Origin of the sequence: Collinsella sp. wc0583 (assembly GCF_046116915.1) — a bacterium.
Taxonomy (GTDB): domain Bacteria; phylum Actinomycetota; class Coriobacteriia; order Coriobacteriales; family Coriobacteriaceae; genus Collinsella.
In genome coordinates this window covers 287,726-345,396 of record NZ_JBJXBN010000001.1, presented here as the reverse complement: position 1 = coordinate 345,396, position 57,671 = coordinate 287,726, and the positions used below count along the sequence as shown (strand labels likewise).

Genomic DNA, 57,671 nt, shown 5'->3' with positions numbered 1-57,671 from the left:
CAGCTTATCTAGCTCATCAAGAATGTCTTTGATGTTAGACAAATCAATGTAATGCAGATTTGAGACACTATATGTTGCCTCCTTCAGCTGAGGAAATGTTGACTTGATCGCATTAACCCAATTGCGGTAATAATCCGTCTTGATGTAGCGTTCAACAAAATCGTTTCCCAAACAATTATTAATAAAACTCTGACCGAATTCGAATGTCATACAATCAGGGAATCTGAATTCGCATTCGGGGTCGTTCAGTAATATGGGGAAAGGATCGACGGCAAGTCGAAAAATTGAACAGACCTTTACAGTAGTCTTGAAATAATCGGTGAAATCCTCTCGAATATGCCTCGCGCCTTCGGAAACCACCTCGTAGGGCTTGGTATAAAAGGATTCGTGGCCTTGTTTGTGAATATACTTGTTCGCCCTCTTATTGAGCTTGCTGATCAGCTCATTAATTTCGGGCATTTGCTCAAGAAGGTCTCGATATTCAATATCTTTTGAACGCAGCATTTTGGACAGTTCGCTAAATGAGGGGAACCTGTCGAGCGAAACCCATTTCTCATATTTAGCCTTGCGTTCAGATTCTTCTAGATTCGAAAACAACGTTCCAATAAGGATGACCTCTCCAGCTTGTCTGACTGAATAAAAAGCAGCATCGAAGTAACCTTGATGAATTAAATCTAGCGAGTTAGCCAAGAGCTGACAGGATTCGAGTAAAAACTGGTTGAAAGATGGCGTAGAGACTAAACCACTAACGGAATCCGCCAATTGATCTACGTAGTCATAAAGAATACCGTAAGCGAGCTCATCCTCCCTTGCCACGTACCGCAGTGGATGATGTCTCCAGCTGAACATCTGGCTATTTATGCATTCGTCCTTAAAGTTCATCTGAGTCAGCTTCCGAGTCTTATTCCAGCACTGGGTTTTATTCTAATTGGAAATGTTCTCAAAGTCGCGGCAATGAAAGCTGGTGGGTCTTGCATTATTTTAGAGCTTAAGAGTTTTTGCTCAATGGGCTAATGGCTTGAGGTTTGGTGGGGCATCGACCGTCTTAAGCACCCAATTTTTAGTTCAGCGCCATATAGGGCCTGCTAATTTTATTTGGCGCTGAATTGCACCTCGCTTGTTCTGCTGACATAGAGTCTTGTATGAAGCGGCAAGAGCGTTTTCCTTTTCAAAAAGATCTCTCCTTTGATCGGGCTCGCATAGCTTTTCAGAAGCCTGTTCAAGCGTCCATTGATATTCCTTTGCATTCTGGAGCATCTTATTAAATAGAATCTGATACTGATACATTGAAAACAAAAGGGATTGATAAGCTTCTATAAATTCGGCGATTGCGTCTCCACTCTTTCCTTTGAAGCAAAATTTCGCCTCCATAGCGAGCGATCTCATTTCATCAAGTTTTAAATGCAATTTGAGTTGTAGGTCGGCATCTAACACCTTATTAATTGAGGCTGAAATTGATTGCAAGTACGTGGTGTTAGTCAGCCAAAAAAATAGCAGGTCGATAGCCATTTGCGGTTCGTCGTCATATTCCAAGTTCTTCGCGTTTTTTGCGTAAACGCTCATGAGTTTATCGACGGTTATCCAAATATTTAAACGTCGATTTAATAGAGACTGTTTATTACTGAGACGAGCTTGGTAACAAGAAATGAGCAATGCGATGATTGCCACAATCGCTGAGATGTACTCAGGTAGATTCGTTAGATCCATTGTCTCCTCCGCAATAAAAAAAACGATACCACGATTATCGTTCTGCTTTTCAGGATTCTCTGATTCAGTATCCATATCATGGTGTGCGAGATGCTGGAGAGGTACTGCCCGAGGGCGGCAAGGGTGCTCGAGGAGGCGGAGCCCGACGCGCTCGCGTACCTGGACTTCCCGTCGTCGCACTGGAAGCGCCTGCTCACCGACAACGTGCAGGAGCGCGTCAACAGGGAAATCAAGCGCCGCTCGCGCATGGCGCAGATCTTCCCGTCGGAGAGTTCGCTGTTCAGGCTGGTGGGCACCGTCATGTGCGACCAGACCGAGACATGGTCCGGCTCGCGCCACTTCTCGGAGAGAGGGATGGCCGAGATGCACGACGCGGCGCTTCGGAAAGGTGCCTCGGGCTGTCATGGTTGGGCCGAGCTGGTAAAGACCGCCAGGAAGATGGTCGAATCCAGCCTTGAGCTTGCCGACAGAATGGAGTCGGCCTAGGATATCGATAGAATCTGGATCCAGGACACAGGGGCCAAAGAGTCCATTACACCAACTTTCTCGACACTACCGCTCATCCTCCCTTGACACGTACTGCAGTGGATGATGTCTCCGGTTAAACAGTTGTCCACTTACACCTTCATCCTTTAAGTTCATCTGGAACAGCTTTAGAGTCTAATTTAAGTATTGGTTCTATTCTAATTGCCACGGTTACTAACAATCGGTAATGAAAGCCGGCGCATCTTGCCATTGACAAACGCGGAGATATCTTTGGGTTACGCGTGGTTGTCGACTCAAGAAAGTTCAATCGAGCTCTCTGCAACCTCAATACCGGGCGCGTATTTCTCTATCAACGTGTTCAGAATCACGCGATTGCCAGGTGTCATTTTTGGAGAAGAAATGATCTTCATTGATGAAAAAGCTTCATCGGAGATAGCAAGATCGTAATAGGGCGGGATTCCGGGATCGCATTTATCGAGCATGACATCACTTGCTCTGAGAATCTGATCTAGCCGAACGTTTATTACGGAATCGATACCTATGGGAACAGCTGTCAAGATATAGCGCCATTCTTTCTGATACGACCATGCAGTTGTTTTGTGAACTCCAAGTGCATTTAAATCAGCCTCGAGTCCGCCGTTTCCAAATGCGTTAATTACCTTTGGAAACAAAAGAGACTCATCATTTGTGTATTCAACCTCGTGAAGAATCTCACGATCACGAGCCGTTTCAAAAAAATGGTAATTCTTATCCCAAAAGTCCTCGAGGGGCAGATGAAGCCCATCAAATGAACCACCAGGGGCTTTCAAAACCGCTTCACTTGATAACATATTGAGACTGTCATTTGAAACAGAGTACTGCTTAAACGGATAACTTTTCATCTGGATTCTTACTCCACATTCAGCTCCAGCATACTCGCGCCACATGGGGATGCTCTCCTCATCAGAAGAGGTCCAACAGCTGACGAGCTTCATTTTTCCAAGATTTTGAGAGTCTGCCGAACGCTGTTCTTGTGGGTCATCAACCTTATCTAACCGGCTGAACCTGATCGTTCGATTATGCAGAATCAAGGCCAGCGTATCTAGGCTTGCATAATGATAGAGAACGGCAGGTGCTTCCATGTTTGGCTCCTAGCTATAACAATGAGTCCATATCACTGTTCATCAAAATCTATAGATATGTTTATGAAAAATCAACCAGTGCCAAACTGTCCCAAGCGCCCTTTCCTTCCCCAACTTTATCCAAAAAGTTCGCTGTTGTTGACTGGTGTTACCGTAAAATTAACCCCACTTACATATACACGGAGTGTCGGCCTGGCGCCGCCTCCGGGTCTTGACGCCCACCTTATCGAGAGGCACCGCTATGAAACGAGTCTTTTACCGCTCGCTCTGCGCAGTTCTTTGCGTATCCATGCTTAGCGCAGCAATACCTGTAAGGGTTATAGCGGAAGAAGAACGGCGGCAAGAAAACACCTTGGAGCAGTCTGAGACTGGCGCAGCGGACAATTCGGGCGGCAGCATGACAGGCGACATCGATACAAGCGAGATCGGCAATGAGTCCATCAAAAATGATTCCTATCTCGCTAATCCAATTTCACATCAGGCGGAACCTCAGGTTTCCCTAGCTTCCGACATGTCTCCTGATTCGGAACAAGCCACAGAGACCGCAGTAAGTGGATATCAGCACAGCGATAGCGCCACCAGCGGCAGTGTCACCCTCACCGTCGAATGGAACGATCCAGTACTTGGACAGCCAACGACTTTCCACGTGAGCGCATTTGGTGGCAGTGGCAGCTATCTCTTCCGCATGGATGCTCCCTCGTACTCCAACCCCAATGAGTACGTTTACGAGTCGGTCGCCGACCCAAGCCGCGGAGAGTGGACAAAGTACACCGACGCGTGCGTTAGCCACGACTTTACGTTCACAATGACGGCTACTGGATCATATAACTTCCGCTTTTACCTCATGGATAAGGCATCGGGCATTTAATACTTGCGCACCAACACATATATCCAGGTTGCAGATGATGCGTATCCCAGTGTTGCGAGTATTGTTAATAAGGCAGTATCCCAGGCCAAGCAAAACACAAATGGCTTTGAATATGAAATGGCCCTTTATCTTCATGACTGGCTTCTAAATCAGCTTGAGTACGACAACTCGCTGAAGTGGTCATCTGCCGAGAGCGCACTCACGCGCGGCGTGGGCACCTGTCAGGCGTATGAAAGCGCCTATTCCAAGCTGCTCACCGCTGTCGGCATCATTAATTCAGAGACCCGCGATACCTATGACGGCCACACCTGGAATGCGGTTAAGCTCGACGGAAAATGGTACCAGGTCGACTGCACCTGGGACGACACATCCGACAATTTCTATGGCGACCTTGACCAGCGCCACCTGTACTTCTGTATCACCGATGAACTCATGGCAATCGCGCACAAGGGACACGCCAAAATCTACACTGCCGACGGGTACGCCACCCGCTCGACGAGCCTCAAAGACAACTACTTCGTCCACAATGGCAAGGCCGACGAATGGGCCGCCAAGTACGCCGATCGCATCCAGCAGCACCTCGACGCAAAGGAGAACAAGTTCTCTATCGACGCCGACAACCAGTCTTTCCCCCCCAGCATCAGTGGCATCCAGAACGGCATCGTCGCCTTTGCGATGAACCTGCGCGAGTGGAAGACGACCAACGCCAAGGCCGATCTTGCTGCCAATTCTATCGTTGCCATGCAATCCGGGTACAAGTGGATATCAAGGTTCGACTTCTACGCCACCTGGAAGGAGCCCGCATCCTACACGATCCGCTACCACGGGTCGGACGCGGCGCCCGCCGTCGCCAGGACGACGAGGGTCGTCGTGGGCACGCCGACCGCCACGCTGACGTCGTCGGCGCTGGGCTTCTCCTGCGGGCCGATGGCGTTCGCGGGCTGGAAGGCCCACCGCGACTGCGACGACGCGTGGTTCGTCATCGACGCCGCGGGCAACGGCAGGTGGGCGAAGCTGGACGGCGGGGCGCTGCCGGAGGGGCGGAGCTTCTACCGCTACGTCGACGGGGGGAAGGTGTCGGGCACGGCCCCCTCGGGCAGAGTGGACTTCTACGCCACCTGGATAGAAAACAAAGAATACGCCTAGACCATTCCGGTGCCATTTGATCTTATCAGCTATGTCGTTGATAAGATCAGTAAGCAAAAAGCTGGTCTTAGGTCATTTGCTTTAGGTTCTAGCGTTTTATCTAAACTCAGTAGTAAATAACTAATTAAGCAAGGCCCTCTTCAAAGAATCTGGTCGTAATTGTAAGGCTTAGAGTAAACCATGCGACATTTGCCGCTTTTTGCAGCGGGGCTATACGCCACGCATAAGAAAAGCCGCCGTTAACAAGCGGCGGCTTTTTTACTCTCGTCAATTCAATAGCGGCGACTAGAGCGTCTTGAGGTACTCCCCCAGCTCTTCCTCCCAGTCGGGCATGTGGAACCCGACCGACTCGAGCCTGGAAAGGTCGAGCGCGGAGTGGACCGGGCGCGGGGCGATGGGGCCCGCGGCGCTCGCGTAGTAGTCGGCGGTGCTGACCGGCACGACCTTCTCGCCGTTGCCGTTGACGGCCTCGAAGACGGCGCGGGCGATATCGGCCCAGCTCCTCACGGCGCCGGAGCCGGTGCAGCCGTAGGTGCCGTAGGGGGCCTTGTTCTCCAGCACGTGGAAGATGGCCGCGGCCATGTCGCGCGTGAAGGTCAGGCGGCCCAGTTGGTCGTCAACGACGGTGATCTGGGTGAGCTTATCCCCCGGGTCGGCGACGCGGTCGGAAAGCCCCTTCATGGTCTTGACGAAGTTGCGGCCCTCGCCGATGACCCAGGAGCTGCGCATGATGTAGTGGCGCGGGCAGCCGGCCACGGCGATGTCGCCGGCGGCCTTGGTCTGGCCGTAGACGGACAGCGGGCTGAGGGGCTCGTCCTCGGTATGGACCTCGGCGGTGCCGTCGAAGACGTAGTCGGAGGACACGTGGACCAGGGTGATCCCGTGCTCGGCGCAGGTGCGGGCGAGCTGCGCCGGCCCCGTCGCGTTGGCCTTCCAGGCGGTCACGCGGCCCTCGGGGGTCTCCGCTTTATCCACGGCCGTGTAGGCGCCGCAGTTGATCACGGTGCCGTAGAGCGACCAGTCGTACTTGGAGTAGGCGTCCGGGTCTGACATGTCGAAGGTGTCGATGTCGCAGAAGTCGAAGTCCTTGGCGACGCCGCGCTCCTCCGCCAGCGCGCGGACCGCATGGCCCAGCTGGCCGTTGCAGCCGGTGACGAGGGTGCGCCTGGGAGCCATGGGGACGACGTCCTTCAGCATCGGATGGTTGAGGTCGGCCTCGGAGACGGTAGCCTGCTCGAGCGGGATCGGCCACTCGATGGCGAGCTCGGGGTCGGCGAGGTTCACGAACGTGTAGGTCTTCTTCAGCTCGAGGGACCAGTGGGCGTCCACCAGGTAGGTGTAGGCGGTGCCGTCCTCGAGTGCCTGGAAGGAGTTGCCCACGCCGCGCGGGACGTAGATGGCCTTGGACGGGTCGAGCGTGCAGGTGTAGACCTTGCCGAAGGTCTCGCTGCCCTCGCGCAGGTCCACCCAGGCGCCGAAGACCGAGCCGCGGGCCACGGAGATGAACTTGTCCCAGGGCTCCGCGTGGATGCCGCGGGTGACGCCGCGGCTGTCGTTATAGGAGATGTTGTTCTGGACGACCCTGAGATCGGGGATGCCCAGGGCGGTCATCTTGGCGCGCTGCCAGTTCTCCTTGAACCAGCCGCGCGAGTCGCCGTGGACGGCCAGGTCGACGACCTTCAGGCCCCCGATGCCGGTCTCGGCGACGGAGAGGTCCTTCTCGAATGCGATATCTGCCATGTGGAAAAAGCTCCTATCGAAGAGGTTGGATAACCGGGGGCGCTTCGCCGGGGTGTGGCCTACTGGCCCTGTGCGCGGTAACGGGCCTCGGTGGCCTCCTTGGCCGGGCGCCACCAGGACTCGTTCTCGACGTACCAGTCGATGGTCTGCTTCAGGCCCCCGGCGAAGTCGGTGTGGGCCGGCCTCCAGCCCAGCTCGCGCTGGAGCTTCGTCGAGTCGATGGCGTAGCGGCGGTCGTGGCCGGGGCGGTCGGCGACCCAGTCGAAGTCCTCGGGGTCGCGGCCCATCGCCTCCAGGATCATGCGCAGCACGGTGATGTTGTTCTTCTCGCCATTTGCGCCGATGAGGTAGGTCTCCCCCATGCGGCCCTTCGTGAGGATGTCCCAGACGGCCGAGGAGTGGTCCTCGGTGTGGATCCAGTCGCGGACGTTCTCGCCCTTCCCGTAGAGCTTGGGGCGGACGCCGTCGATGATGTTCGTGATCTGCCTGGGGATGAACTTCTCCACGTGCTGGAAAGGGCCGTAATTGTTGGAGCAGTTGGAGATCGTGGCGCGAAGCCCGTAGGTGCGGGTCCACGCGCGTACGAGCATGTCGGAGGACGCCTTGGTGCTCGAGTACGGGCTGCTCGGGTGATACGGCGTCTCCTCGGTGAACTTCGCCGGGTCGTCGAGCGCCAGGTCGCCGTAGACCTCGTCGGTGGAGACGTGGTGGTAGCGGATGCCGTACTTGCGGACGGCCTCCAGCAGGCGGAAGGTGCCCTCCACGTTGGTGCGCAGGAACGGCTCGGGGTCGGCGATGGAGTTGTCGTTGTGGCTCTCTGCGGCGTAGTGCACGATGGCGTCGTGGCCCGGGACGATCCTGTCCAGCAGCTCGGCGTCGCAGATGTCGCCCACGACGAGCTCCACGCGGTCGGAGGGCAGGCCCGCGATGTTCTCGGGGTTGCCGGCGTAGGTCAGCTTGTCCAGGACGGTCACGTGCACCCCGGGGTGGTTGTTGACCACGTAGTGCACGAAGTTGCTGCCGATGAAGCCGCAGCCGCCCGTGACGATGATGTTCCTGGGCTCGAAGAGCTCTTCAGACATATCTGTATCTCCCATTGAATCGTTTAGTACTCGCGCGGGCTGTTGACGATCTCGCCGGCGGCGACCTTCTTCAGGTGCTGGCCGTAGACCGACTTGCCGTAGGCCGCGGCCGCCTCCTCCAGCCGCGCCGTGTCGATCCAGCCGTTCTCCCAGGCGATCTCCTCGGGCACCGAGACCGGTAGGTCCTGGGAGTGCTCGACGGCGCGGACGAACTCCGCCGCCTCGTGGAGCGACTCCATGGTGCCGGTGTCCAGCCACGCGTAGCCGCGGCCGAGGGTCACCACGGAGAGCGTCCCCTCCTCCAGATACATCTGGTTGAGCGTGGTGATCTCCAGCTCGCCGCGGGCCGAGGGCCTCACCTCGTGCGCCTTGGCGGCCACGTCGCCCGGGTAGAAGTACAGGCCGGTGACGGCGTAGCTCGACTTGGGCTCGGCGGGCTTCTCCTCGATGGAGACGGCCCTCCCCTCGCCGTCGAACTCCACGACGCCGAAGCGCTCGGGGTCGTCCACGTGGTAGCCGAAGACCGTGGCGCGGCCCGACTCGGCGTTCTGGACGGCGCGCGTCAGGTGGCGGCTGAGGCCGTTGCCGTAGAAGATGTTGTCGCCGAGCACGAGCGCGCACGGCTCGCCGGCAATGAACTCCTCGCCGATGGTGAAGGCCTGCGCCAGGCCGTCCGGCGAGGTCTGCTCGGCGTAGGAGAGGTTCACGCCGAAGCGCGAGCCGTCGCCCAGCAGGCGCTGGAAGTTGGGCAGGTCGGTCGGCGTGGAGATGACCAGGATGTCCTTGATGCCCGCCAGCATGAGTGTGGACAGCGGGTAGTAGATCATGGGCTTGTCGTAGACCGGCAGCAGCTGCTTGGAGGTCACGAGAGTGAGCGGGTACAGTCGCGTGCCGGACCCGCCCGCGAGGATGATGCCTTTCATTTAATCTGTCCTCTACAATCGAAATGCGCTTTAGATCGAGTGATAAATAAGACTTGGGTATCCTATTTTGCTAAACCCCCTCATTCTTAACGAAATAGGCAAGGTAATGACTGCGGAATATGGCTACCTGAATTGCCCCTTCCATTTTTCGATGCTCGACCAAGGGAGATTGATTCCGGTTATTTCAGGTTGGTTAATCCAATCAGCCATTTTGAGTAAAAAGTCATCTTCTCGTTCGAAAACAGGAAGTCCGGTATCTTCACCGATGATCGCGTGCCAAATGTTGGTAATGGACTCACTTTGCTTCAACGCTATGAAAAGCGCCAGTATCGAAAATCAATTTATAATCCCACAATGATGTGAATTCGTTCGGGCAAATAACGACCGCAAAGTGATACAAGCGAATAAGATCCGGCAAGAGTTAGCGCCCAAACAGCAAATGTCGAAACACCAAGTGGAATGACGAATAATCCAAGCAGTTTCCAAACGGCCTTGAGAACAAGTATATGGCAGAGGTAGATTCCAAAAGAGGCGTTCCCAAGGTCAACAAGCAAAGTAGAAGATAATCGCGACTTGAATGATCCCGGAACCGCCATAAGAAGCGCGATCACAGCTAAAGAGGTCGCGGCAGAACCGAGCTTAAGCTGAGTTGTGGCCATATTGAAATCGCCAGTCAAATACCACCAGAAGCCTGCGACCTCCTGAATTATTAAAAATATAAAGAGCACTGCAACAAGCTGAGTGGTTCGTCCTTCAATGAGCGCAGCCCAACGCCTCCAGTCGAGACCGAAAACATAAAAGATGAGCCACATGGGGCAGAAAACCTGTATTAGAGGCAATGCGATACCGGCAACGGCAGCGAGCTCCCTTAGAAGCAAGCAAGCCGGTGTCACACAATAGACAAAGAACCTATACCGTGAAAGGAGCCTGAACAGTACCGGAGTAAGCAGCACAAGCTGTGAATAGACCAATAGATAGTACATCTGAGCCGATACGGAGCCCACGGCGAACGCCAGAAACCCAGACGCCCATGAAGGGCGGGAAACGCCGCAAGATAGATAACGCTCCAGAACGCATAAGGTCCGGCAACCTTGCTAATGCGGCGTCGAAGACCCCCCCGCATTAAATTTGCGCTCGTCGGTAAGAACACCGGATAAAAACAAGAACAACGCAACAGAAAAGTTGAGGAATGGGCGAATGGCGACCGACGCGGCACATTGAGGAAGACAGTGGATAAGCACCACTGCGGAAATCGCAAGCCCACGAAGAGCTTGAAGGTAGCGATCCTTGGCCATCTAGGCTCTCCTTCCAACGAGTCTCTTTAGTCGTCGTTTAATACCACCAAGCTTGCCGCGGACACGCTGCCAGAGAGTGGGACGGAAATCCCACTTGTCCATGAGATCTGGGATGGAAAGCCCGGCAGACACGTCGTTCAAGAACTCGTCGCGCTTTGGATAAGGCGTGACAGAATGGACGAGGCTAGGGTTGCCCGCGATTACCCCATCAAGCGTCGCCGGACCGTTTGCAGTAAGCCCAGAAATAGCCTCGAATGCCCGCACGCCCTTCTCGGTATTGCATAGGACGGCAGATACGCCCTTGGAGTTGTCGACCTCGGGATGGGTATTCTGGAACCCCCAGAAATCACCGAGCGTGATATCGGCGCCGCTGGAGCGCTTTGCTGGACATGCCAGACAGGACGAACGAAGGCTCGCATTGGCCAGAAACGCTTTCATGTACCAGTCTTTGCCGAATATCTGGGACTCGGTGTCCCCGGTGTTGTCTTTCTCCGCTATGTGCTTGTACATAGCGGAGTAAGACAACCATCCGGTTGTCTTACTCCGCATATTGACGTCGCAGACGTCCGACCCGAAGGCCTCACCACGGTAGTCGACCCAGCGCGACCAGAGCTCTGGAGACGGAACACCGTGGCAGATGACGTCGACGCCGAGGAAGAGGTCAGAGTCGGCGAGTTTCCCCAGGTATGAGCGCATGCCAGCCACCTGGCATGCAGTACCGGCAAAGAGCGCCGGCCTGCCTTCACGCAGGGCAGTGCGGACGCCCTCGAAGACGCCGCGGCCAACCGCGCTCTGAACGTATTTCGAGCGCATAACGGCGCCGAGCGCCGGCCTGTCCTCCACGAGCACGTGACGAAGCTCGCGGCAACCGTCCGTCCACGCGGCGCCCGCCACAACACCGCCGCGCGAGAGAGCGTCACCGGCGAGTAGACCGAACACGCCGCCCGACGACGATCTATCGAGCAAGCCGACGTCATGAGCCTTCGCCCAGAGGGCGAACTCGCACCCGTCCTCCCCAGGGGCGTTGAGCGCCGGGCATACGGCGTCGCACGCCCCGCAGCCTACGCACCCGGAGGCGTCGACGGTGGGGTGTAGGAAGCCACAATCATCGGGTTCCATGGAGATGCTTGACTTGGGGCAGCGGGCAGCGCACGCGCCGCAGCCGCAGCAACGGTCGCCAAGCGAGACGACCCTCGGGGATTTCTCGGAATCATTCATGATGGACCCTATCTAAGGAACGGGAGACGAGAGACGACCGCGATACGTTCGTCCTTCGTTAGGACGGCGAGCCAAAGGGCTATGGCGAAAAGCGCGCTGTAAACGGCGCCCCACTCGAGGAACGCGGGCCATCCGTTGACGGGCAGGACCGCCGTGCCAGCGAGGCAGGCGACGGTGACGGCAGCCCAGGCGAGCAGCACCGGCAGGTTCCGCTTCCAGAAAAAGAGCATGTCGAGACCGACCCGCTTCTGGTAGTACCAGTTCATCCACAGTCCGTTGCCGAGCACGATGCTGACGACATAGGCGATCGCGGGGGCCCACGGCCCCAGCGCCGGGGCGGCCGCGGCGGTGAAGGCAACGTTCCCGACCGCCATCGCAAGGTAGACGAGACTCCTGGCGTGGTGCATGTTCTTGGCCCTCTGGATCTCGATGCCGACGTTCTGACAGAGGGGCACCATGACGGGTAGCGTCATGGCGAGCACGAGCCAGTAGGCCTCGGCGAAGCCCGGGCCCGCCCACCTCGTCACGAAAAACTTCCCGAGAATAGCGAAACCTCCGTACACCCAGCAAAACAGTACCATCTGGTAGCGGCCCACGCGCGTCATAAGGCGAGTGAGCTCGGCGTTGTCGTCCGAGGTGGCGACGATGCGGTTGACCTTCGGAATGAAGACGTTCGACATCGTGGTGGAGAGCGAGTAGAAGACCTGGCGGATGTTCACGGCCACCGCGAACAGAGATACCGCAGTCGCGCCCGAGATGGCCCCCAGCATGATGTTGGGCACGCTCTGATTGACCATCTCGCAGACCTGGTTACCGAAGATCCAGGCACTGAAGGCGGCGATGCCGCGCATGACGCCCCAGTCGGCACCCCTGAGCTCGAAGCGCATGCCCAGCACGACGATGGCGTAGCGCGCGTTGAGGGCAAGCAGGACGAGGTTCACCGCGAGCTGTGCTAGGGCAACGCCCACGGGCCCCATACCGGCGGCCAGCAGGGCCCAGGCGCACAGCGGCGTCGCAAGCGTGGTGACGAGCTGCCTGGTCTGCTGGTAGACGAAGCGCTCGTGCGCCGTGATGTAGGAATTGAACACGACGGTGAACAACGTCGAGGCGACGTTGAGCGTCATGATGGCGAGCAGCTCCCGGGCGAGCGAGACCTGCGCCTCGGTGAACCCGGCCGAGAACACCGCGCCGGCGTTTGCGGAGAAGCCCATGCCGAGGGCGACCGCCGCGGCTGTGACGGCGACGTAAAGCGTGAGGTACATGCCGTTCAGGTGCCGGATGTCGCGCTCGCCGCCGTGCGCCACCGTCTGCGTGTAGAAGCGCACGTAGGCCTCGGAGAAGCCGAAGGACAGGAGCGTCAGCGAGAAGACAAAGGAGTTCGAGCTCTGGAAGACGCCGTAGTCCGCCTGCCCCACGTAGGACAGTAGCATCGGCGTGTAGACGAGGTTGACGAGGTTCTTTGCGAGGATGTTGGCGTAGCCGAGGAGGGCGCCCGCCTTACGCTGGCTAGCCACGGGCGGCCTCCGAGGGAATGCTCAATCCACATCTATCGAGGAATTCAACAACGATCTTCCTCTGAGCTGGCAACCTGTCATACGCCTTTGAATAGTCACTCTCGAGCAGTTCCGAATTACATACGGAAAGAATTGACCGCTCAACGAAAGAAACACCCAGCTCGCTGGCTAGCGTGTCGAATCGGCTGCTCATGTCTGGACCAGTGGACTCACGAGGGCAATAAATCAGCGGCTTCCCGAACAAGATCGAGAAAATTGATCCGTGATATGAATCTGTCGCTACAAGCTTTGCGTGACGGACGGCATAGAGGAACTCTGAAGGCCCGAGGGCGTAGTAGCGCGCATCCCCTAGTAAATCGACCCTCTTGCAGCTAAGTGAATCACAGATTTCGGCAACCCTCTCTTCGTAAGCTGCACTCCCGAGGAAGTACGTCAATACATAATCATTTGGAAGCCCGCAGTGCGGCTCTTTTTCATACCTTTCCCACCAGGAGCCGTCAAACATCAGTGTTGGGTCAATCAACACCTCGGCCTTTAAGCCGTACAGACTGTTTATAAGCTCGGCGCTCTTCTGCTCACGAACGGACAGCCTATCAAACCCGTCGAAATAGCCGTGGAACAGCTCACGCTTCTCCTCGGGAATCGTCGGAGCTGCCAAGCTTGGCGAAAAAGCAATGCGCTTTTCTCTTGGCGAAAACGTGAGAAACATAGTGGAGTTAGCGTCAGGGGAATACGGAGACCAAACTTGGTCGCTCCCAGCAACGAAAAAGTCATAGGATTTAATGTCACGTGGAGGGTTGGAATCAGATATAACCTCCCGGCTAAAGGAAATGTTACGGGAATTGAAATCCTCAAACGAACGATGCCTCTGGATGTGGGCAACGGCAAGCCCCTTTGGAATGAGCGAAGCCAAAGACTTGAGCTTGTATTTGGCAGATCTCGAGTCCTTCTGTCTGAACGTAAGGACATCTGCACCCGAGAGTTTGAGAGTTTCTTGGACAGCAAGGTTCTGGAGCCTCTGCCCATAGTTGTCCCCATGCGTAAATGTGGAAATGCCTATTTTCATGTTCAAACCTGTTCTTCGTCTCTATCAATAATCAAATAGTCTGCAGCCGAGGAATTCCACGACCAAGCCAGCGCTCCACAGAGCAGCAGTAGGCACAAGCAGCAGTTCACCCTTGTAAAGCACTGCGTATACAGAAAGGTAATAAGAATTGTTAGCAAAAGGAGCAAACGAACAATCCGGCCATTAGATCCTTTTTCCTGCTCCATAAACTCACTAACCACGGAGTGGAAAAACGCTACATACGCTGCCGTCTCCCAAACCCCCATGAGAATCAAGAAAGACCCCATATCCGCTTGACCAAAGTGGTTAAACGACATGAACCCGGACGCGTAGAAGCTTGAGGCTCCAAGACCCTCTCCGAGACTCCATGTAGCCGGTCTCAAGAGAGCGAAGCCGATGATAGCAATCCTCTCGTTACTGCCGTCGGCAGCAGTACCGACGGAAGCTGAACTGCCAACCATATCGAACAGACCAAACACTTGCGTATCCACGAGGATCTGGAACGCAGGCACCAAGGCGTATGCAATTGTCAGGATAAAATACAAGGCGACAAGCCAAAAGAAGGGACCCGAAACATCCGCTTCTCCCTTCATGACTGAAATAAGCCAGAACATCACTAAAACGAGAGGAAGGATTATGAAGAGCGCCTTATTATCGTTGAGTGTCGCAAGATAGAAGGACAGGACGATAAGGCAGACGTTGTAAGCGATGGCAAGGGATGGCCAGAGAGGACCCCGAAGCCTCCTAATCCAGACGAAGTTGTAGAGCACGACGAATGAAGTGTAAAGGGCCACCGCATGGACGGACGCATAAGAGAACAGGCCGGAGATATTGTCCTCGAAGTAACTGATGTCGTTCGTTGTCGCAGCGATCATCCCATGGGTAGAGTACTGGATAAACATGATCGCCATATTGAGAAGCAATATGGCGTTGAAGACCGGAAAACCTGCATCAAAGAGTCCAAGAAGAAAATCCCTCTTGTTAGTGACCAAAAGAAAGAAGTAAAGCGTATAGACAAACGGGTAGAGGAGCAGCAAAATATTCGCCCTAAACGTTTCCATATTGCCACCCAAGAGGGCACCAGACAGCCACCCTGCAACGGTAATCAGCCCAAGTAGTAGCGCTCTACCGCTATATTTCCATCCGGAGAAGAGCGCCCTCACGCAAATCATGCCGGTAATTACCCAGTTGAGGTATCGCCCCAGACCATAGTACTCAAGGAAGAAAACCTGCGCCAAGATACCTATAACGATCGTCGCATCCGCCAGGTCACCCATGCAAACGGTTAGAACACCTTGCTTATTAGGGAGATACCAACGACCTCTTCGACCAGCCCGCTCCTCCGCTTTATTTATAACGAGCCTCGCATGCCTATGATCTTGCATTGAGTACCTCCAGCAGCACACGTTCAATCAGCCTCGTGTGCATGTGAACTCCCGTGTTGAGACCTACCGAGGAGCATGGAAGCAGGTCTACGATCTCATCTGAATCGACAAGATCGAGCGGACCAGGCTTTCCGCTCCTGAAACGATTGACCTCCCTGATAAGCCGGCTCTTATCCCTAAACAGCCCGATTAGCTCCTCCTCGTTATTCAGCACCAAACCGGACCCATGCTCAACGACAAAGTCGGCGACATTGCCTGCACATGCACTCGAAATCGTATAAGCGTTTGCGGAGTAAGATTCCATACAGGTGTAGCTATAGGTCTCTGGACAAGATGGCCACATGACAACGATGGCAATCTCGCACTCCCTGAGAGAGTCGGTCATGGCATTTGGGTGCTTCTCATCAAATTCGACAAACCGCTTGTTCATCCCTGGATACATATCGTTCGAGCTGTTGAAGACGAAGAACTCGTACTCTTGTTCATCGACCGCAGATACGAGGCGAAGCCAGGTCTCCCAGCCCTTTGTCTTCCTCGGCATCCCCAGAAAGGCAACCCTGATGCGCTCCCCTGCGTTCAGAGGACGTCTGTTGCCCAGATACTCTCCAAGCAGCTTTTGGTGCGGTATTACATCAACAAGGCCCTCGTATTGGGGCCTGAATGAGAGAAACCGATTCTTCGTATAGGTCGAAGGTGCAACAAAACGGAGATTTTTGATGGAGTCAAACAGCCCTTGGATCTTCGACTCCACACGAAGGCTGTTACTGAAGTGGGGGCATTTCTCGCAGGGAGCGTCGCCGAGCCTTGAGCTGTCACAAAAGCCGCTCCTATTTTGGAGGTTATAGCTTGTACAACACAGGTAATAGTCGTGGAGAAAGGCCCTGACCGGTGTTTTGCCTGTAACTTTTAGCAGTTCGGAGACTTTCTCAAGGCTCACGTACAGAAGGTGGTGGATATGAAGCTCAAGAAGGCTGAAGCCGCTTTTTTGCCAGCTGCAAAGGGCCTCGCACACCTGGGCAATACTGAAAACACCAGCCTCCACCCCGTCGACCGTAACCCCGAATTCGCAAAATAGCATCTGGTCGTCCCTGAACAGGGTCTTCTTAACCGAGTGGAGATAGACGTAACTTATGCCGTGCGACGCCATGGCCTGCTGACTCGCCATAATAGCCTTTGGGGTGCCGGTCTTGTCCTTGAGATAGTCGCAAAAGGCAAGCGCTAGGACGTACCCACTATTGTGCGGTTTGGGGATGCTTTTACTCATATCATCGCTTCCCAAACAAGAGGAGAGATCTATTGAAAAGGCTCTCTTGTAGACTGCCGAAATTCAGCCTCGAAGAGAAAGAAACCCTGCACCTAGCCATGAAAGAAGCGTCCATTTTCGATACCAACTCTCCAAGAGCACGCTCTGGAGGAAGAATGCAGTCGGAATAAGTTGAAAGAAGTCCAGTAACTTGCTTTGCAAGAGTAATCTCTCGCGGATGACAAAAACTATTGATTTTCTCAATCACTTTAGATGGTAAATCAGTACTCACACCGACCACATTACGACCATGCTGGCGATATCCCATATGAGGAGAAGCATCGAAAACAATCCGATAACCCAGCAGCACGCATAGATTAGCTATCAGCTTATCATGCATGATGACGGGATGGGGCAGCTCATGCAAGCAAACAACTTCCCAAATACGCCTATCAAATACTTGCGTACATCCCATAGGTGACCCAATGCAAAGCTGGTTGAGAGGGTCGTTATCTCGATAAGATATGCACCTTTGTTGCCCATAGGTTAACCGGCCCATCTCATTACCAGCTGAATCTACAAGTCTTGAATTGCAATGATAAAGAGCCAAATTCTCCTGCTTCTTAAGCTGTTTAATCGCAGTTATCAGTTTATCGCTATCCCAAATATCATCTTGGTCGGAAAACGCATAGTAATCAGCTTCGGGAGCATTCCGCAACAACGTCAAAAACCCTAAAGCAGGTCCTAGGTTTTCTCCTGTTAACAAAGTCAGACTGCCCTCATCTGCATAGCGCTGCAGAAGATCACGAGTACCATCAGATGACCCGTCATCACGGACAAAAAGACGTACGTCAACTTCAGCCTGCGAGAGAATGCTGTCAATTTGTTCTGAAATAAATGGGATGCCGTTGTATGACGCCATTAATACGACGCACTTTGGCACCTTGGAATTACTCAACATATGGATTACCTTATCATTAATGCCTAAAGCAAACGCTCTCGATGTGTTAACCCCTGAGCAAACCCAGTGCAAGCAGTATATCCTTGACCAAGTACTTGGCGCAGTCTTTTGGCCTCGCCCTGAGAACGAGTCGGTTAACCCGTACCCCGTTACGAAAGCCGTCCATAAAGGTATTTCTTTCTATAGGCTTCGTCGAAGGACGTTGAAGCTGTTCATTGTTGGCCACAGCTAGACCAGGATCAACCGGCAAAAGCTCAAGGTCCGTCATTTCTAACAGTTCTCGACCCTTGTCTGTCTGCACAAGTGCGAGGGATATCCCGTTCGCGACCTCATCAGAAAGCTCGCTACCCCATGAATCGCCAAGCGTAATATCGGAGACACGATCACCCTTGGCGTAGCGGCAGGAGTAGCAGCCTTCCGTATACGGTAAACCCGAGAGGAAAGCAATCGAGTAGCGATCGCGGACACCCGTCCTACCCACAGTTTCAGCTCCGCGATAGCGGAGCTGATACTGGACTTTCTTTCGAAAGTCCAGTATCAGCTCATTAGACAGGTTGTTACCTGTCTCTTCCAAGAATCGGCTCAGGACCTTGGGGGACGGTGAACCATGACAGATAAGGTCGATGGTGTAAAGGGAATCGGCTAAACGGCTTCCAACGAAGTTACGCATCGCAGCAACCTGACAAGGAAGACCGATAAAGAGAACCCTTTGACCACCTTGCAGGGCCTCCCTAACCTCGCGGTACGCACCAAGCGGATTGCTTTTGACGTATTTGGAGCCTTGGGCCCTCCTCAAGTAATCCGCATCAGAAGTGAGGTGGAACCGGAACTCACCGCCCTCCTGTGCACATGAACACACTAATCCATTTGACGCCACAAACGCCTCCGAGATGGCCGTAGCCAGACCCCCGGACGAAGATGACATTCTGAGCGATGTATCTTTCGCCCACCCCTGTAGCCACTCGAGAGGACGCAACGAAGATGGGGATACCATCTGGGGACACGTTTTCTCGCACAGTCCACATCCCACGCACCTTGTAGGATCAATACGGGCGTTATACGCCTCAATCGTATCCTCAATGGCAATCGCTCCATGTCGGCATGAATCGACGCAGGCCATACAGCCAGCGCACATATCCTTCTTGCATACCGTCCTAGTGCCAACGTTTGACAATGCCCTACTCCTCAATCATGCTCTTGAGCTGCGCTAGGGACTTCTCCCTCTCCGCACCCATCACGTCGTTGACCCGACCAAAGTCAATCTGCTTGGATGCTAACTCGACATCATCTAGATTCTGAAGCACTCTGTCCGTGAGGTCCGTGAGTCGCAGAATACTCACGTTCCTGCTCGAGGTTCCGTTCTTGGGCAGCACTTCTACCAGCGGCGTATTGAGATTTATGGCAAAAGCCGTACCGTGGAACGAGTCCGTGACTAGGCATGCTGCGTTGTCGACATACGAGAGAAACTCAGCAAGCGTCGGCAGCCACTTGAACTTGCCCTCGCGTGAGGCCTGGTGCAGGCTTGCGGAGATCCGTATCAGGGGCAAGCCAAGCTTTTTGGCAACCTTCACGGCGTACTGCCCCACCGTCGGGTCGCTGTGAATCTGGTAGACGAGGATGTATTCGCCCTTCGGGGCAGGTGCCGCCATCCTTCTCCACGCCTCGCCATCAAGCAGCAGCGTGGGATCGACAACCTGTCCGGCCTCTATGCCCCACGAGGCAAGCTGCTCGCGCGCGGCATCCTCGCGTACGAACACGGCCTCATATGCTCGAAGGTCCTCGAGAAACCTGGGGCGCACGCTATCCGGCATATTCTTCTTACCAAAGCTTGCCGCATATGAGATGCGCCTTGCGCCCTCGGGAGCAAACTCAAGCGCGTATGACAGGTCGTATGCGCCCGAGCTGATGGGACCCCACACCTGATCGCTTCCAGTCATATAGACATCGGCCTTGGGCGGATTAGCCTTCAGCTCCTCCAGGGATGCATAGTGAGGGCTCATCTTAAGCAGCTGGGAACGCTCACGCGCAAACCGCTTGCCCGCCACCCTTGTCTCAGGCTCCATCAGAAGTCTGTAGACAGACTTCTTCAACGGGTTCCCGTTCCAGGACGGCTTTGTCGAAAGAAGCGTCCTCACCTGCTGGGATACGTCCTCACAAGCAGGTACATAGTCCATAATCTCGAACTCATGCCCCAAGCTCTCTACCGCTCGTTGTGTCGCATATGCCTGGAGCAGGGAGCCATAATTAGAGATTGCGTGCCTGGTTATGCAGGATACTTTCACGTGTTTCCTCCGATTGATATCGAGCAACCGCTATTTCTGAATTTTTGCATTCGATTTTTCCACCCGGCTGCACTACAGCGCCTCCTCAGTCTCGTACACGTGCGCGTCGGCTCGGCTTGCGTCGGAAAGGCCGTCGTTGATCGCGGCGTGCATGTCGCAGGTGGAAAGAGCGTCCAGCTCCTCCTTCGTCACCTTGCCCGACTCGTAGTCGCGCACGATGGGGAGCTCGTGCATGTCGAACTTCTTGCCGGGCTTGAGCTTGTGCGCCAGCACCCACGACGCGGGTTTCCAGATGTACTTGTGCATGGCAGGAGACACGGAGCCGATCATCCAGCAGTTGCGGTCGCAGTGGCGCACGCAGCCGCGCACTTTCTCGGCCTGGGCGCTCTCCCACAGCTCATCCCAAGACTCGTCGTTAAGGTTGCCCATAACGAGCTTCTCCTTGGTGCCGTTGCAGGGCATGACGTCGCCGTAGGGGTCGATGAAGAACGTGTCGAACGCCATATCGCACGGGAGCAGGCGCTTCTGCCCATAGATGTAGTTGATGAGGCCCATGTTGAAGTACGCGCGGAACCACTTCTTGGGCTCGTTGGACTTGAGGAGCTCGTTTACCAGGTCCTCGAAGTTCTGGGCCACCATGGGACGGTCCTTGATGATGTTCTTCGCCTCGACAAAGTAGAAGCTGTTGTGCAGGCTGGCGGTGGCGAACTCCATGCCGAGCTCGTCGGAAAGCTTGTACAGCGGCACCAAGTCCGCAGCGTTGCGATCCTGCACCGTCATGCCAAAGCCCACGTCCGGGTGCTTCATTTCCACGAGCTTCTTGAGCGTCTCGTAGCCGCGGTTGAAGCCGTTCTGGAGACCGCGGATCTCATCGTTGGTCTGCTGCAGACCCTCGATGGAGATGCGGATTCCCACCTGGGGGAATTCCTCGGCAAGGGCGATGATGCGGTCGGTGAAGAAGCCGTTGGTGGAGATGACGATGCGGTCGGACTTCTTGTACAGCTCGCGCACGATATCCGCAAGGTCGGTCCTGATGAAGGGCTCGCCACCGGTGATGTTGGTGAAGTACATGCGCGGGAGCTTCTTGATCACGTCGAGGGAGAGCTCCTCCTCCGGACGGCTGGGAGCCTTGTAGCGGTTGCACATGGTGCAGCGCGCGTTGCAGCGGTACGTTACGATTACGGTTCCGTTGAGTTTCTTCTCGGCCATGGGTTAGGCCACCACCTTCCGGTCAATTAGTTCTTGATACAGGGAGACGAGATTCCGGATGTATTCCTCTTGATTACAGTTCTCTGCCACGAATGAACGGCAATGCGCGCTCATCGCGGCGTAAGCCGCAGGATCGGCGGCCACCGCCGCACCCCTACGGATTGCATCTGCGAGTCCTGCCTCATCGTGGGCTTCAGCCAGGAAGCCCGTTTCACCCTCACGTACCAGCTCGGGTATTCCGCCCATGTTCGTACCGATAACGGGCTTGCCCGCGGCGAGTGCCTCGAGAACCGCATATGGCGCGTTCTCGAGCCACTCTGACGGCGCAGCCGCCAGAGTGGCTCGATTCACAAGTCCGCGCAGGGCGTCACCGGTTTTATATCCAACCAGCTCAATCCTCGAGCTTATTTCGTTTAGCATTGCGGAAACTTTGACCTTCACAGCATCACATTCAGGGCCATCGCCTGCAATAACAAGACGCCAATCAGGGATCACCGGTGCCGCCTTCTCAAAAGCATGCACGAGCGTTAACACGCCTTTCTCGCGAGAAAGGCGTCCCAGATACAGCATGTAGGGATCTTCATTATTTTGGTTGGCAACTTCCCGTGACATCGAATCGGGATTCAGGAAATTCCGCATGAGGACAAGCTGACGCTCGGGAAGCCCCGCTTCAATAAACTTGTTCCGCATGAACTCACTCGGGCAGATGATGCGATCGAGACGTGAATAGGTTTTGTGCCGTTTAAGCCACTCCGCCTCAGCCACCGCTAACGCGCTTTTTGCGATCGAACCCTTTACGCACTTCTTCTTAAGGCAATTGCCAAAATGACCCCCGAGACACGAATCGCAAACGTTGCCCTCGGAATCAAGCATAAGATAGCTCGGGCAAGCGAGAATCAAGTCGTGCGAGGTATACACAACCGGCGTTGGATGCTGCTTTAGCCAAGGAGCGTCCAAGATGGAAAACGTAATCTGCCTATGAGTGAGATTGAGATGGATTACATCGGGCTGGAATTCACGGCACAGCGCATCGAACTTCTCGCGCGCCTCTTTGGAATACACAAGTGCCTGCACGGCCTTCGCCTTATCGACAATAGAGCTCGGTCCGTTATAGTCGCGATTCGTTACAAAGTAACGCGACCACTCAGTCGGCTCATTACGCTCATCCTCCATGCTGAAGAAGGCAACTTCATGCCCAAGAGCGCGAAGACCATCGGCAAGAGCAAAGTAGTACGTCTCGCTTCCACCCTTGCGCCAATGAAACTTATTTACAAGAAGGATCTTCATTACGCAACACCCTCATACAAAGCAAGCGTCCTTTGGACGACGCTGTTCCAGTCATAGCCATTAATCGCGCGGTCACGTGCCATGGCGCCCAGCCTCTCCGCTTGGGCAGAATCCGCTATCAGGCCTTCAAGCACGTCGCGCAGCGCCCCCGCGTCTCCGTGTGGGAACGTGAGCCCGCAACCCTGCAGAACATCCGCGCACTCGGGAATATCCGAGGTAACGCATGCCGCACCGTGAGACATGGCCTCCAGCAAGCTCATGGGCAGGCCCTCAACGTCGGAGGGGAGCGCGTAGCAATACGCGTTGGAGTACAGCTCGGAGAGCAGGTTGCCCTCAACGTGGCCGGTAAAGAGCGCGCGGGGGTCGGACGCGGCAGCCTCTTTGAGCGCCACGGCGTAGTCGTCCGTATCGGAGGAGTCGCCCGCGATAACCAGGCGCTTATCCGTCTTTACCTGCTTGTACGCCTCCACCAACAGTTCCGGTCGCTTCTCGGGCACAATGCGACCGAGGTAGAGGACATAGGAGCCCTGGGTGAGCCCCAAGCGCTCGGAGATCTCCTTCGCGGGAAGATCCGCCTCGGGAGTGATGCCGTTGGGAATGAGCGTAGCCTCGCGGCCGTAAGCCTCCTTGAAGTACTCCTGATTGCCCCGGGAAAGCACGATGAGCGCATCCGCGCACTTGGCCGCCGTCGCCTCGCCGAACTTGATGTACTTGGAAGCCAAGCCGCCCCATTTTGCACGCTGCCAGTCCAGGCCGTGGATCGTTGCCACGGTCCTGATGTCCGCGGAACGCGCAAAACGAAGGGGGACACACGGCCCCTCTGCGTGATAGTGAATTACGTCTGCCCCGTCTTTGATGGCGGCCCTTGTTGCGGCAAAGCTGCTCGTGAGCGCAGAGAGCCCCTTGATGTCCAGAGCCTTTACGGGAACGATGCGGTAGCCATCCTTCTCGTAGGGCTCGGAAGGAGCTCCTTCGCCCATACGGTCGTAGCAGGTTACTTGGTGACCAAGGTCTGCCATACGGCGAGCAAGCTCGCCTACCACCACTTCTACGCCGCCCTCGCGCGAACCCGTTCTCTTTTGGCCTATCATGGCGATGCGCATGCTACACGGCACCTTCCCCAGAGAACATCGTCTTCAGCGTGCCGAATATCAACCGCAGGTCCTGGCGCAGGCTGCGATTCTCTATATAGCGAAGATCCAGCTCAACCATTTCGTTGAAGCCCAGGTAGCTGCGGCCCATTACCTGCCAAGGACCGCTGCAGCCGGGTTTTACCGCCAGCCGCTTCATGTCGTGCTCGCTGTACAGGGCAACCTCGCGCGGCAGGCCGGGGCGCGGGCCAATGAGGTTCATTTGGCCCAAGAACACGTTGATGAGCTGGGGCAGCTCGTCGATGCTGTGCTTGCGAATGAAGTTACCCACACCGGGAATAATGCGCGGGTCGTGCTTCATTTTAAACATGGGGCCAGTGGCCTCGTTTTGGGCCTGCAAGTCCTTGAGCATTTGGTCTGCGTTGGGAACCATGCTGCGGAACTTGTAGATCTTAAACAGGTAGAACGTGCCGTCTTTGCGCACGCGGCCCACGCGCCACTGTGAATATAGGGGGCTGGCGCCCGGGCTCTTTATGCAAATGACCACGCTCAGAATTACCCCGGGAATAAAGAGCAACACCAGGGCTCCGCCGGCGGCGACAATGTCCACCGTACGCTTAACAACGCGGTAGAGCCTGTGCCCAAGCTCGGGCTTCACGCCGGAGTTGGCACCGCGCAGCATCTTGTACGCTTCTTCGTTTGTAAGGTAATCCCCCGCAGCACCGGCTGCGGCAGTGACGGAATTCGCCGTGGCGGCCGTGCGCGTCTCCCGCGCGCCCTGTGCCATGGTCATCATCGTAGGCTCCAAGAGCCCCTCCCCCGATACTTTTTGCCTTCGGTCGTCCGCTTGCGAGCTTGCAGCTAGGCGATCGCTCTTCTGTGATTGCGCATAACGCGCTGCTCTTTTGAAAGCACCGCAAGGCCAACGCGGGTGGTTACGCGTCGGCCGCACAAGTCGAGCTCCAAAAAGGCAGTGCTCTTGCGTCTGTTAATGGTTTTGATAAGGGCCTCGTGCCCCAGCAGCGGGCCTGCCGTTACTACGACCTGGTCTCCATCCTTTAGAGCCTCGCTCATGGGCACCACGCGGTCTCCCCTATTGGTAAAACTGCCAATGAGCTGGGTCTCTTCTTTTGCCAGCGGCACAAACCGACCGTCCTGGGAAAGCACCCGGGCAAAGTCGTCCATGCGCAGCAAATACTGTTGCACGGTGCGCGGATCCGCCGTATCGCAAATGAGATAACCGGGAAAGAGCGGCTTGGTCGTGCTGACCCATTCGCGGTGTAGCTTGATCTCGGTTTGATATTGGGGATAAAAGAGCTCCTGCATGACGCCAGCCGGCACCATGCGCTCGATGCGCTCGCGCATAACGTCTTCGCGACCGTTAGTGACTTGGATCACATACCACACGAGCACCACCCCCTTGCTGTCTTACGTATGGCTCACGGGGTTTGGGTATGGCTACGCCAGGGCGCTTGTGCGCGAAGGCGCTCCATATTCAAACCCTGAGCCCAGTTAGACAAGCACGTGGCTCTGCCCCACCGTGAACGGTATGTATAAAAGCAGCGCTGAGATTGCAGGCGTGTATAATAAATTAACCTACAACCTCAGCTGGCTGCGTGCGAACCAGTCAAGCAAGTAAAAAACTGAACCGCACGCAAACAGCTGAGGACTGCTGCGTTTAGCATATTATTGGAGCTCGTGGCTTTTCTGGCACCGCCGTTACGGCCGGATGCTGATCGACCCTGCGCTTTGTGGTTTAGTGGAACCTGCGGCACAGTTGAACTCATGTGACTTGAAGTATCCTAGCACAAGGGTTTATAGGAACCAACTTAGGTAGTACTGGACAACATATCTATTTACAAAAGTAGCTGATTATTGCGCAACTTTTTTGGGTGCAGCTTGTTGGGGAGCTTGAAAATAAAAAAGCCACTCAATCGAGTGACTTTAAATTCACGATGGTGGAGACGAGGGGGATCGAACCCCTGACCTCTTGACTGCCAGTCAAGCGCTCTCCCAGCTGAGCTACGCCCCCGTGACGGAGTGATACTATAGGGGAAAGTCGCAGGTGTTGCAAGAGGGAATTTTGAGTTTGTTGCTCTGCTTAGGGGTTTTCCTCACGCACGGTATAAATAACCGATTGCTACTCCCTGGTGGACGGTTATTGTTGCTGTCCTTCTTACGACGTTGCTGATGCCGGTGTCGGCTAGTAAACCCAAGAAGGCGTGGTCTAGTTCCCACTCTAGGCCATGCTCGCTGACTACGGTGTTGGGGGCTATAGCGATAATGGAGAAGGTTTTGCCCTCGGAGCCCTCGATGGTCCACGATTCACCTGCGTGAAGAATACGGGCGACAACCTTGTCTTCCTCGACCCAGACGGGAGCATCCTCGTAACCGGCAAGCAAACCCAACACGCTCAGTGCCATGTCGGGGCGGCCGCCGGAGGCACAGGTCGCAATCACCTCGGCACCCGGCCAGCGACGACGAACGGAATCGAGCGACAGCGCCAGGTCGGTATAGTCCTTGTAGGGGTCATGGCGCTCTACTTCAAAGTCCTCGGCAGCATCCACCAGCGCGCGGCCGGCATCGCTCACGGTATCGGCGTCGCCTACGTAGACGTCGCAGCCCAGCCCGGCGCTCAGCAGCGCATCGAGCCCGCGGTCCACGGCCACAACGCGTTCGCACTCTCCCGCCAGCTGGCGCAGCAGATCCGCACTCGCCACCACGGGCGAGCCGCAGACCACTAATACCTTGTCCGACACAGCCCTCGCCTACCCCTCAAACTCCAACACGCGGGCCAGATCCAGCTCCTCGTAGCTATCGATAAAGATCTCGCAGTTGGCACGAACCTCGTCGCGCTCCATGCGCCCATGCGGGTCATAGATACCCACGCGCTTAAAGCCAGCGGCGCCTGAGCTCTTAAGGCCAAAAACAGCGTCCTCAAATACCCAGGCGCGCTCAAACGCATGCCCATAGCGCTCCTCCAGACGGCTCAGCGCCAGCTCGTACACATCGGGGAACTGCTTGGACCGTCCGGCCTCACCCGTCGTCGTAACAAACTCCATGTAGCGATCGAGTCCGGCGCCGGCAAGCGCAGACCCGACCAGCTCGGCCGGCGTAGAAGTAGCCACACACATGGCGATGCCGGCCGCCTTCGCCTGCTCCAAAAATGCCAGCAGCCCATCGCGCGGCGGCACCTTGGAATAACCGTCGATAAGGATTTCACTCAGCTCGCGATACAGCTCCTCGCCATCCGTGCCAATACCCCACGTGTCGTGGTAGGCCTGGCACTCGTCCTCGAGCGAAAGATGCTCAAATTGGGCAAAATCGTCCACGGTCACATCTATCCCATGGCGGTGCAATAACTCGGCCTGCGAATAAGCCCAAACGGGGGTGCTATTAACCAGTGTGCCGTCGCAGTCGAAAATAAATGCAACATGGGGGGCGGCGATGCGGGGCATGGGCAAGCCTTTCGATGTCAAATGGTAAACAACCTGCTAAAAACGTTTTACCAAACGTCAGCCTAACAGTTTTGAAACCCTAATTGCTAAAGCTGTCAAGAGTTTTACCATCGCAATTCTGCCAGTGGTATAAACATGGCGCTTACCGATTAAACGCCACCGCAAATCCACTTTCGTTCATAAAACTAACGTACAGGTGTTATCGTAGTTTTTGCCGAAAGTTCCACCGAGCACGCGAGGTGGAACGAATCATAGAACTATCGCCGTCCCTTCGATTCGTGCAGCCTTGGACCTTTCGCATGTAGTCACCAAGGCAACACGCTGCCGCGTCATGATGGGATCAAACGTGAGCGATACAAAGCTAAAGCCAGCAACCAAAAAGCCTGCTACCCGTAAACCCGCCCCGCACGCGCCGGAGCTCACCAAAGACGATGTCTATCTGTTTGGCATCGGTACGTGGGAGCGCAGCTGGGAAAAGATGGGCGCGCACCCCGACACGCAGAACCGTACGCGCGGCTGGCGTTTTTGCGTTTGGGCGCCCGACGTAAAGAGCGTCCATGTCATTGGCGAATTTAACGACTGGGACGAGCAAGCCAACCCGCTGGTGCCCATGCATACGAGCGCTATTTGGGAAGGCTTTATTCCTGGCGCCAAGCAAGGTCAGCTCTATAAATACCTCATCGAGACCAACGAGGGCGAAAAGCTCTACAAGGCCGATCCATACGCCTTTAAGGCCGAGTGCCCTCCGGGAACGGCGAGCGTGCTGTGGACCCTCGATGGCTACAATTGGAACGACGCCGCATGGCTCAAGCGTCGTGCCGGCCATAACCACATGTCGCAGCCCCTTAACATCTACGAGGTTCATATTGGCTCGTGGAAGCGCCACGGCGACGCGCCGCAGGGCGAGCCGGACGAGTACGGCAACTACCCCGGTCCCATGGATCCCTTCCCCGCGCAGCGCGGTGAGTTTTACACCTACGACGATCTGTCGGTGGAGCTCGTGGACTACGTACGCGACATGGGCTATACGCATATCGAGGTCATGCCGCTTATGGAGCACCCCTTCGATGGCTCCTGGGGCTACCAGACGACCGGCTACTACGCCGCCACGTCGCGCTACGGCAACCCACAGCAGCTCATGCACTTTATCGACGCTTGCCACGAGGCAGGCATCGGCGTGATCATGGACTGGGTGCCCGGCGGTTTTTGCGCCGACTCCCACGGCCTTGCCACCTTTAACGGCCACATGCTGTTTGAGCACGAGATTCACCCCAACTGGGGCACGCATAAGTTTGACTTCGCCCGCGGCGAGGTCCGCTCCTTCCTGGTCTCCAACGTGCTGTACTGGCTCGAGAACTTCCACGTGGACGGCATTCGCATGGACGGCGTGTCCAGCATGCTGTACCTCAACTTTGGCATCGACGATCCCGGCCAAAAGAAGTTCAACAAGTACGGTACCGAGGAGGACCTGGACGCCAGCGCGTTTATCCGCCAGGTCAACTGCGCTGTGGAGGCGCACTACCCCGAAGTGATGATGATGGCCGAGGAGTCCACCGCGTGGCCGCTCGTGACCTATCCGCCGCAGGATGGCGGCCTGGGCTTCCACTACAAGTGGGACATGGGCTGGATGAACGACACCCTGCACTACATGCAGACCGATTTTCCGTGGCGCCCCGGCAACCACGGGCTGCTCACGTTCTCCATCATGTACGCCTTTACCGAGAACTTTATCTGCCCGCTGAGCCACGACGAGGTCGTGCACGGCAAGTGCTCGCTCATCGGCCGCATGCCGGGCGACTGGTGGCGCCAGTTTGCCGGCCTGCGCACGCTGGCTTTCTACCAGATGACGCATCCCGGAGCCAAGCTCAACTTTATGGGCAACGAGATCGGCCAGTTTATTGAATGGCGCTACTACGAGTCCATCCAGTGGTTCCTGACCGAGCAGTACGAAACCCACGCGCATCATCAGGCGTTCATCAAGGCGCTCAACCACCTGTACACCGCCGAGCCCGCCCTGTACGAGCGCGGCTACACCGACGACGGCTTTACCTGGATCGACGCGGATAACTCCAAGCAGTCCATCGTGAGCTTTGTGCGCCAGGGCGAGGACGTCGATGACGACCTGGTGATCCTGATCAACTTTGACCCGGCGAGCTACGAGAGCTTCCGCGTGGGCGTGCCGCGCGAGGGCGACTGGGAGGTCATCTTCGATTCCGACCGTCCCGAGTTTGGCGGCAGCGGATACGCCGGTGAGGAGCCCTACACCTGCTCGAGCGAGCCCTATCCCTGGAACGGGCAGATGGACTCCATCGAGATGAAGGTGCCCGGCCTGGCAGGCGTGGTGCTCAAACGCCGCGGTCCCAGTAGCTATAAGCCACCCGTGGTTGAGGAGCCCAAGAAGACGACGCGCAAGCGCACGTCCTCGGTGAAGCCCAAGCCCGCGGCAACTAAGAAGACTCCGTCCAAGGCGAAGACTGCCAAGTCTGCCGCTAAGCCCGCTTCCAAGACCACGGCCAAAAAGGCAACCACCAAAAAGGCTGCTCCCAAAGCCAAGGCAGCTGCAGCCAAGGCTTCTGCCAAGAAAGCGTAACAAAGCCGTTACAGCTGTAATTACCCGCCCCGCGGGGGCGTAGGATACAAGTCATAACCGTTCCGGGAGAAACATCCCCGGGGGAAAGGAACGTATGAATAAGATCTTCGACAACAAGCAGGAGTTTACCGAGCTCTATCGCGAAGCCGTCATGAGTATCAGCGGCAAGAGCGTCGAGGCCGCCAGCGACCTGGACCGCTTTAACGCCCTGGCCAAGCTCGTGGCCGAGAAGGCGCGCACCGTTGCCACCACCAGCGACGCCCGCGTGGCCGCCGAGGGCAAGAAGCGCGTGTACTACTTCTCGATCGAGTTTTTGATCGGCCGCCTGCTCGACAACTACCTGCTCAACTTTGGCGTGCGCGACATGGTCGCCGAGGCGCTCGACGACATGGGTTTCGACCTGTCTGTCATCGAGAACCAGGAGCCAGATCCGGCACTGGGCAACGGCGGCCTGGGCCGTCTTGCCGCATGCTTCCTGGATTCCATGGCAGCCGAGGGCATTGCCGGCTATGGCAACGGCATGCGCTACCGCTACGGTCTGTTTAAGCAGGAGATCGTCAACGGTAGCCAGGTCGAGGCCACCGACGAGTGGCTCACCCACGGCTATCCCTGGGAGGTCCGTCGTCAAGACAAGGCCGTAACCATTAAGTTTGGTGGCCGCGTCGAGGGCTTTGAGGAGAACGGGCGCACGTTCTACCGCACGGTGGACACGCAGGACATCCTGGCCGTCCCCTATGACATCCCCGTGGTGGGCTATGCCGGCGAGACCGTCAACAAGCTGCGCGTCTGGGCCGCCGAGCCGGTCGAGGAGCACTTTGACCTCGAGGCCTTCAACCGCGGCGACTACGCCCTGGCCGACGCCGAGCGCGCCGAGGCCGAGGCCATCAGCGCCATCCTCTACCCCAACGACGCCGGCGAGCACGGCCGCCTGCTGCGCCTGAAGCAGGAGTACCTGTTTGTCTCGGCCGGCATCTACAGCCTGCTCGACACCTTTGAGAAGGAGCACGGCGAGAACTGGGAGCTGCTGCCGCAGTTTGTGGCCATCCACACCAACGACACGCACCCCGCCATGTGCGGACCCGAGCTCATGCGCATCCTCATCGACGAGAAGAAGCTCGAGTGGGACGACGCCTGGAACATCGTGACGCAGGTCGTGAGCTACACCAACCACACCATCCTGCCCGAGGCCCTGGAGAAGTGGCCCATCGGCATGTTCTCCAAGCTCCTCCCCCGCGTGTACCAGATCATCGACGAGATCAGCCGTCGTTGGCACGAGTCGTTCGACACCACGCAGGAGGGCTGGCAGGAGCGTCTGCGTCAGACCGCCATCCTGTGGGACGGCGAGATTCGCATGGCCAACCTGTCCGTGATCTGCAGCCACAGCGTCAACGGCGTGGCCAAGATCCACTCCGACATCATCAAGAACATCGTGCTCAAGGACTTCTATGCCCTGACGCCCGAGAAGTTCAACAACAAGACCAACGGCATCTCGCACCGTCGCTTCTTTGCCGAGGCCAACCCCACCTACGCCAAGCTCGTGACCGAGGCCATTGGCGACGGCTGGCTGAAGGACGCCTTTGAGCTGGAGAAGCTCAAGGAGTTCCAGAACGACACCGAGTTCCTGAAGGCCGTGGGTGCCTCCAAGCGCGCCAACAAGGAGCGCCTGGCCGCCTACGTTAAGGCCGAGACCGGTCTGGTCATTGACCCCAACACCGTCTTCGATGTTCAGGTGAAGCGCTTCCACGCCTACAAGCGCCAGCTCATGAACATCATGAAGGTGATGGACATCTACAACCGTCGCATCGCCGATCCCAACTTCCACGTGACGCCGACGACCTTCATCTTTAGCGGCAAGGCTGCCTCCAGCTACACCTTTGCCAAGGAGACCATCCGCCTCATTAACTCCGTGGCCGACGTCATCAACAACGACCCGCGCGTCAACGAGGTCATGAAGGTCTGCTTTATCCCCAACTTCCGCGTGAGCAACGCCCAGCTCATCTACCCCGCCGCCGAGATCTCGGAGCAGATCTCCACGGCCGGCAAGGAGGCCTCGGGCACGTCCAACATGAAGCTCATGATGAACGGCGCCATTACGCTGGGCACCCTCGACGGCGCCAACATCGAGATCGCCGACCTGGCCGGTCGCGAGAACGAGGCCATCTTTGGTCTGACCGCCCCCGAGGTCGAGCAGCTCTGGGCATCGAACAGCTACTTTGCGTGGGATACGCTCAACAACGATCGCGACCGTCTGGGCCGCGTGATGGACGAGCTCAAGGACAACACCTTCGCGGGTCTTTCGGGCAACTTTGAGAGCATCTACAACGAGCTCATGAACAACAACGACCCCGACCTGGTCATGGCAGACTTCCGCGGCTACGTGGATGCATGGGAGAAGCTCACCGGCAGCTACGGCGACCAGGAGACCTGGAACCGCAAGGCCCTGCTCAACACCGCCTCGAGCGGCTGGTTCTCGAGCGACCGCACCATTCGCGAGTACCGCGACGAGATCTGGCACGCGTAACGGCGCGCGAGCTCCCCTATGCCAGCACGGCATTACTCGACGGGCGTGACGTTGCGCCGCGCCCGTCGCTAATGGGTTTAGGAACATCGATGACAGAAGGAGAAATCGATGAGTAAGAAAGAATGCATCGCGATGCTCCTCGCAGGAGGACAGGGCAGCCGATTGGGGGCACTCACCCAAAAGATCGCTAAGCCGGCGGTTAGCTTTGGTGGCAAGTTCCGCATTATCGACTTTTCACTCTCCAACTGCTCCAACTCGGGCATCGACACGGTGGGCGTTCTGACGCAGTACCGTCCCTACCTGTTGCATGCCTATGTGGGCTCTGGCGAGGCCTGGGATCTGGACAGCCGTGACGGCGGCGTGTCGATCCTGCCGCCGTATGAGACGCAGACCGGCGGCGCCTGGTATGCGGGCACGGCCGACGCCATTACGCAGAACCTCGACTACATCAAGGCCAACGACCCCAAGTACGTCCTGATTCTTTCGGGCGATCACCTGTATCGCATGGACTACCGCAAGATGCTCAAGACGCACATTGAGAACAACGCCGACCTCACGGTGAGCGTTATGCCCGTGCCTTGGGAGGAGGCCAGCCGCTTTGGCATCCTGACCACCGACCCCGAGGACGGCCGCATCACCAAGTTCACCGAGAAGCCCGATAAGCCCGATTCGAATCTCGCGTCCATGGGCATCTACATCTTCTCGGCCGACGTGCTGATCGAGGCGCTCGAAGAGGACGCTCTGGACCAGCGCTCGAGCCACGACTTTGGCAAGGACATCATCCCCAAGCTGCTCGACGAGGGCAAGCGCCTGTACAGCTACGAGTTCCACGGCTTTTGGAAGGACGTCGGCACCATCGCCAGCTTCCACGAGACCTCGATGGACCTGCTGGGCAACAACCCCGAGTTCGATCTGTTTGACAAGCACTTCCCCATCATGTCCAACATCACCACGCGTCCGCCGCACTACATTGGTCCGGACGGCCGCTTGGACGACTGCCTGGTCTCCAACGGCTGCAAGATCTACGGCACCGCACGCCACTCGATCCTTTCGACCGATGTCATCATCGAGGAGCGCGCAGTGGTCGAGGACTCCGTGCTGCTGCCGGGTGCGCACGTTAAGAGCGGCGCGCACATCTGCCGCGCTATTTTGGGCGAGAACTCCACGGTCGAAGAGGGCGTGAAGCTCGGCTCTGTCGATACCACCAAGGATACGGCCGTCGTTGGAAATGACGTCGTTATCGGGAAGGGGGAATGATCCGATGATCAATCGCAAGGCCATCGGTTATATCACCGCTAACTACTCTTCGAGCTACGGTAGCGTGCTGCTCAAGGACCGCCCCATCGCGTCCGTTCCCTTTTTGGGCCGCTACCGCCTGATCGACTTTCCGCTGTCCAACATGATGAATGCCGGCATTAAGACCGTCGGCGTCGTCATGCCGGGCAACTACCGCTCGCTGATCGACCACGTTGGCTCGGGCAAGGACTGGGGCCTGGACCGCAAGAAGGGCGGCCTGTTCATGGTGCCCGGCAACGCGTATGGCACCACCAAGGGCGGCATGCGCTTCCTGCTGCGCGACATCATCTCCAACAAGACGCTGTTCCAGCGCTCGGACAAGCCCTATGTTGTGATGATGGGCACCAACATCATCTTTAACATGGATCTCAACACCATCATCGACGCGCACGAGAACTCCGGTGCCCAGATGACCGTGGTGTACTGCAAGGCCACGCGCAACGTCGATGACGAGACCAAGCTGCAAATCAACGAGAACGGTCGCCTGACGGGCGTGAGCGCCGGCGTCGTGTACGGCGACAACGCCTCTATGGACTGCTGCATCGTCAACCGCGAGACGCTGCTCGAGATCATTGACCACTACCAGGCCGCCGACTATCTTGACCTGCTCGAGGCACTCCAGGGCGACTTTGGCAACATCGACGTGTGCAGCTACGAGTACAAGGGCGAGGTCGTGGGCGTGTTTAGCGAGAAGTCGCTGTATCGCCGCAGCATGGACCTGCTCGACCAGACCGTGGCCGACCATCTCTTCGATCCCGAGCGCCCGATCCTGACCAAGGCTCACGACGTGCCGCCTTCGCGCTATGCGACCGGCAGCCACGCGTGCAACTCGATCATCTCGGCCGGCTGCATCATCAAGGGCACCGTGCGTAACTCGATCCTGTCGCGCGGCGTCGTGGTCGAGGAAGGCGCTTCGGTGACCAACTCGATCATCAACCAGAGCTGCATCATCAAGAGCGGCGCCCGCGTCGAGAATGCCATTCTGGACAAGAACAACGTGGTTCCCACCAACACCGAGCTTCGCGGCACGCCCGAGAACATCCTGGTGCTGGGCAAGGCTCCGTTAACTTCCGACACCACCATCGTACGTTAACGTTGACACCGCAACATCGCTCGTAACATGTAGAATAGCCGCCCGGTTAGCGCCAGGCGGCTATTCTCGAATTACATCATGGGAGACAATATGGCAGATTCCAGCAAAAAGATGCAGATCGTGTTTGCCTCGGCCGAGTGCGCACCGTTTGTTAAGACCGGTGGCCTGGGTGACGTGGCGGGCTCGCTGCCTGCGGCACTTGTGCGCGCCGGCGCCGAGGTCATCGTGATGGTCCCCAAGTACGCCACCATCAAGGACGAATACAAGGCGCAGATGGAGCACTTTGCCGACTTTTACGTGAGCCTGGGCTGGCGCAATGAGTACTGCGGGCTGGAGAAGCTCGAGCGCGACGGCGTCACCTATATGTTCGTGGACAACGAGCGCTACTTTGCGCGCGACTATCCGTACGGCTTCTTTGACGACGGCGAACGCTTTGCGTTCTTCTCCAAGGCCATCACCGAAAGCCTGCAGCACCTGCCGGCCGGTTTTGAGTGCGACATCCTGCACTGCAACGACTGGCAGACGGCGCTGGCGCCCGTGTTCTTGCGCGAGTTCTACCAGGGCCTGCCGCTGTACGACCGCGTCAAGACCGTGTTCTCGATCCACAACGTGGCGTTCCAGGGCCAGTTTAGCGACACCGTGATGGAGGACATCCTGGGTGTGGCGCATATTCCGGCGGCAGCTACGCAGCTGCGCTGCGACGCCTGCAGCATCAACTACATGCTGGGCGCGCTGCACTATGCCGATGCCATCACCACGGTGAGCCCCACCTATGCGGGCGAGATCCAGACGCCCGAGTTTGGCGAGGGCCTGGACGGCGTGCTGCGCGAGCGCTCCTACGCGCTGCAGGGCATCCTCAACGGCATTGACGTGGCGGCCTTTGACCCGGCAACCGACAAGCGCATTGCCGCCAACTACACGGTTGACGACCGTTCCGGCAAGGCCGTGTGCAAGGCCAAGCTGCAGGAAGAGCTGGGGCTCGAGGTTCGCGACGACCGTCCGCTTATGGTGATGGTCACGCGCTTGACGCGCCAGAAGGGCTTAGACCTGGTCATGTACGCGCTCGACCGCATCCTGTCCGGCGGCGTGCAGGTGGCCGTGCTGGGCACCGGCGACCGCGACTACGAGGATGGCCTGCGCTACTTCCAGGACAAGTACCCCGGCACCATGGCCGCGCGCATCGAGTTTGACCCGGCGCTGTCGCAGCGCATGTACGCCGCCGCCGATATGTTCCTGATGCCTTCGAAGTTTGAGCCTTGCGGTCTGTCGCAGATCATCGCCATGCGTTACGGCACCCTGCCCATCGTGCGCGAGACCGGTGGCCTGAAGGACACTGTTGTTCCGTACAACGAGTTCACTGGTGAGGGCACGGGCTTCTCGTTTAGCAACTTTAACGGCGACGAGATGGGCGACGCGGTCTTCCGCGCGGCGCGCCTGTTCTGGGATAACCGTGACGCTTGGAACCAGCTGGTCACGCAGGCCATGAGCCAGGACTTTAGCTGGACGCGCTCGGCCGATAAGTATCTGGACCTGTACTTCTTTATGCATCCGGAGATTGAGAGGCCGGCGGGTGTGACTGATGTTGCAGCTGTCGATGAGCCCGCTGCCGCTGAGGCCGAGCCTGCGGCGACCGTTAAGGAGCCCGCTGCCGCTGAGGAGCCCAAGGCCGAGGAGAAGCCGGCGGCCAAGGCCGAAGTTAAGCCCGACGCGAAGCCTGCCGCCAAGAAGACGACGGCCCGCAAGACGACGGCTAAGAAGGCCACGACCACGAAGGCCGCTGCTAGCAAGACTAGCGCCGCTAAGGCAACTACTGCCAAGGCATCGACTACGCGCAAGCGTACGACCGCCGCTGCCAAAAAGGCCGCCGAGGCCGAGGTCGCTCCCGAGGTAAAGGCCGAGCCCGCGGCAAAGGCTCCGGCCAAGACCGCTGCCAAGAAGACGACCGCGACCAAGACCACGACCGCTAAGAAGGCCACGGCTGCGAAGTCGACGACGACCAAGGCTGCTACGACGAAAGCCGCCGCGAAGACGACCCCGAAGGCCGCTGCAAAGCCCGCCGTCAAGGTCGAGGAGGCGCCCTCCGAGCCCAAGGCCAAGGTAGCTGTCGAGGCAAAGCCGGCCGCCAAAACCACCACGCGCAAGCGCGCTACGACGACGGTCAAAAAGGCCACGACCAAGGCTGCTGCTCCCAAGGCAGAGGCTAAGGACGAGGACAAGCCCGCAGTAAAGGCCGAGCCGGCGCCGAAGGCCGCTGAGGCCAAGACCGCTCCCAAGACTAAGGCAAAGACCGAGCCCGCCAAGAAGGCCCCGGTCTCCCCCGCCGCTCCAGCCGAGGAAAAGGCTCCGACCAAGAAGACCTCCGTCCGCAAGGCAACGGCCACCCGCAAGCGTCACTAGTCTGGACGATTAAAACTTAATCCAACGCAAAAGAGGGCGCCCCAACCAGGCGCCCTCTTCTTGGTTGAACTTCTCTATTAAAAAGAGGGCCGGTTTACTACGACAAAATAGCTCTGGCCGACCACGGAGAGTATTCTATGAAATTGGCAACACTTCTACCTGCGGATTTAATATCACCAAATTGACCGTGGTTGAGATCATTCAATTCGTCGTAGTAAACCGATGTACTTTTGTTTGACTACAAATAGTATCCGCCTGGGCGTTTTCGAATATCGCGATAATTTGGATGGTAAAACGATTTTCTAGGACAACCGTTCGCCGATGGTAAACGGATGTTGTTTATACAGCCTGTGTACAACAGATATACTTATATCTTGTGCGTAAAGCCCATGGCCCACAGGCCGTGATTCTATTGAACTGGACCGTATTATGAGATTGATTCACAACAGCCGTCTGCCGCAGTTTCGTACTCCGTTTGGCGCTGTGACCACTGGAACTTCCGTTTCGCTCTCGGTGATTTTGGAGGATGCCGACCCCAACCAGGCGACGCTCACCCTGCGCACCTGGATCGATGAGATCGGTGAGTCTCTGTATCCCATGACGCACGAGGGCGACGGCATATTTACCGTAGAGCTTGAGTGCACCGAGCCCTGTCTTATCTGGTACAGCTTTATCTGCAATATCGAGAGCCAGCCCGTGGTCCGCCTGGGTGCGCCACAAGGCCGCACCGGTGGCGAGGGCGTAACCTACAACTACGCCGAGGTCCCGTCGTTCCAGATTACCGTTTACAAGCACCGCGAAGTGCGTCCCGAGTGGTACGAGCGCGGCATGGTCTACCAGATCTTCCCCGATCGCTATGCCCGCGACGAAAACTGGCGCGAGCGCACGCTGGCCGAGGTCGAAAAACCGCGCAACGGAATCCAGCGCCGCATGGTCGAGGACTGGAACGAACCGCCCGAGTACGAGCGTGCCGAAGACGGCTCCATCAAGACCTGGGATTTTTACGGCGGCTCGCTCAAGGGTATCCAAAATGACCTGCCCCGCATTGCCGAGCTAGGCTTTACGGCCATCTACCTCAACCCGATCTTTGAGGCCGCGAGCAACCACCGCTACGACACGGCCGATTACACCAAGATCGACCCGATCCTGGGCACCGAGCAGGACTTTACGGAGCTGTGCGAGGCAGCCGAGAAGCTCGGCATTTCCATCATCCTGGACGGCGTCTTCAACCACACGGGCGACGATTCGATCTACTTTAACCGCTACGGCAATTATCCCGGCGTCGGTGCTTGGCAGAGCGAGGACTCGCCGTGGCGCGATGCGTTTTACTTCCATGAAGACGGTTCGTATGACTGCTGGTGGGGCGTGGGCAACATGCCCGCCATCAACGAGAGCTCCGAACTGGTGCGCGAGCGGCTCCTGGGCAAGGACGGCGTGATCCGCAAATGGCTGCGCGCCGGTGCCCATGGTTGGCGCCTGGACGTGGCCGACGAGCTTTCCGACGACTTCCTTGCCGAAATCAAAAAGGCCGTGCTCGCCGAGAAGCCCGACGCGCTGCTGCTCGGCGAGGTCTGGGAAGACGCCTCCAACAAGATCAGCTATGGCCACCTGCGCCGCTACCTGCAGGGCTCTGAGCTCGACTCCGCTATGGACTACCCCTTCCGCGACATGGTCATCGGCTTTTTGATGGGCTACAAGAACGCTTACCAGGCAGCCGAGGATATCGAAACCCTGCGCGAGAACTACCCGCGCGAGGCACTGGCCTGCGCGCTCAATCTGCTTTCGAGCCACGACCGTCCGCGTATCATCTCGGTGCTTGGCGGTGGCCCCGACGAGTCGCAGCTGCCCGAGAGCGAGCGCAGCAAATGGCGCCTGGACGATAACTCGATGGGCCTGGCCAAGAGCCGTTTTTGGCTGGCGACGCTCATGCAGATGACCTTCCCGGGTGTACCCTCAATCTATTACGGCGACGAGTACGGCTTGGAGGGCCTTACCGACCCGGGCAACCGCCGCACCCTGCCGACCAAGGACCAACTCCACGACTTCGACACACTGGCCATCGTTAAGAACGCGTCTGCCGTGCGCCGTGCGCTGCCCTTTATGGTCGATGGCGAGATCAAGGCCTTTGCGCTCAACGACGAAGTCTTGGCTTACACCCGCACGGGCAAAGACGGCGAGGCCGCGACGGTTATCATCAACCGCAGCCTGCGCAATTCGCACCGCGTGACGATTCCGGCGCTCGGCGAATGCGCGAGCGACGTGATCAGCGGTCACGAGTGCGAGATCCACAACGGTACCGTCACGCTCGACCTGTACCCGCTGGGCTCTTCGATCATCTATCACCATGCCGAGAAGCGCCTGCAGGAGCCGCTCGATCATGGCGCGGGCGTTGTGTGCCACATCACCTCGGTGCCGACCGATGACGGCAAGCCCGGCACAATCGGTGCGCCCACGCGTCGCTTTATCGACCATCTGGCCGCTATGGGCATGCGCTACTGGCAAGTCCTGCCCGTCAACCCCACGGACTTCTTCTGCTCCCCCTACGCCGGCCCCTCGGCCTTTGCAGGCAATATTGATCTGCTACCCGAGAGTCACGAGGAGCTGGCCGCCGACTTTGCTGCATGGAAGGCTCACGGCGGCGAGGATGCCGACCCGCTGTACACGGCGTTTAAACATCGCAACGCCGACTGGCTCGAGAAGTACTGCGTCTACATGGCCGTTAAGAAGTACTTTGAGGGCGAGTCGCGCCACGATTGGCCGGCAGATGTCGCGCGCTACAACGAGTATCTGATCGATGACAAGCGCTTCCACGACGAGGCCGAACTGCAGGCGTACATGCAGTATCGCTTTGACCTTGCCTGGTGCGAGCTCATGAACTATGCGCACAAGAAGGGCATCGAGGTCATCGGCGATATCCCGATGTATGTCTCGGACGATTCGGCCGACGCATGGAGCGAGCCCGAGAACTTCTGGCTGTCCGATACCGGCAAGGCGATTGAGATTTCGGGCGCGCCGCCCGACAACTTTGCGCCCGAGGGCCAGGTGTGGGGCAACCCCACCTTCCGATGGGATCGCATGAAGGAGAACGGCTATCGCTGGTGGATGGACCGCCTGCGTCGTGCGTTTTCGCTCTACGACCGCGTGCGCCTGGACCACTTCCTGGGCTTCCACAGCTACTTTAGCATTCCCGCCGGTAAGGCCTGTGCCGACGGCCGATGGCTGGCAGGCCCGGGCAAGGACCTGTTCCAGACCGCCTATGACGAGCTGGGCCCGCTCAACTTTATCGCCGAGGATCTGGGCTATCTGACGCCCGGCGTTCGCGCCATGGCTTCGACCTGCGGCTTCCCCGGCATGGACGTGCTGGAGTTTAGCGACTACGACGTTCGTTGCGGAATTCACCCCACACCGGGAAAGATCCTGTACACCTCGACGCACGACACCTCGACGCTTGCCGGCTGGTGCACGCGCTCCTTTGCAGGCGGCGACGAGCCGAGCGGCATTGCATTGGCAAGCGAGCTCATGGGCAACGCCCTGGCAAGCGATGCGCCGCTCGTTATGATGCCGCTGCAGGACATCCTGGGCCTGGGCGACGATGCACGTATGAACGTGCCGGGCGTGGCCACGGGCAACTGGACATGGCAGGCACAGGAGGCCGACATTGCGGCGGCCGAGGAGAAAACTGCGAAGCTCCTGCGCACCAACCATAGATTCTGGGGCGAAGCGTGATAAAACCCCCGATATGGGGTACAGTTACAGCTGTTTGAATTTTTGCGGGCAGAGCGATCTGCCCGCTTTGTGCTGAAAAGGAAGTATTATGGCGCGCTACGATTACAAGTGCACGAGCTGTGGCAACGTGTTTGAGGTTGAGCACCCCATGTCCGAGACGCCCGAGGTCATATGCCCCAGCTGCGGTGCCCCGGCATCCAAGACGTTCTCGGCCAGCGGCATCAAGTTCGACGGCAGCGGTTTCTACAACACCGACCAGCGCAGTGGCGGCTCCAGCACCAGCGCCACCAGCGGCTGTTGCGCCAACTGCCCGCATAACCACTAATAACAACGTGGCCCCGCGATCAACTCCGATCGCGGGGCCACTTATTTGCGCTATGGGTCGATAATTATTTTTAAAAATTAGTATATTTTAAAATCCGCCCATACCGGCAGCATAAGGATCATCACAAGTACCATCGCTATACCAATGAGTAGATCCGATATAGTTACCAGCTGCATCATATTGATCTAATTGACGAATGACATACTTACCACCACCATTATTGGAAGAAGAAATACTGCTAGAAGATCCACCAGAATTATTATTAGAATAGTTACTACCGCTAGAATAACTATTCTGCTGAGAAGTCTGCTGTTGAGCTTGTGCTGTTACTTCCTCTTGAGTCTTCGCCTCAGCTTCTGCTTTTGCCTTATTTACATCATCAATACGAGTTTGATAACGACTAATCTGTTCATTGATTTGATCGATGAATTTTTTAGAATCCTTTTTGGCATCTTCAAAAATCAGCTTCTGATTATCTTTGTTAGAAATATCATTAAGAAGACCATTGAGGCTATTAATATGCTGCTGGAGAGAGTCAGTATCTTCAGTAGAATTCACATCAAAATTAGCATGATCAACTAGAGAAGTATTCCACTCATTATTTTGAGCCTTACGGCAGCCTTTAATAATGGAATCATACTTATTAAGCAGCTTAGTCCAATCAGGGGAAGTGCCATCCGCATACTTAAAACTGTCATTAGAGATTTCTTTATTCAAAATCTCTTTATTATTTTGAGCATTTTTAATGGTATCAAGACGTTGCTCAAAAGTTAGTAACCCAGGATCAGCCTTAAAGGCAGCAACACTATCGCTAGCCTTTGAATACAAAACTTCAACCTGCTGATTATGTTCACTACATGCTTGTTTGTAATTGTAACCAGCATAACCACCGACACAACCAGCAATGAGCAAAGCAACAATACCGGCACCAATAATTACCCGCTTTTTAATCGAAGAATTCTCAACCTCTTCATTTTCCTGAGTATTATCTTCAGGATTGTCAATCTTGTCCCTATTAAGATCGTTCATTTTAACCCCTCAATATTAAATCTGCGAGCGGTTCATGCATCCAGAAACTTACCAAACCCAACCGCTTACTTTCATACCCGATTTATTAGTCCCATTCCCAGAAAAATCTTCCTTATGAGTTGCGGTGAAATAAGGACTGTTTGGCGGGTAGAAGCCGCTTTTCAATCCCTATTTCACCGCAACTTAGTTGTTACTTATGGACCAGGCGGGCGCAGAAGTGGCCGTCGTAGGAGTCGGCGTTTACGGGAACGCTTTGGAAGAGGCCTCGATCGTTCTGGCGTACGAAAACGAGCTTCTTGGCCTGATCGAACTCGGGGAGTTGCAGAATCTGTGCTTCGGAAAGCGGCGCCACGCTAAAGCCGGCACCCTCGAGAGAAGCCAGGAAGGCATCCACGACCTGAGTGTTCTCCTCAGCAAAAACCGAGCAGGTGGCATAGATAAGCTCACCGCCGGCAGCCACGCGCGCGGCGGCTTCCTTGAGCATCGTCATCTGCAGTTTAGGAAGCTCAACCGTCACGTCCTTTTCGGTCAAGCGCCACGGAATCTCAGGATGCCGGCGCATGGTGCCGGTACCCGAGCACGGGGCATCGATAAACACCGTATCGAACAGAACGGGTTTACCAAGCATCGCATCGAACGACGTCAGTACCTCGTCGAGCTCGCACGCATCACCCGAGACGGTACGAACGCCCTTGATACCAGCCTTATGCAGGCGCGCGAGATTCTGATCACACTTGCGATCGTGCAAATCGAGTGCAGTGTGCTGACGGTCGTAGCCGGCACGCTTAGCCTGGCACATCATCACATACGTCTTGGTACCACGACCGGCGCCAATCTCTAGGCAGCGCCCGGGACGAGTAGCCGCAGTAGCGATGAGCTGAGCGTTAAGGTCCGAGGCCACGGCCGCCGCGCGTTCAAACACACCCGACGCAACCGTAGCCTGCGAATCGACCGGCGCATGGCAGCCCGGGAACACCGGCGCCACAAGCTGCGATAGGTACGGATCAGGCTTGGTTGCAAAGGCGTTCTCGTGCAAAGCGAGCGGCGCGGGCGCCAGATTTCCTGCAAAGTTGAGCGCGCCCTCGGGCGTATCGAACGACGCCATAATGCGAGCACACAGCCAGCGCGGCATACCCATCAGGCGAGATAGGCGAACCAATCGGCGCTCAGACTCATCGGCATCCGCCGCAGTGGCAAAGTCCTCGACGTTGTCCGCGACCTTATGCAGTACGGCGTTCGCCAGACCAGCAGCCGATTTAGCGCCGCTACGAACCAGCTCAACGCCCTGACTCACGGCAACGCGACCCGGGGTATGCAGGTAGAGCATCTCGAAGGCCGAGATGCGAAGCGCCATGCGAACGCGCGGCGCGACCTTTTTGGGCTTATCGAGAAACTGATCGAGCAGCTCATCCAAAATGCCCTGCGTCGCGGCAACGCCCAGCGCCAGGCGAGCGGCAAACGTGGAATCGCGCTTGTCAATGGCCTTGGCCGTAGCGCGGGCAGAGAGCACATCGCGCGCATACACGCCGCGACGGTCGGCCTCCATCAGCACATCGAGCGCGAGCTTACGCGCGGGGGAAAGCTTGCTCATGACAAAGCACCCCACGTCAGATCGGCGCCCTGCAGGCCGGCAGCCCAGGCAGAAGCAGCCATAGCGCGCTTGCCATCGGGCTTAACCTCAAGCAGCTCGACCGCACCATCGGAAAGTCCCAGGTAGACACGCTTGCTCTTAACGGCAACAGCGCCCTCGCCAAGCGACACATCCGCCAGCGCAGCATCGAGCACGCGAACCGACTTACCGGCAATCACGCAGCGAGCGGGTGCAGTGTCGGACGAAGCCAACACGTGACGCACGCAATCGAGCGCCGCCATCTGCGGATCCAGACGCATCTCCTGCTTGGAAATCTTGGCAGCATGCGTGACGAGCGACTCATCCTGCTCGGTCCACACCGCTGTGTCATCGGCAAGCGAGGGCAGCGTATCGGCCAGCAGCTTACCGCCCAGCTCGCCAAGCTCCATCGTCAGTGCCTCGGCATGCTTGCCGGCGACAGATGTCGAGGCCTGCGCACAATAAGCGCCGGTATCCACGCCATGCCCAATACGCATAATGGAAACGCCGGCAACCTCATCACCAGCAAGAATCGCACGCTGAATGGGAGCGGCGCCACGCCAACGCGGCAGCAGCGAAGCATGAACATTCACAATACCAAGCGGCGCCATATGCAGCACCTCATCGGGCAAAATGCAGCCATAGGCAGCCACGCAGAATATATCAGCCTGCGCAGCCTGAAGCGACTCGACAACCTCGGGCGTCATACGATTGGCCTCAACAACCGGCAACCCCAGCTCAAGCGCCTTGGCCTTAACAGGAGAAGGCTCAAGCTTCTTACCACGCCCACGAACAGCATCGGGACGAGTAATGACAAGCGCAATCTCATTCCCAGCCTCAACAAGCGAAGTCAGCGAAGGCACAGCAAAATCAGGCGTACCCATAAACACAATACGCATAAAGAACGTCTCCCCTCAACCAAAGCCGAGACAGCTACAAATAACGGCGGAAAGCCAAGTACACAGCCCATCCGCAATAACAATTCAACAAGAACAAATATACCCAAAACCAAAGAAAGAGCCGCAATAAAAGCAGCTCTCTCAACAAAGCACCTATCAGCGAAGACGTCCCTCCCTGGCCCGACGGCACCCGGGCGAGATAAGCAGCGTCAAAGTAGTCCCCGGGGCGCCCGCCTATATCGTCCCGCGCGCAGTTTCGCAGCGCAGCGAGAATGTTTGAGCACGGGATGATATAGGCGGGCGCCCCGGGGACGGACGACCTACTCCGTCTCGCCCGGTCGAGCGCCGCGAGCCAGGGCGTCCTGGTACTCCTTGACGGCCTTGAGCCTCTGCATGGGCTTCAGTCGCTCGAACATGGTGTTGCCGTGCAGGTGATCGATCTCGTGCTGTAGGCACACGCAGAACAGGTCGCCTGTGGCCTCATAGCGAATCAGGTTGGCATCCAGGTCATAAGCCTCGACGACGACATGGTCGGGACGCTCAATCTCGCAGCTAATGCCGGGGATGGACAGGCAGCCCTCGCTAAACGGCACCAGATGGTCGCTCTGCTCAACAATGACGGGATTGATGAGCACGTACGGATCGTAGTCGTTCTTGTCGCTGTAATCGCAGTCGATGGTGACAAGCTGAATGAGCTCGCCGATCTGCGGGGCAGCCAGACCGCAACCACCGTTGTCGAACATCATCTTCTTCATCTTCTCGGCGAGTGCCTCGATCGCCGGGGTGATCTCCTCGATGACGGCGCACTCCTGGCGCAGTCGAGGGTCGGGCGACAGTACGATTCCGTTGGCTTCCATGGCCATCCTTTCGGGTTGTTACATCAAATCATAGGCGTCGACGTCAACACTCACGCTCACGCCACGCACGGAACCCACCTCTTTGAGGCAGGCATCGATATCATCAGAGACATGGTACCCCACGGGCGACTTCACAAGCAGGTGGAAGCGATAACGGTCCTTTGCTCTCTCGATTACACACGAAGCCGGACCCAGCACCTGCGGCACCGCGCTGCCCGACCGCAAAAAGTCGGGAGCGGCGGCATGCCATCGGCGCTTGAGCAGCTTTGCGATGCGCCCGATATAATCCTGCGCATCGTCGCGGCTAGCCGACCACACCAAAATGTTGACCAGACGAACGAACGGCGGATACAGTGCGTCGCGGCGCTGGTCCAGGTCGTAGTCGGTAAAGATCGAACGGTCGTGCTCGGCGACGGCGCGGATGACTGGGTCCTCGGGCAGATAGGTCTGGATGACGACCTCGCCAGGGCGATCGCCGCGTCCGGCACGGCCCGCGACCTGCTCCAGCAAATCGTAGGCGCGCTCCCCCGCTCTAAAATCGGGCAGCTTTAACGCAAAGTCGGCATTGACTACACCCACAAGCGTGACCTCGGGAAAATCGAGGCCCTTGGCGATCATCTGGGTGCCCAGCAGCACCGCGCAATCGGCGGCATCGAACTGCTCGAGCAACTTTTTATGCGCGTCCTTGCCACGCGTGGAATCAGCGTCCATGCGAATGATGGCGACGTCCTCGGGCAGCATTTGGTGCAGCGCGTCCTCAATCTGCTGCGTGCCCAGGCCCATTTTTGCCAGGTAGCGGCTGCCGCATTTGGGGCAACGACTCGTGGGTGCGGGATACGGCTGCACGCGCCAGGACGAACCACAGGTGTGACACTGCAGCGTGTGCGTGCGCTCGTGGTACGTAAGCGCCGTGGAGCAGTGGTTGCAAGTGGGGACGCAACCGCACTCGCGACACATCAAAAACGGCGCAAAGCCGCGGCGGTTATGCAACAGCACAGCCTTCTCTCGCCGCTCCACAACGCGCTCCAGGCCTTCCATCAGCGGTTTTGAGAACATTGAGCGGCTACCGTGCGAGAACTCGCGGCGTAGGTCGGCAATGCGGACCGTAGGCAGGACCGCGTGACCCGGGCGTTCGGGCATCTCGACGCGCGTCCACGTGACGCCGCCGTACGTGCCGCGGTGGCAGCGGTCGAGGGCCTCGGCAGAAGGCGTAGCCGAGCCCAGCACGAGTGGGCAGCGATAGCGGCGCGCCATCTCGGCCGCCACCTCGCGCGCATGGTAGCGCGGACTGGAGCCCTGTTTGTAGCTGGTCTCGTGCTCCTCGTCGATGATGATGAGGCCCAGGTCGCTGAGCGGGCAAAAGAGTGCCGAACGCGCGCCGACGACAACACGGGCGGCGCCACTTGCGACCATATCCCACTGGTCCAGGCGCTCACCGGCCGAAAGACGGGAATGGAAGACCGCGACCGTCTCGCCAAAGCGCGAACGGAAGCGGCCGACGGTTTGAGCCGTCAGCGAGATCTCGGGCACAAGCACGCACGCTGAGCGCCCGGCCGCGAGCACGCGCTCGATAGCGGAGAGGTAGACCTCGGTTTTACCGGATCCGGTGACGCCGTCGACAAGGACCACGTCGCCGTGTGCGTCCAGGCGAGCACGCTCAATCTGCGCGAGCGCCTGCTGCTGGCCGTTCGTGAGCGCGACCGGCGCCTTGCCGCTTGCCGAGGACAACGTGGTCTGCTCGCTGCAGCCACGCCAGGCGCGGCGCTCCTCCACCACCACGACGCCGCGTTTTTCGAGCGCCTTGATGGTCGCCGACATGTTGTTGTAGAGCAGGTTGAGATCGCGCGTCGTGACGGGGCCGCACTGAAGCGCCTCGATGAGCTGGCGTTGACGAACGGCAGTCTTGGGCGGCGTATAGTCAAAGCCATCGGGCGTAAGCATCACCCAGCGGTTTTGGATAGGCTTGACGGCGGGGCGCTCAACGGTCCACGCGCCGTCATCGCCCTTGACCACGCGCGGACTTCCACCCGGAGGCAAGAATAGGCGCAGGCACTCGGAAAGAGTTGCGACGTACTCGCGACTCATCCAGCGCGCAATGCGTGCAGCCTCAGCGGTAAAGAGCGGCTTGCTGAGGATAGCCTCGATAGGCTTGATGCGCGCGGGGTCGAGGGCGTCGTTACCTTGTAGGTTGGCAAGCTCGGGCGCGATGTCGACGATATAGCCCGCGGCCGCACGGTTGCCAAAATGGACTAGGACGGTGGAGCCGATCTGGTCATCGTTGGCGAGTGACTGCGGAATGCCGTAGGCAAACGGCTCGGACAGCGCACGGGTCGGGATGTCGAGAACCACGCTCGCGTAGGCGGCGACGGGCTCAGATGCGGGCTCGGGCTGCGCCGGGGCGGCAGCAGGGGCCGCGGACTTCGGAGCTTCCTTAGGTTCCGGCGAACCAAACAGCGAAAGTTGCTCGGCCATGGTCTCTGCACCTCCCATCCCATACGTCTTTAGAAACAAGAGCCCCGCTCGGGTGAGCGGGGCTCGGATACATGCGTTTACGCTACTGCTACAGCGCCATCGTGCGGGCGCGGTCGATGCGCGCCAGGCAGTCGTCGCGGCCGACGAGCGCCATGGTCTCGCCCAGCGGAGGGCTCACCATGTTGCCGCAAACGGCGACGCGCACGGCCTGGAACACCACGCGCTTCTTAAGGTCCATCTGCTCGGGCAGCGGCTCAAGCGCGGCGTCGATGTTGGCAGCCGTCCACTCGGTAACACCCTCGAGCGCGACCTTGGCGGCATCCAGGATGGCACTCATGCCTTCCTTGGCCAGCCCCTTGTTGACGGACTTCTCATCATACTCGAGCGTATCGGCCGTAGCGAAGATGGGAGCGGCGACGGTCACGGCGTCGGCCGGCATCTTGGTGCGCGGCTTGACGATGGCAGCGAGCGCGTCGATCCAGTCCTCGCCGTACTCGACGTTGCCCTCGATGAGGCCTGCCTCGTGCAGCTCGGGGACCATGATCTCGTTGGCAAACTGGGCATCGGTCATGCCGTTGATGTACTCGGCATTGACCCAGTCGAGCTTCTTGGGATCGAAGGTCGCCGGGTTCTTGGAGATGCGGTCGAGCGAGAACTTGCTGGCCAGGACGTCGCGCGGGATGATCGTGGTCTCGCCGTCGAGCGACCAGCCGAGCAGCGCCAGGTAGTTGACGAACGCGTCGGGCAGGTAACCCGCGTCGCGGTACTCCTCCACCGAGGTGGCGCCGTGGCGCTTGGAGAGCTTTTTGCCGTCGGCACCCAAGATCATGGAGATGTGGGCGAACGTAGGCACGGGCGCGCCGAGGGCCTCATAGACCATGACCTGACGCGGGGTGTTGGACAGGTGGTCGTCGCCGCGGATGACATGGGTGATCTTCATCATGGCGTCGTCGACGACGGTCGCGAAGTTATACGTGGGCGTGCCATCGGAGCGGAAGATGACAAAGTCGTCGAGCTCCTTGGCGTCGAAGGTCACCTCACCGTGGACGGCGTCGTGGATGACGACGTCGCCGCGGTCCTCGGGCACCTTGATGCGCAGGACGTAGGACTCGCCGGCCTCGATGCGGCGGCGGGCCTCCTCGGGATCAAGATCGCGGCAGCGGCGCTGATAGCCCTGGAAGGGGTCCTTGCGCTCCTGAGCGGCCTTGCGATCGGCCTCGAGCTGCTCCTTGGTGCAGAAGCAGGGATAGGCCTTGCCCTCGTCCCAGAGCTGCTGGGCGGCCTGCTTGTACAGGTCCAGGCGCTCGGTCTGGGCATAGGGACCAAAGTCGCCGCCCACCTCGGGACCCTCGTCCCAGTCAAGACCCAGCCAACGCATGGCGCGCAGAATGATCTGCGTGTTCTCGTCGGTGGAACGGGTGGGGTCGGTGTCGTCGATGCGCAGGATGAACGTGCCGCCGTTTGCGCGGGCAAAAGCCCAGTTATAGATAGCGGTGCGGGCGCCGCCGATGTGCAGCTTGCCCGTCGGTGAGGGTGCAAAGCGGACGCGAACGTCTGATGCCATGGAAATCTCCTCGATTGCAGGATGGATGTCTAACCGCACCAGTATAAAGCAACAAAGCAACCTCCGCACAAAGGGCACCGACCCAGTCATTGGGGACAGACTTAAATGACCACCCAATGAGCACCGACCTACTCATTTAAGTCTGTCCCCAATGAGTAGGTGCGGAAAGGGTGTGAATGTTGGATTTACGCGCTATGATGTCCCCTTGCATACAGAGCCCGGCGGAATGGTAACGGTCGCCGGGACGCGTTTTTGAAAGGACAATCATGTCAGAAGAGCTTCGTTCCATCCCACCCCAACACGGATCCTTTGTGTTTACGTCGGAGTCGGTGACCGAAGGTCATCCCGATAAGATCGCCGACCAGATCAGCGATGCCGTCCTCGACGCAATCCTTGCCAAAGAAATAGAGCTGCAGGAGCAGGGCTATATTGCGCCCAACGGCGTGCCCGCCAACGTGGAAAACGTCCGCTGCGCCTGCGAGACCCTCGTGACCACCGGCACCGTCATCGTTGCCGGCGAGATCCGCACCCAGGCCTACGTCGACGTGCAGGAAATTGCCCGTGGCGTTATCCGCCGCATTGGTTACAACCGTGCAAAGTTCGGTTTTGACTGCGATACCTGCGGCGTTATGAGCCTCATCCACGAGCAGTCGCCCGATATCGCCCAGGGTGTCGACGAGTCCTTCGAGACCCAGACCGGCGCTACCACCGACCCGATCGACCTGATCGGCGCCGGCGACCAGGGCATGATGTTCGGCTACGCCTCCAACGAGACCAAGACCCTCATGCCCATGCCGCACTACCTGGCAAGCCGCCTGGCCGAGCGCCTGTCCGCCGTGCGCCACGACGGTACCCTGCCCTATCTGCGCCCCGACGGCAAGACTCAGGTCACGGTGCGCTACGAGGACGGCAAGCCAGTCGAGGTCACGACCATCGTCATCTCCACGCAGCACGCTGCCGAAATTGAGGACATGGGCAAGATCAAGGACGACCTCATCGAGCACGTCATCACCCCCGTCATGGCTGCCGAGAACATGCCGTGGAACAACGCCGACATCTACGTGAACCCCACCGGTCGCTTTGTCGTGGGCGGCCCCATGGGCGACACGGGCCTCACCGGCCGCAAGATCATCGTCGACACCTACGGCGGTTACGGCCGTCACGGCGGCGGCGCCTTTAGCGGCAAGGACTGCACCAAGGTCGACCGTTCCGCCGCATACGCCGCGCGCTGGGTCGCCAAGAACGTGGTGGCTGCCGGCCTGGCCGACCGCTGCGAGGTCGAGCTGGCCTACGCCATCGGCGTGTCCAAGCCGCTGTCGATCATGGTCGACACCTTTGGCACCGCACATGTTGCCGAGGACAAGATCGTCGAGGCCGTGGAGAAGACCTTCGACCTGCGCCCGGGCGCCATCATCCGCGACCTGGACCTGCGTCGACCGATCTACGAGAAGACGGCAGCCTACGGTCACTTTGGCCGAGAAGACCCCGACTTCACCTGGGAAAAGACCGATCGAGTCAAAGAACTCAAAGCAGCCTGCGGCCTGTAAGCAAGCGGCAAAAGCTGCAATCAAATAGAAACGCACAAATAGAGGTACCGGAACAACCGGTACCTCTTATTTATTAACCGGTGGCGAAGATGAGTCAACATGGGACGCAGAATAGGTCCCCAGCCGATGAATTTTGCAGCAAGCGTGCCTCTACCATGTATCCTAAGTTCCGAGAGCTTTAGTATTTGGTCGATCGCGAGTTCCGCACGAGCCGGAGGCCACTTAATGCGGCCTCCGTGCGAGCAGGACTGTCCGAGCAGGCGACCAAATACTAAAGCCCTCGGAACGGCGGGACAGAGTATGCCCCACCCCTCGGGACGAAGAGATAAGATAAAGGAGCAGCCATGGCAGGCAAGCCGCAAACACTAGCTACGACCTCGGCATTCGAGATCTTGGGCCCCATCATGGTCGGCCCCAGCTCATCGCACACCGCCGGCGCCCTGCGCTGCGCCCAGGTTGCCGCCAGCCTGCTGGAAGGTCGCATCACCAAGGTCACCTTTGGCCTGTGGAACTCCTTTGCCCATACCTACCGCGGCCACGGCACCGACCGCGCGCTCGTCGCGGGTATCTTGGGGCTCGATACCGACGACGAGAACATCAAGCAGGCCTTTGACCTCGCGCGCGAGCAGGGCCTCGACTATCACTTTGAAATTAAGGGCGACGACGCCTCAATCCACCCCAACACCGTCGACATCGACATGGTCGACGACACGGGCGCCACGGCACAGGTCCGCGGCGAGAGCCTTGGCGGCGGCAAGATGCGCATCAGCCGCATCAACGGCGTTGGCGTCGACATCTCGGGCATGTATTCCACGCTCTTCGTGGCGCACCAGGACGTCCCCGGCGTGCTCGCCGCGCTCACGAACCTGCTTGCCTACGCCCACGTCAACATCGCCTTCTGCCGCACCTACCGCACCGAGGTGGGCGGTCAGGCCTACTCCGTCTTTGAGACCGACGGCGCTCCCGACGACACCGTCGTCCCCATGCTGCGAAAGCTCGACAATGTCGATTACGCCACATTTATCGAGCTCCCGGGCTCGGCCTCGTCGCTCTCCCCCGGCGTCTCGGCCAAGGAGATCTTCGACGACGGCGAGCAGCTGCTCGATGCGTGCGCCGAGCTCGGCCTAAATATTGGCGCCGTCATGGCCGTGCGCGAGGCGCGTCTAACCGGCGAGGCCCATGCTATCGCAGCCATGCGCCGCGTGCTCGACGTCATGCGCGAGGAGACCACGGCGCCCATCGCCAATCCGCAGCGATCGCTCGGCGGGCTGATCGGCGGCGAGGCCAAGCTCGTCGATGCCACCTGCCGCAACGATTTGAGCACAAGCCTGATGGGCCCCGTTCAGACCGATGCCGTGGCCCGCGCGATGGCCGTGCTCGAGCGCTCCGCCACCATGGGCGTGATCGTTGCCGCCCCCACGGCCGGCTCCGCGGGCGTCGTCCCCGGCTGCGTGCTGGCGCTCGCCGATCACCTCCAGCTCGACGACGAACAGGTCATGGATGCCCTCTACTGCGCCGCCGCCATCGGCCTCAACCTCACCACGAGCGCCTGCGTCGCCGGCGCCGAGGGCGGATGCCAGGCCGAGGTTGGAAGCGCTGCCGCCATGGCCGCCGCCGCGCTGGTCCAGATGATGGGCGGCACTCCCGAGCAGGCGCTCGACGCCAGCTCCATCGCACTGAGCAACCTGTTGGGCCTCGTTTGCGACCCCGTCGGTGGCCTTGTCGAGGTGCCCTGCCAAAACCGCAACGCCATCGGCGTGGCCGCGGCCTTCAGCTCGGCGCAGCTCGCCCTCGCCGGCATCAAGAGCCTGGTGCCGTTTGACCAGATGGCGCACGTGATGCTCTCGGTTGGCCACGCCCTGCCCGCCACGCTGCGCGAGACGGCCAAGGGCGGCATCGCGCAGGCACCGGCAGCACTCTCGGCGTGCGCAAAATGCGGAATATGCGGATAGCGAGCAAAAGCGAACGATAGGTGGGACATATGTCCCACCTATCGTTTATCGCCACTGTTTTCGTAACACAAGCAACTGCGTAATCGCTATAATTCAAGCCCAGTTAAAACACGATGAGCCGTAAGGCGAAACTCGAAGGAAATATATACGATGTCGCAAATCGACCGCAGCCAACTGATCCCCGATCCGCAACAGCCCAGCAGGCAGCCCGGAGGCATCCAATCGCCGCGTCCCGTAGCGCCAGCTCATGGCCAACAGCACGGCGCGGCAAATACCTCCCCGCGCCCCAATCAGGGCCAGCATCAGCAGCGTCAGCAGCGTTCCGCACATGGCGCCGGTCACAACCAGGGCCCTTCGCACACTCGAGTTTCTAACAACCGCGGCCCCGCCGACAACCGCTCCGCAAAGGGCAATAAGACGGGCGGCAAGACGGCGTTCTTCGTCGTCCTCGGCCTTGTCGCTATCGTCTATATCGTGGGCGTCGTGGCGTTTTCGCAGATTGCCTACCCCAACACCACCGTCGCCGGCGTCGATATCTCGTTTTCCAACGCCTCATCCGCCGCTACCAAGGTAGACTCCGCCTGGAAGCACTACAAGCTCACCGTTTCGGGAGATGACTTTAGCTGGACCTATCAGCCCGAATCCGACGAGCCCATCGTCGACGGCGAGGCAGCTGCCCACGAGATTATCGGCAGCAACGAGCCACTGCTGTGGCCTTCGCGCCTGATTGCCTCGCTCGGCGGCAAGAACATTAGCGCAACCAAAAACGGTACCATCGACCTGGAACAGGACGTCGACCTGTCCATGCTCTCGGACGCCTTTGACCAAAAGCAGTTCGAAGGGGATCTGGGCGCCGCCATCGACGCTTTCAACGAAGGCCGCTCGGGCACCTTTGAGGCATCGAGCTCCTACGACGAGAAGGCGGGCAAGTTCACGGTCGAGAAGGCCCGCTCCAACGAAAAGCTCAACCGCGAGCATGTCATTAAGTATGCGGAGATCGAGCTCGCGTCGCTGGCCGAGACCGTCGATCTTACGAAGCTCGGCAACGATGCCTACGAGCCGCTCAACGGCACGCTCACCAACGACCAGATCCAGGCCGCTTGCGATGCCGCCAACAACTTCCTGGGCGTTAACGTGACCCTTAAGCTCAACGGCAACGATGCCGGCAAGGTCGACGGCAGCTCGGTGCTGCAGTGGATCAGCTTTGCCGACCCCGCGAACCCCACACTCGACACCTCCCAGATCAGCAACTGGGCAGCAGACCTCGCCAATGGCTTTAACACCGTGGGCTCCACTCGTTGGTGGACGCGCGCCGATGGCAAGCAATGTGCCGTCGAAGGCGGTGACTTTGGTTGGTCTATCGATAGCAGCACGCTTGCCAAGCAGGTCGAGGATGCTATTAACAACAAGCAGACCGGCGAAATTGAGATCAATTACTCCCAGAAGGCCGACACCTTTACCGCCAAGGGCGAGCCCGATTGGAAGGCGTATATCGACGTCGACCTGTCCGAGCAGCACGCACGCTACTATGACGAGGGCGGCAATATCGTGTGGGAGGCCAACTTTATTTCCGGCAAACCGGGCGAAGACGCCACCCCCGAGGGCGTGTGGCAGATCAACAGCAACGACGGCGCCACCAAGCTTATCGGCGCCAAGGACCCCAAGACCGGTAAGCCCAAATACGAGAGCCCGGTGAGCTACTGGATGCCGTTTGAGGGCAACATGGTTGGCTTCCACGACGCTACCTGGCAAAACGATTCGAGTTTCGATAGTGCCGAATCGTACAAATGGTGCGGTAGCCACGGCTGCATCAATCTGCGCCTGGCCGATGCCAAGGCGCTCCACGACTGCATCAAAGTCGGTCTGTGCGTGGTCGTGCATTCCTAGCACGTCACGCGCAACGCAACAAAGCTCAGCGACACCTACCTTTCGATGCTGAAAGAAACGCGCCTATGCGCCCGCCCCAACCGGTGGGCGCATATACTTATCGCGGTATGTTCTATAAAGGAGACGCTATGTCGAATGTCCCCACCATCACCCCGGGCCCCGACGATACCGGGCACGCGCCGGAAAGCGCAACTGAAACTCTACCGCTCATCACAAGCGCCCCCACGGCACAGCAAAACGACGACGAGCAAGGTAACGCCGGAATATCCGACGATGAGGCCTACGCAAAGCTCAAGGTCAAGCGCGCGGAGCGTCGCCGCAAAAAGCTCGTCCGCCGCGGCATCGCTGCCGGCATCGTGGGCGCTATTGTGCTCATCGCCGTTGTTGTTACTTTAGTCGTCAACGCAATGCCAGCTGGTACCAGCGAGCCAGTGACCGACATGGTCACCGAGGGCACGTTTACAACTACCGTTGAGGCAAAAGGCCAGCTCATGCCCATCTCGGCTTCGGTCGTCTCCCCTTCTGTCGACGGCACGGTAGCATCGATCAACGTGCAGGCCGGTCAGAGCGTCAACGAGGGCGACGTGCTCATGACCATTAAAAACGACGAGCTCGATCGCAACGTTGCCGAGGCGCAGCGCGCGGTGACTGCCGCACAGGAAGACCTGAAAAACGCACAAGCGGCGCTCGCCGCCGCACAGGCAGCACCGACGCTGGATGTCGACGGATCTACCACCCCGACGGATGTAACCTCCGACGCCAGCGCCGTGTCGAGCGCCCAGCGCAATCTCGCCTCGGCCCAGGCAACCCTGGACCAGGCAAATGCAAAGGCGGCAGAGCGCACCGTAAAGGCCCCCAGCTCAGGTAGCATCGTCGAGCTCAACGCCAAAGTGGGCGCTACGGTGACCGGAGGCATGGTCATGGGCGAAGGCGACACGAGCGGCGGCAAGCAGTGCATGCAGATCGCCGACCTCTCCAAGATGAAGGTGACGGTTCAGGTGGGCGAAAAGGACATCGCCAAGATCGCCGCGGGCCAGAGCGCCAACGTTACCTATCCCGCGTTTCCCGATATCGTGAGCCAGGGCACCGTCACGGCTATCGCATCGGTGGCAAACTCCGACGCCGTCAACGGTGGTGGCGGCAGCGTGACCTTTAACGTCGACATCCTCATCGAGGCACCAGATAGCCGCCTTAAGCCCGGTATGACTGCCGAGGTCTCGGTGGTAACCGAGCAGCTTGACGACGTGGTCATGGTGCCCACCATGGCGCTGATGACCGAGGACGGCGAACACTATTACGTCAACGTGGCAACCGACGGCGAAGGCAAGGAAACGCGCCGCGTGAAGGTGACCGTTGTGACGCAAAACGACAACGACGCCGTAGTAGGCAAGACGCAAGTCAAGCGCGACGACCAGGGCAACGAGATCAACCCTAACGTGCCGGTTACCAAGCTGCGCGATGGCGACACTATCGTTATGGATACTGGCACGGGCATGACGGCAGACGGCGGCGACGGCATGCCGGCCGACGAGGGCATGTAATGCGCCCCGTCATCGACATCCGCAACGTGCACCGCATCTTTGAGAGCGAGGCCGGTTGCGCTCACATCCTGCACAATGTGAGCCTGGCGGTGGACCCCGGTGAGTTCGTCGCTATCACCGGCCCCTCGGGCTCAGGCAAGTCGACGCTCATGAACATCCTGGGTTGCTTGGACAAACCGACGGCGGGCGACTATTACCTGCAGGGCCTCAATGTCGCCGAACTCGACGATGATGAGCTCACCGAGGTGCGTGCGCTGAGCATCGGCTTTGTCTTTCAGAGTTTCAACCTGCTGCCGCGTCTGTCGGTTATCGAAAACGTCATGCTGCCGCTGTCCTACACCAATGTGCCGCGCAACCAGCGCGAGATGCGCGCCGTGCACGCGCTGCAAGCCGTCACGCTACCGGTCGACCATTGGGACCACCGCATATCGGAACTCTCGGGTGGACAGATGCAGCGCGTCGCCATCGCGCGCGCCCTCGTCAACGATCCGCCCATCATCCTGGCCGACGAGCCCACGGGAAACCTGGACTCGGCAACCGGGGCGCTCGTCATGGAAACCTTCCACAAGCTCCAGGAGCGCGGCAAGACCATCGTACTCATCACGCACGACCCGGGCATTGCCGCCGAGGCCGACCGTGCCGTGACCATTCGCGACGGGCGAATCCATGACGGCGCATATATCGCGCATGCGCCGAATACGCTACGCGGCGCCATCAGCAACCTACCCGCGACTTGTACATCTTCCACGTGGCCGAAAGGAGCGAAGGCATGAGCACCCGAGATCTTATCCAAGAAGCCCTGCACTCGCTCGAGGCCAACAAGGGTCGCAGCCTGCTCACCATCCTAGGCATCGTCATTGGCATCGCCTCGGTCATAGCCATGACCTCGCTCATCGGCGGCATCCAAAACAGCCTGGTCAACAGCTTGGGCCTCAACGCGGCCCGCATGGTGCAGATCTACTCGTCCCAAGAGCTCACCGATTCGGACGTCGAGAAGCTGCGCAAGATGGTGCCGCAAATTGAGCAGATCGGCATCGTCGACAGCGCCTATTCCGAGTACAAAGTTGGAGATAAAAGCTATACCGTCATGGCACAGGGCGTCGATAGTGACATGCTCGATGCCGTGGGCGCCAGCAAGATCGTTGCCGGTCGCACCTATAGCGACATCGAGTCCAAATCCGGCGCTCGGGTGGCGCTCATCGGCCGCGGCGGCGCCGAGCAGCTGTACGGCAACGAGCAGGACGCGATCGGCAAGACCATCAAGGTCTCGAGCGGAGACGTGCA

Annotated in this window: 45 protein-coding genes and 1 tRNA gene (2 of these 46 running past the window's edge); 16 read left to right on the top strand and 30 right to left on the bottom strand. The window is 58.2% G+C overall.

Annotated features, from left to right (window positions below):
• Nucleotides 1-882, bottom strand: partial view of a hypothetical protein gene (locus ACKUUJ_RS01495; protein ID WP_409064420.1) — the 5' portion only. 435 nt of this gene lie to the left of the window's left edge; only the first 882 of its 1,317 coding nucleotides appear in the window; it begins with the start codon at nucleotides 880-882; its stop codon lies off the left edge, out of view.
• Between the two features lie 183 nt (nucleotides 883-1,065).
• Complete coding sequence (locus tag ACKUUJ_RS01490; protein ID WP_409064419.1) at nucleotides 1,066-1,782, bottom strand: hypothetical protein; 717 nt, start codon at nucleotides 1,780-1,782, stop codon at nucleotides 1,066-1,068.
• A 15-nt stretch (nucleotides 1,783-1,797) separates the two neighbouring features.
• Here ACKUUJ_RS01490 and ACKUUJ_RS01485 point away from each other — a divergent pair, with 15 nt between their 5' ends.
• Entirely contained in the window at nucleotides 1,798-2,193 is a 396-nt protein-coding gene (locus tag ACKUUJ_RS01485; protein ID WP_409064418.1) for a transposase, read from the top strand.
• 293 nt (nucleotides 2,194-2,486) lie between these two features.
• Here ACKUUJ_RS01485 and ACKUUJ_RS01480 read toward each other — a convergent pair whose 3' ends face one another.
• Complete coding sequence (locus ACKUUJ_RS01480; RefSeq protein ID WP_409064417.1) at nucleotides 2,487-3,314, bottom strand: DUF2971 domain-containing protein; 828 nt, start codon at nucleotides 3,312-3,314, stop codon at nucleotides 2,487-2,489.
• Nucleotides 3,315-3,666: 352 nt separating this feature from the next.
• On the opposite strand from ACKUUJ_RS01480, the gene ACKUUJ_RS01475 reads away from it, so the two are divergent.
• Complete coding sequence (locus tag ACKUUJ_RS01475; RefSeq protein WP_409064416.1) at nucleotides 3,667-4,182, top strand: hypothetical protein; 516 nt, start codon at nucleotides 3,667-3,669, stop codon at nucleotides 4,180-4,182.
• Nucleotides 4,183-4,299: 117 nt separating this feature from the next.
• Complete coding sequence (locus tag ACKUUJ_RS01470; RefSeq protein WP_409064415.1) at nucleotides 4,300-5,328, top strand: transglutaminase domain-containing protein; 1,029 nt, start codon at nucleotides 4,300-4,302, stop codon at nucleotides 5,326-5,328.
• Between the two features lie 285 nt (nucleotides 5,329-5,613).
• On the opposite strand, the gene ACKUUJ_RS01465 is transcribed toward ACKUUJ_RS01470, so the two are convergent.
• From ACKUUJ_RS01465 to ACKUUJ_RS01365, 21 genes are all read right to left on the bottom strand, one after another.
• The gene (locus ACKUUJ_RS01465) at nucleotides 5,614-7,068 is read right to left on the bottom strand and encodes a sugar nucleotide-binding protein (protein ID WP_409064414.1); all 1,455 of its coding nucleotides are present in this window, start codon (nucleotides 7,066-7,068) and stop codon (nucleotides 5,614-5,616) included.
• Nucleotides 7,069-7,127: 59 nt separating this feature from the next.
• Nucleotides 7,128-8,150: a dTDP-glucose 4,6-dehydratase gene (gene rfbB, locus ACKUUJ_RS01460; protein ID WP_409064413.1), complete on the bottom strand. Its 1,023-nt coding sequence runs from the start codon at nucleotides 8,148-8,150 to the stop codon at nucleotides 7,128-7,130.
• A 23-nt stretch (nucleotides 8,151-8,173) separates the two neighbouring features.
• Nucleotides 8,174-9,073, bottom strand: coding sequence for a glucose-1-phosphate thymidylyltransferase RfbA (rfbA, locus tag ACKUUJ_RS01455; protein WP_409064412.1), 900 nt, complete (start codon nucleotides 9,071-9,073; stop codon nucleotides 8,174-8,176).
• A 341-nt stretch (nucleotides 9,074-9,414) separates the two neighbouring features.
• The gene (locus ACKUUJ_RS01450; protein ID WP_369796804.1) at nucleotides 9,415-10,143 is read right to left on the bottom strand and encodes an acyltransferase family protein; all 729 of its coding nucleotides are present in this window, start codon (nucleotides 10,141-10,143) and stop codon (nucleotides 9,415-9,417) included.
• Nucleotides 10,144-10,167: 24 nt separating this feature from the next.
• A complete protein-coding gene (locus ACKUUJ_RS01445) occupies nucleotides 10,168-10,368 on the bottom strand; it encodes a hypothetical protein (protein WP_055287323.1) in 201 nt (66 codons plus the stop codon).
• On the bottom strand, nucleotides 10,369-11,586 hold the full coding sequence (locus tag ACKUUJ_RS01440; protein ID WP_409064411.1) for a Coenzyme F420 hydrogenase/dehydrogenase, beta subunit C-terminal domain: 1,218 nt from the start codon (nucleotides 11,584-11,586) through the stop codon (nucleotides 10,369-10,371).
• An 8-nt stretch (nucleotides 11,587-11,594) separates the two neighbouring features.
• Nucleotides 11,595-13,100, bottom strand: coding sequence for a lipopolysaccharide biosynthesis protein (locus tag ACKUUJ_RS01435; protein ID WP_052044164.1), 1,506 nt, complete (start codon nucleotides 13,098-13,100; stop codon nucleotides 11,595-11,597).
• Nucleotides 13,093-14,166: a polysaccharide pyruvyl transferase family protein gene (locus tag ACKUUJ_RS01430; RefSeq protein ID WP_373118635.1), complete on the bottom strand. Its 1,074-nt coding sequence runs from the start codon at nucleotides 14,164-14,166 to the stop codon at nucleotides 13,093-13,095. Before ACKUUJ_RS01430 ends, ACKUUJ_RS01435 begins: the two co-directional genes overlap by 8 nt.
• Nucleotides 14,167-14,168: 2 nt before the next feature.
• Nucleotides 14,169-15,443, bottom strand: a complete 1,275-nt coding sequence (locus tag ACKUUJ_RS01425) for a hypothetical protein (protein ID WP_250787146.1) — start codon at nucleotides 15,441-15,443, stop codon at nucleotides 14,169-14,171.
• A gap of 94 nt (nucleotides 15,444-15,537) precedes the next feature.
• Nucleotides 15,538-16,815, bottom strand: a complete 1,278-nt coding sequence (locus ACKUUJ_RS01420; RefSeq protein ID WP_055287332.1) for a hypothetical protein — start codon at nucleotides 16,813-16,815, stop codon at nucleotides 15,538-15,540.
• Nucleotide 16,816: 1 nt separating this feature from the next.
• Nucleotides 16,817-17,755 (bottom strand): glycosyltransferase, encoded by a 939-nt coding sequence (locus ACKUUJ_RS01415; RefSeq protein ID WP_409064410.1) that lies wholly within the window; start codon nucleotides 17,753-17,755, stop codon nucleotides 16,817-16,819.
• A 46-nt stretch (nucleotides 17,756-17,801) separates the two neighbouring features.
• Nucleotides 17,802-18,875 (bottom strand): Coenzyme F420 hydrogenase/dehydrogenase, beta subunit C-terminal domain, encoded by a 1,074-nt coding sequence (locus ACKUUJ_RS01410; RefSeq protein ID WP_229028264.1) that lies wholly within the window; start codon nucleotides 18,873-18,875, stop codon nucleotides 17,802-17,804.
• A gap of 58 nt (nucleotides 18,876-18,933) precedes the next feature.
• A complete protein-coding gene (locus tag ACKUUJ_RS01405; protein ID WP_197032254.1) occupies nucleotides 18,934-20,037 on the bottom strand; it encodes a polysaccharide pyruvyl transferase family protein in 1,104 nt (367 codons plus the stop codon).
• A 72-nt stretch (nucleotides 20,038-20,109) separates the two neighbouring features.
• The gene (locus ACKUUJ_RS01400) at nucleotides 20,110-21,246 is read right to left on the bottom strand and encodes a radical SAM protein (protein WP_035138273.1); all 1,137 of its coding nucleotides are present in this window, start codon (nucleotides 21,244-21,246) and stop codon (nucleotides 20,110-20,112) included.
• 3 nt (nucleotides 21,247-21,249) lie between these two features.
• Nucleotides 21,250-22,533, bottom strand: coding sequence for a glycosyltransferase family 4 protein (locus ACKUUJ_RS01395; RefSeq protein ID WP_409064409.1), 1,284 nt, complete (start codon nucleotides 22,531-22,533; stop codon nucleotides 21,250-21,252).
• Nucleotides 22,533-23,636, bottom strand: a complete 1,104-nt coding sequence (locus ACKUUJ_RS01390) for a glycosyltransferase family 4 protein (RefSeq protein WP_035138271.1) — start codon at nucleotides 23,634-23,636, stop codon at nucleotides 22,533-22,535. Before ACKUUJ_RS01390 ends, ACKUUJ_RS01395 begins: the two co-directional genes overlap by 1 nt.
• Before the next feature lies 1 nt (nucleotide 23,637).
• On the bottom strand, nucleotides 23,638-24,432 hold the full coding sequence (locus ACKUUJ_RS01385) for a sugar transferase (protein WP_199576402.1): 795 nt from the start codon (nucleotides 24,430-24,432) through the stop codon (nucleotides 23,638-23,640).
• A gap of 53 nt (nucleotides 24,433-24,485) precedes the next feature.
• Entirely contained in the window at nucleotides 24,486-25,031 is a 546-nt protein-coding gene (gene loaP / locus ACKUUJ_RS01380) for an antiterminator LoaP (protein ID WP_346963651.1), read from the bottom strand.
• A 549-nt stretch (nucleotides 25,032-25,580) separates the two neighbouring features.
• A tRNA-Ala gene (locus ACKUUJ_RS01375) sits at nucleotides 25,581-25,656 on the bottom strand.
• A gap of 82 nt (nucleotides 25,657-25,738) precedes the next feature.
• Nucleotides 25,739-26,383 carry a thiamine diphosphokinase gene (locus ACKUUJ_RS01370; protein ID WP_346963652.1) on the bottom strand — a complete coding sequence of 215 codons (645 nt, stop codon included), beginning with the start codon at nucleotides 26,381-26,383 and terminating at the stop codon, nucleotides 25,739-25,741.
• Nucleotides 26,384-26,392: 9 nt separating this feature from the next.
• On the bottom strand, nucleotides 26,393-27,082 hold the full coding sequence (locus ACKUUJ_RS01365; protein WP_409064408.1) for an HAD family hydrolase: 690 nt from the start codon (nucleotides 27,080-27,082) through the stop codon (nucleotides 26,393-26,395).
• 331 nt (nucleotides 27,083-27,413) lie between these two features.
• Here ACKUUJ_RS01365 and glgB point away from each other — a divergent pair, with 331 nt between their 5' ends.
• From glgB to ACKUUJ_RS01330, 7 genes are all read left to right on the top strand, one after another.
• Entirely contained in the window at nucleotides 27,414-29,672 is a 2,259-nt protein-coding gene (glgB, locus tag ACKUUJ_RS01360) for a 1,4-alpha-glucan branching protein GlgB (RefSeq protein WP_409064461.1), read from the top strand.
• A 94-nt stretch (nucleotides 29,673-29,766) separates the two neighbouring features.
• Nucleotides 29,767-32,193 (top strand): glycogen/starch/alpha-glucan phosphorylase, encoded by a 2,427-nt coding sequence (locus tag ACKUUJ_RS01355; RefSeq protein ID WP_409064407.1) that lies wholly within the window; start codon nucleotides 29,767-29,769, stop codon nucleotides 32,191-32,193.
• Between the two features lie 108 nt (nucleotides 32,194-32,301).
• On the top strand, nucleotides 32,302-33,450 hold the full coding sequence (locus ACKUUJ_RS01350) for a glucose-1-phosphate adenylyltransferase (RefSeq protein ID WP_409064406.1): 1,149 nt from the start codon (nucleotides 32,302-32,304) through the stop codon (nucleotides 33,448-33,450).
• Nucleotides 33,451-33,454: 4 nt separating this feature from the next.
• Nucleotides 33,455-34,582 (top strand): glucose-1-phosphate adenylyltransferase subunit GlgD, encoded by a 1,128-nt coding sequence (gene glgD, locus ACKUUJ_RS01345; RefSeq protein WP_409064405.1) that lies wholly within the window; start codon nucleotides 33,455-33,457, stop codon nucleotides 34,580-34,582.
• Nucleotides 34,583-34,672: 90 nt separating this feature from the next.
• Nucleotides 34,673-36,979: a glycogen synthase GlgA gene (glgA, locus tag ACKUUJ_RS01340; protein ID WP_409064404.1), complete on the top strand. Its 2,307-nt coding sequence runs from the start codon at nucleotides 34,673-34,675 to the stop codon at nucleotides 36,977-36,979.
• Nucleotides 36,980-37,408: 429 nt separating this feature from the next.
• Nucleotides 37,409-40,705: a 4-alpha-glucanotransferase gene (locus ACKUUJ_RS01335; RefSeq protein WP_409064403.1), complete on the top strand. Its 3,297-nt coding sequence runs from the start codon at nucleotides 37,409-37,411 to the stop codon at nucleotides 40,703-40,705.
• Nucleotides 40,706-40,793: 88 nt separating this feature from the next.
• Nucleotides 40,794-41,030: an FmdB family zinc ribbon protein gene (locus ACKUUJ_RS01330; RefSeq protein ID WP_409064402.1), complete on the top strand. Its 237-nt coding sequence runs from the start codon at nucleotides 40,794-40,796 to the stop codon at nucleotides 41,028-41,030.
• Nucleotides 41,031-41,117: 87 nt separating this feature from the next.
• Here ACKUUJ_RS01330 and ACKUUJ_RS01325 read toward each other — a convergent pair whose 3' ends face one another.
• The 6 genes from ACKUUJ_RS01325 to gltX all read right to left on the bottom strand — a co-directional run bounded on the left by ACKUUJ_RS01325 (nucleotide 41,118) and on the right by gltX (nucleotide 49,460).
• The gene (locus ACKUUJ_RS01325; RefSeq protein WP_409064401.1) at nucleotides 41,118-42,059 is read right to left on the bottom strand and encodes a hypothetical protein; all 942 of its coding nucleotides are present in this window, start codon (nucleotides 42,057-42,059) and stop codon (nucleotides 41,118-41,120) included.
• Between the two features lie 190 nt (nucleotides 42,060-42,249).
• Complete coding sequence (locus tag ACKUUJ_RS01320; protein WP_409064400.1) at nucleotides 42,250-43,650, bottom strand: RsmB/NOP family class I SAM-dependent RNA methyltransferase; 1,401 nt, start codon at nucleotides 43,648-43,650, stop codon at nucleotides 42,250-42,252.
• Nucleotides 43,647-44,567: a methionyl-tRNA formyltransferase gene (gene fmt, locus ACKUUJ_RS01315; RefSeq protein WP_409064399.1), complete on the bottom strand. Its 921-nt coding sequence runs from the start codon at nucleotides 44,565-44,567 to the stop codon at nucleotides 43,647-43,649. Before fmt ends, ACKUUJ_RS01320 begins: the two co-directional genes overlap by 4 nt.
• 320 nt (nucleotides 44,568-44,887) lie before the next feature.
• On the bottom strand, nucleotides 44,888-45,424 hold the full coding sequence (def, locus tag ACKUUJ_RS01310; RefSeq protein WP_117583490.1) for a peptide deformylase: 537 nt from the start codon (nucleotides 45,422-45,424) through the stop codon (nucleotides 44,888-44,890).
• A gap of 18 nt (nucleotides 45,425-45,442) precedes the next feature.
• Nucleotides 45,443-47,896 carry a primosomal protein N' gene (priA, locus tag ACKUUJ_RS01305; RefSeq protein WP_409064398.1) on the bottom strand — a complete coding sequence of 818 codons (2,454 nt, stop codon included), beginning with the start codon at nucleotides 47,894-47,896 and terminating at the stop codon, nucleotides 45,443-45,445.
• A gap of 88 nt (nucleotides 47,897-47,984) precedes the next feature.
• Nucleotides 47,985-49,460 (bottom strand): glutamate--tRNA ligase, encoded by a 1,476-nt coding sequence (gene gltX, locus ACKUUJ_RS01300; protein ID WP_409064397.1) that lies wholly within the window; start codon nucleotides 49,458-49,460, stop codon nucleotides 47,985-47,987.
• A gap of 266 nt (nucleotides 49,461-49,726) precedes the next feature.
• Between gltX and metK the strand changes: the two genes are divergently transcribed.
• The 6 genes from metK to ACKUUJ_RS01270 all read left to right on the top strand — a co-directional run.
• The gene (gene metK, locus ACKUUJ_RS01295) at nucleotides 49,727-51,007 is read left to right on the top strand and encodes a methionine adenosyltransferase (RefSeq protein ID WP_390397706.1); all 1,281 of its coding nucleotides are present in this window, start codon (nucleotides 49,727-49,729) and stop codon (nucleotides 51,005-51,007) included.
• Between the two features lie 344 nt (nucleotides 51,008-51,351).
• A complete protein-coding gene (gene sdaAA, locus ACKUUJ_RS01290; RefSeq protein WP_409064396.1) occupies nucleotides 51,352-52,959 on the top strand; it encodes an L-serine ammonia-lyase, iron-sulfur-dependent, subunit alpha in 1,608 nt (535 codons plus the stop codon).
• Nucleotides 52,960-53,109: 150 nt separating this feature from the next.
• A complete protein-coding gene (locus ACKUUJ_RS01285) occupies nucleotides 53,110-54,846 on the top strand; it encodes a L,D-transpeptidase (RefSeq protein WP_409064395.1) in 1,737 nt (578 codons plus the stop codon).
• A 128-nt stretch (nucleotides 54,847-54,974) separates the two neighbouring features.
• Nucleotides 54,975-56,387, top strand: a complete 1,413-nt coding sequence (locus ACKUUJ_RS01280; RefSeq protein WP_409064394.1) for an efflux RND transporter periplasmic adaptor subunit — start codon at nucleotides 54,975-54,977, stop codon at nucleotides 56,385-56,387.
• A complete protein-coding gene (locus tag ACKUUJ_RS01275) occupies nucleotides 56,387-57,160 on the top strand; it encodes an ABC transporter ATP-binding protein (RefSeq protein WP_409064393.1) in 774 nt (257 codons plus the stop codon). The genes ACKUUJ_RS01280 and ACKUUJ_RS01275 overlap by 1 nt, the downstream gene beginning before the upstream one ends.
• Nucleotides 57,157-57,671 carry the beginning of an ABC transporter permease gene (locus tag ACKUUJ_RS01270; RefSeq protein ID WP_409064392.1) on the top strand. 700 nt of this gene lie beyond the right edge of the window, so 515 of the gene's 1,215 nt are visible here — the first part of the coding sequence; the start codon lies at nucleotides 57,157-57,159; its stop codon lies beyond the right edge, outside the window. The genes ACKUUJ_RS01275 and ACKUUJ_RS01270 overlap by 4 nt, the downstream gene beginning before the upstream one ends.

Excerpts from the sequence above, each read along its gene's own strand:
- ACKUUJ_RS01490 (WP_409064419.1), bottom strand. The coding sequence starts at position 1,782 with ATGGATACTGAATCAGAGAATCCTGAAAAGCAGAACGATAATCGTGGT.
- ACKUUJ_RS01485 (WP_409064418.1), top strand. The coding sequence starts at position 1,798 with ATGCTGGAGAGGTACTGCCCGAGGGCGGCAAGGGTGCTCGAGGAGGCG.
- ACKUUJ_RS01480 (WP_409064417.1), bottom strand. The coding sequence starts at position 3,314 with ATGGAAGCACCTGCCGTTCTCTATCATTATGCAAGCCTAGATACGCTG.
- ACKUUJ_RS01470 (WP_409064415.1), top strand. The coding sequence starts at position 4,300 with ATGGCCCTTTATCTTCATGACTGGCTTCTAAATCAGCTTGAGTACGAC.
- ACKUUJ_RS01465 (WP_409064414.1), bottom strand. The coding sequence starts at position 7,068 with ATGGCAGATATCGCATTCGAGAAGGACCTCTCCGTCGCCGAGACCGGC.
- rfbB (WP_409064413.1), bottom strand. The coding sequence starts at position 8,150 with ATGTCTGAAGAGCTCTTCGAGCCCAGGAACATCATCGTCACGGGCGGC.
- rfbA (WP_409064412.1), bottom strand. The coding sequence starts at position 9,073 with ATGAAAGGCATCATCCTCGCGGGCGGGTCCGGCACGCGACTGTACCCG.
- ACKUUJ_RS01445 (WP_055287323.1), bottom strand. The coding sequence starts at position 10,368 with ATGGCCAAGGATCGCTACCTTCAAGCTCTTCGTGGGCTTGCGATTTCC.
- ACKUUJ_RS01440 (WP_409064411.1), bottom strand. The coding sequence starts at position 11,586 with ATGAATGATTCCGAGAAATCCCCGAGGGTCGTCTCGCTTGGCGACCGT.
- ACKUUJ_RS01430 (WP_373118635.1), bottom strand. The coding sequence starts at position 14,166 with ATGAAAATAGGCATTTCCACATTTACGCATGGGGACAACTATGGGCAG.
- ACKUUJ_RS01425 (WP_250787146.1), bottom strand. The coding sequence starts at position 15,443 with ATGGGTGACCTGGCGGATGCGACGATCGTTATAGGTATCTTGGCGCAG.
- ACKUUJ_RS01420 (WP_055287332.1), bottom strand. The coding sequence starts at position 16,815 with ATGAGTAAAAGCATCCCCAAACCGCACAATAGTGGGTACGTCCTAGCG.
- ACKUUJ_RS01415 (WP_409064410.1), bottom strand. The coding sequence starts at position 17,755 with ATGTTGAGTAATTCCAAGGTGCCAAAGTGCGTCGTATTAATGGCGTCA.
- ACKUUJ_RS01410 (WP_229028264.1), bottom strand. The coding sequence starts at position 18,875 with ATGGCCTGCGTCGATTCATGCCGACATGGAGCGATTGCCATTGAGGAT.
- ACKUUJ_RS01400 (WP_035138273.1), bottom strand. The coding sequence starts at position 21,246 with ATGGCCGAGAAGAAACTCAACGGAACCGTAATCGTAACGTACCGCTGC.
- ACKUUJ_RS01395 (WP_409064409.1), bottom strand. The coding sequence starts at position 22,533 with ATGAAGATCCTTCTTGTAAATAAGTTTCATTGGCGCAAGGGTGGAAGC.
- ACKUUJ_RS01390 (WP_035138271.1), bottom strand. The coding sequence starts at position 23,636 with ATGCGCATCGCCATGATAGGCCAAAAGAGAACGGGTTCGCGCGAGGGC.
- ACKUUJ_RS01365 (WP_409064408.1), bottom strand. The coding sequence starts at position 27,082 with ATGCCCCGCATCGCCGCCCCCCATGTTGCATTTATTTTCGACTGCGAC.
- glgB (WP_409064461.1), top strand. The coding sequence starts at position 27,414 with ATGATGGGATCAAACGTGAGCGATACAAAGCTAAAGCCAGCAACCAAA.
- ACKUUJ_RS01355 (WP_409064407.1), top strand. The coding sequence starts at position 29,767 with ATGAATAAGATCTTCGACAACAAGCAGGAGTTTACCGAGCTCTATCGC.
- ACKUUJ_RS01350 (WP_409064406.1), top strand. The coding sequence starts at position 32,302 with ATGAGTAAGAAAGAATGCATCGCGATGCTCCTCGCAGGAGGACAGGGC.
- glgD (WP_409064405.1), top strand. The coding sequence starts at position 33,455 with ATGATCAATCGCAAGGCCATCGGTTATATCACCGCTAACTACTCTTCG.
- glgA (WP_409064404.1), top strand. The coding sequence starts at position 34,673 with ATGGCAGATTCCAGCAAAAAGATGCAGATCGTGTTTGCCTCGGCCGAG.
- ACKUUJ_RS01335 (WP_409064403.1), top strand. The coding sequence starts at position 37,409 with ATGAGATTGATTCACAACAGCCGTCTGCCGCAGTTTCGTACTCCGTTT.
- ACKUUJ_RS01330 (WP_409064402.1), top strand. The coding sequence starts at position 40,794 with ATGGCGCGCTACGATTACAAGTGCACGAGCTGTGGCAACGTGTTTGAG.
- ACKUUJ_RS01325 (WP_409064401.1), bottom strand. The coding sequence starts at position 42,059 with ATGAACGATCTTAATAGGGACAAGATTGACAATCCTGAAGATAATACT.
- ACKUUJ_RS01320 (WP_409064400.1), bottom strand. The coding sequence starts at position 43,650 with ATGAGCAAGCTTTCCCCCGCGCGTAAGCTCGCGCTCGATGTGCTGATG.
- fmt (WP_409064399.1), bottom strand. The coding sequence starts at position 44,567 with ATGCGTATTGTGTTTATGGGTACGCCTGATTTTGCTGTGCCTTCGCTG.
- def (WP_117583490.1), bottom strand. The coding sequence starts at position 45,424 with ATGGAAGCCAACGGAATCGTACTGTCGCCCGACCCTCGACTGCGCCAG.
- priA (WP_409064398.1), bottom strand. The coding sequence starts at position 47,896 with ATGGCCGAGCAACTTTCGCTGTTTGGTTCGCCGGAACCTAAGGAAGCT.
- gltX (WP_409064397.1), bottom strand. The coding sequence starts at position 49,460 with ATGGCATCAGACGTTCGCGTCCGCTTTGCACCCTCACCGACGGGCAAG.
- metK (WP_390397706.1), top strand. The coding sequence starts at position 49,727 with ATGTCAGAAGAGCTTCGTTCCATCCCACCCCAACACGGATCCTTTGTG.
- sdaAA (WP_409064396.1), top strand. The coding sequence starts at position 51,352 with ATGGCAGGCAAGCCGCAAACACTAGCTACGACCTCGGCATTCGAGATC.
- ACKUUJ_RS01285 (WP_409064395.1), top strand. The coding sequence starts at position 53,110 with ATGTCGCAAATCGACCGCAGCCAACTGATCCCCGATCCGCAACAGCCC.
- ACKUUJ_RS01280 (WP_409064394.1), top strand. The coding sequence starts at position 54,975 with ATGTCGAATGTCCCCACCATCACCCCGGGCCCCGACGATACCGGGCAC.
- ACKUUJ_RS01275 (WP_409064393.1), top strand. The coding sequence starts at position 56,387 with ATGCGCCCCGTCATCGACATCCGCAACGTGCACCGCATCTTTGAGAGC.